At 72.5% G+C, this 54839-nt stretch carries 63 protein-coding genes, 1 tRNA gene and 1 pseudogene (2 of these 65 only partly in view); 43 read left to right on the top strand and 22 right to left on the bottom strand.

All coding sequences use genetic code 11. The features are described from left to right. The 6 genes from pepN to N8N77_RS08895 form a co-directional block, all read right to left on the bottom strand. Positions 1-1580: the 5' portion of an aminopeptidase N gene (gene pepN, locus N8N77_RS08920; RefSeq protein WP_261166344.1), read on the bottom strand. The gene continues 928 nt to the left of window position 1, outside the view; only the first 1580 of its 2508 coding nucleotides appear in the window; it begins with the start codon at positions 1578-1580; the stop codon falls past the left edge of the window. A 162-nt stretch (positions 1581-1742) separates the two neighbouring features. Further along, positions 1743-2387, bottom strand: coding sequence for an NAD(P)-dependent oxidoreductase (locus tag N8N77_RS08915; RefSeq protein ID WP_261166343.1), 645 nt, complete (start codon positions 2385-2387; stop codon positions 1743-1745). A gap of 17 nt (positions 2388-2404) precedes the next feature. Next, complete coding sequence (locus N8N77_RS08910) at positions 2405-2803, bottom strand: PPOX class F420-dependent oxidoreductase (protein WP_261166342.1); 399 nt, start codon at positions 2801-2803, stop codon at positions 2405-2407. An 81-nt stretch (positions 2804-2884) separates the two neighbouring features. Next, positions 2885-2957 (bottom strand) — tRNA-Met (locus N8N77_RS08905). Positions 2958-3037: 80 nt separating this feature from the next. Then, complete coding sequence (locus N8N77_RS08900) at positions 3038-3592, bottom strand: flavin reductase family protein (RefSeq protein WP_261166340.1); 555 nt, start codon at positions 3590-3592, stop codon at positions 3038-3040. A 74-nt stretch (positions 3593-3666) separates the two neighbouring features. Then, entirely contained in the window at positions 3667-5178 is a 1512-nt protein-coding gene (locus N8N77_RS08895; RefSeq protein ID WP_261166339.1) for an FAD-dependent oxidoreductase, read from the bottom strand. 180 nt (positions 5179-5358) lie between these two features. Here N8N77_RS08895 and N8N77_RS08890 point away from each other — a divergent pair, with 180 nt between their 5' ends. Genes N8N77_RS08890 through N8N77_RS08875 form a run of 4 tightly spaced genes read left to right on the top strand, consistent with a single transcriptional unit; the run spans position 5359 to position 8703 of the window. After that, complete coding sequence (locus N8N77_RS08890) at positions 5359-5742, top strand: sugar ABC transporter ATPase (protein WP_261166338.1); 384 nt, start codon at positions 5359-5361, stop codon at positions 5740-5742. A gap of 7 nt (positions 5743-5749) precedes the next feature. After that, positions 5750-7045: a cytochrome P450 gene (locus tag N8N77_RS08885; protein WP_261166336.1), complete on the top strand. Its 1296-nt coding sequence runs from the start codon at positions 5750-5752 to the stop codon at positions 7043-7045. Positions 7046-7072: 27 nt separating this feature from the next. Next, the gene (locus N8N77_RS08880; RefSeq protein WP_261166334.1) at positions 7073-8251 is read left to right on the top strand and encodes a zinc-dependent alcohol dehydrogenase; all 1179 of its coding nucleotides are present in this window, start codon (positions 7073-7075) and stop codon (positions 8249-8251) included. A 14-nt stretch (positions 8252-8265) separates the two neighbouring features. Beyond that, positions 8266-8703: a DUF6098 family protein gene (locus N8N77_RS08875; protein ID WP_261166333.1), complete on the top strand. Its 438-nt coding sequence runs from the start codon at positions 8266-8268 to the stop codon at positions 8701-8703. On the opposite strand, the gene N8N77_RS08870 is transcribed toward N8N77_RS08875, so the two are convergent. Continuing rightward, on the bottom strand, positions 8661-9284 hold the full coding sequence (locus N8N77_RS08870; RefSeq protein WP_261166332.1) for a MarR family winged helix-turn-helix transcriptional regulator: 624 nt from the start codon (positions 9282-9284) through the stop codon (positions 8661-8663). The two genes, N8N77_RS08875 and N8N77_RS08870, sit on opposite strands and share 43 nt — an antisense overlap. A 102-nt stretch (positions 9285-9386) precedes the next feature. On the opposite strand from N8N77_RS08870, the gene N8N77_RS08865 reads away from it, so the two are divergent. After that, entirely contained in the window at positions 9387-11582 is a 2196-nt protein-coding gene (locus N8N77_RS08865; protein ID WP_261166330.1) for an MMPL family transporter, read from the top strand. Here the strand turns inward: N8N77_RS08865 and N8N77_RS08860 are convergent. From N8N77_RS08860 to N8N77_RS08845, 4 genes are read right to left on the bottom strand one after another with little or no spacing between them, the layout of a single operon-like run. After that, positions 11549-11920: a flagellar assembly protein FliW gene (locus N8N77_RS08860; protein WP_261166328.1), complete on the bottom strand. Its 372-nt coding sequence runs from the start codon at positions 11918-11920 to the stop codon at positions 11549-11551. The genes N8N77_RS08865 and N8N77_RS08860 overlap by 34 nt on opposite strands. Then, positions 11917-12792, bottom strand: a complete 876-nt coding sequence (flgL, locus tag N8N77_RS08855; RefSeq protein WP_261166327.1) for a flagellar hook-associated protein FlgL — start codon at positions 12790-12792, stop codon at positions 11917-11919. Before flgL ends, N8N77_RS08860 begins: the two co-directional genes overlap by 4 nt. Positions 12793-12830: 38 nt before the next feature. Then, positions 12831-14240 carry a flagellar hook-associated protein FlgK gene (gene flgK, locus N8N77_RS08850; protein WP_261166326.1) on the bottom strand — a complete coding sequence of 470 codons (1410 nt, stop codon included), beginning with the start codon at positions 14238-14240 and terminating at the stop codon, positions 12831-12833. A 29-nt stretch (positions 14241-14269) separates the two neighbouring features. Continuing rightward, positions 14270-14755 (bottom strand): flagellar protein FlgN, encoded by a 486-nt coding sequence (locus N8N77_RS08845; RefSeq protein ID WP_261166325.1) that lies wholly within the window; start codon positions 14753-14755, stop codon positions 14270-14272. Between the two features lie 190 nt (positions 14756-14945). On the opposite strand from N8N77_RS08845, the gene N8N77_RS08840 reads away from it, so the two are divergent. The 30 genes and pseudogenes from N8N77_RS08840 to N8N77_RS08700 all read left to right on the top strand — a co-directional run bounded on the left by N8N77_RS08840 (position 14946) and on the right by N8N77_RS08700 (position 38509). Then, positions 14946-15749 (top strand): sigma-70 family RNA polymerase sigma factor, encoded by an 804-nt coding sequence (locus tag N8N77_RS08840; protein WP_261166323.1) that lies wholly within the window; start codon positions 14946-14948, stop codon positions 15747-15749. Positions 15750-15843: 94 nt separating this feature from the next. Beyond that, on the top strand, positions 15844-16713 hold the full coding sequence (locus tag N8N77_RS08835) for a flagellin (protein WP_261166322.1): 870 nt from the start codon (positions 15844-15846) through the stop codon (positions 16711-16713). Positions 16714-16794: 81 nt separating this feature from the next. Beyond that, the gene (gene fliD / locus N8N77_RS08830; protein ID WP_261166320.1) at positions 16795-18183 is read left to right on the top strand and encodes a flagellar filament capping protein FliD; all 1389 of its coding nucleotides are present in this window, start codon (positions 16795-16797) and stop codon (positions 18181-18183) included. Beyond that, a complete protein-coding gene (gene fliS, locus N8N77_RS08825; protein WP_261166319.1) occupies positions 18180-18608 on the top strand; it encodes a flagellar export chaperone FliS in 429 nt (142 codons plus the stop codon). The genes fliD and fliS overlap by 4 nt, the downstream gene beginning before the upstream one ends. Then, positions 18601-18873, top strand: a complete 273-nt coding sequence (locus tag N8N77_RS08820) for a hypothetical protein (RefSeq protein WP_261166318.1) — start codon at positions 18601-18603, stop codon at positions 18871-18873. The genes fliS and N8N77_RS08820 overlap by 8 nt, the downstream gene beginning before the upstream one ends. 115 nt (positions 18874-18988) lie before the next feature. Beyond that, entirely contained in the window at positions 18989-19333 is a 345-nt protein-coding gene (locus tag N8N77_RS08815) for a flagellar basal body protein (protein ID WP_261166317.1), read from the top strand. 10 nt (positions 19334-19343) lie between these two features. After that, positions 19344-19736 (top strand): flagellar basal body rod protein FlgC, encoded by a 393-nt coding sequence (locus N8N77_RS08810; protein ID WP_261166315.1) that lies wholly within the window; start codon positions 19344-19346, stop codon positions 19734-19736. Next, the gene (gene fliE, locus N8N77_RS08805) at positions 19736-20038 is read left to right on the top strand and encodes a flagellar hook-basal body complex protein FliE (protein ID WP_261166313.1); all 303 of its coding nucleotides are present in this window, start codon (positions 19736-19738) and stop codon (positions 20036-20038) included. Before N8N77_RS08810 ends, fliE begins: the two co-directional genes overlap by 1 nt. After that, positions 20038-21675: a flagellar basal-body MS-ring/collar protein FliF gene (gene fliF / locus N8N77_RS08800; RefSeq protein ID WP_261166311.1), complete on the top strand. Its 1638-nt coding sequence runs from the start codon at positions 20038-20040 to the stop codon at positions 21673-21675. Before fliE ends, fliF begins: the two co-directional genes overlap by 1 nt. Then, positions 21672-22676, top strand: coding sequence for a flagellar motor switch protein FliG (gene fliG / locus N8N77_RS08795; RefSeq protein ID WP_261166309.1), 1005 nt, complete (start codon positions 21672-21674; stop codon positions 22674-22676). The genes fliF and fliG overlap by 4 nt, the downstream gene beginning before the upstream one ends. Further along, positions 22666-23298, top strand: coding sequence for a FliH/SctL family protein (locus N8N77_RS08790; RefSeq protein WP_261166308.1), 633 nt, complete (start codon positions 22666-22668; stop codon positions 23296-23298). The genes fliG and N8N77_RS08790 overlap by 11 nt, the downstream gene beginning before the upstream one ends. Beyond that, positions 23295-24587, top strand: a complete 1293-nt coding sequence (locus N8N77_RS08785) for a FliI/YscN family ATPase (protein WP_261166307.1) — start codon at positions 23295-23297, stop codon at positions 24585-24587. Before N8N77_RS08790 ends, N8N77_RS08785 begins: the two co-directional genes overlap by 4 nt. Then, positions 24584-25024 carry a hypothetical protein gene (locus N8N77_RS08780; protein WP_261166304.1) on the top strand — a complete coding sequence of 147 codons (441 nt, stop codon included), beginning with the start codon at positions 24584-24586 and terminating at the stop codon, positions 25022-25024. The genes N8N77_RS08785 and N8N77_RS08780 overlap by 4 nt, the downstream gene beginning before the upstream one ends. Beyond that, entirely contained in the window at positions 25021-25743 is a 723-nt protein-coding gene (locus N8N77_RS08775) for a C40 family peptidase (RefSeq protein WP_261166302.1), read from the top strand. Before N8N77_RS08780 ends, N8N77_RS08775 begins: the two co-directional genes overlap by 4 nt. Further along, positions 25740-26855: pseudogene (locus tag N8N77_RS13455) on the top strand (flagellar hook-length control protein FliK); the annotation flags it as partial. The gene N8N77_RS08775 and the pseudogene N8N77_RS13455, both read left to right, overlap by 4 nt. Before the next feature lie 322 nt (positions 26856-27177). Then, positions 27178-27588, top strand: a complete 411-nt coding sequence (locus N8N77_RS08770) for a flagellar hook capping FlgD N-terminal domain-containing protein (protein ID WP_261166300.1) — start codon at positions 27178-27180, stop codon at positions 27586-27588. A gap of 24 nt (positions 27589-27612) precedes the next feature. Then, positions 27613-28773 (top strand): flagellar hook protein FlgE, encoded by a 1161-nt coding sequence (locus N8N77_RS08765; protein ID WP_261166298.1) that lies wholly within the window; start codon positions 27613-27615, stop codon positions 28771-28773. Between the two features lie 199 nt (positions 28774-28972). Beyond that, positions 28973-29203, top strand: a complete 231-nt coding sequence (locus N8N77_RS08760; RefSeq protein ID WP_261166296.1) for a flagellar FlbD family protein — start codon at positions 28973-28975, stop codon at positions 29201-29203. After that, on the top strand, positions 29203-30003 hold the full coding sequence (locus tag N8N77_RS08755; protein ID WP_261166294.1) for a motility protein A: 801 nt from the start codon (positions 29203-29205) through the stop codon (positions 30001-30003). Before N8N77_RS08760 ends, N8N77_RS08755 begins: the two co-directional genes overlap by 1 nt. Continuing rightward, complete coding sequence (locus tag N8N77_RS08750; protein WP_261166291.1) at positions 30000-30821, top strand: flagellar motor protein MotB; 822 nt, start codon at positions 30000-30002, stop codon at positions 30819-30821. Before N8N77_RS08755 ends, N8N77_RS08750 begins: the two co-directional genes overlap by 4 nt. A 96-nt stretch (positions 30822-30917) precedes the next feature. Beyond that, entirely contained in the window at positions 30918-31862 is a 945-nt protein-coding gene (locus tag N8N77_RS08745; protein ID WP_261166289.1) for a flagellar motor switch protein FliM, read from the top strand. Further along, on the top strand, positions 31859-32515 hold the full coding sequence (gene fliN / locus N8N77_RS08740) for a flagellar motor switch protein FliN (protein ID WP_261166287.1): 657 nt from the start codon (positions 31859-31861) through the stop codon (positions 32513-32515). The genes N8N77_RS08745 and fliN overlap by 4 nt, the downstream gene beginning before the upstream one ends. 49 nt (positions 32516-32564) lie before the next feature. Further along, on the top strand, positions 32565-32957 hold the full coding sequence (locus N8N77_RS08735) for a flagellar biosynthetic protein FliO (protein WP_261166285.1): 393 nt from the start codon (positions 32565-32567) through the stop codon (positions 32955-32957). Further along, on the top strand, positions 32918-33619 hold the full coding sequence (fliP, locus tag N8N77_RS08730) for a flagellar type III secretion system pore protein FliP (protein ID WP_396652818.1): 702 nt from the start codon (positions 32918-32920) through the stop codon (positions 33617-33619). Before N8N77_RS08735 ends, fliP begins: the two co-directional genes overlap by 40 nt. Continuing rightward, positions 33616-33891 (top strand): flagellar biosynthesis protein FliQ, encoded by a 276-nt coding sequence (fliQ, locus tag N8N77_RS08725; protein ID WP_261166281.1) that lies wholly within the window; start codon positions 33616-33618, stop codon positions 33889-33891. Before fliP ends, fliQ begins: the two co-directional genes overlap by 4 nt. Position 33892: 1 nt before the next feature. Next, positions 33893-34654, top strand: a complete 762-nt coding sequence (locus N8N77_RS08720; protein ID WP_261166279.1) for a flagellar biosynthetic protein FliR — start codon at positions 33893-33895, stop codon at positions 34652-34654. Next, the gene (locus N8N77_RS08715; protein ID WP_261166277.1) at positions 34651-35754 is read left to right on the top strand and encodes a flagellar biosynthesis protein FlhB; all 1104 of its coding nucleotides are present in this window, start codon (positions 34651-34653) and stop codon (positions 35752-35754) included. Before N8N77_RS08720 ends, N8N77_RS08715 begins: the two co-directional genes overlap by 4 nt. After that, positions 35751-37790: a flagellar biosynthesis protein FlhA gene (locus tag N8N77_RS08710; RefSeq protein ID WP_261166275.1), complete on the top strand. Its 2040-nt coding sequence runs from the start codon at positions 35751-35753 to the stop codon at positions 37788-37790. The genes N8N77_RS08715 and N8N77_RS08710 overlap by 4 nt, the downstream gene beginning before the upstream one ends. A gap of 47 nt (positions 37791-37837) precedes the next feature. After that, on the top strand, positions 37838-38071 hold the full coding sequence (gene csrA / locus N8N77_RS08705; RefSeq protein ID WP_261166273.1) for a carbon storage regulator CsrA: 234 nt from the start codon (positions 37838-37840) through the stop codon (positions 38069-38071). Between the two features lie 36 nt (positions 38072-38107). Then, a complete protein-coding gene (locus N8N77_RS08700) occupies positions 38108-38509 on the top strand; it encodes a hypothetical protein (RefSeq protein ID WP_261166272.1) in 402 nt (133 codons plus the stop codon). Here the strand turns inward: N8N77_RS08700 and N8N77_RS08695 are convergent. The 3 genes from N8N77_RS08695 to N8N77_RS08685 all read right to left on the bottom strand — a co-directional run bounded on the left by N8N77_RS08695 (position 38425) and on the right by N8N77_RS08685 (position 39794). Next, entirely contained in the window at positions 38425-38916 is a 492-nt protein-coding gene (locus tag N8N77_RS08695; RefSeq protein ID WP_261166271.1) for a DUF2809 domain-containing protein, read from the bottom strand. The two genes, N8N77_RS08700 and N8N77_RS08695, sit on opposite strands and share 85 nt — an antisense overlap. Beyond that, positions 38913-39482, bottom strand: a complete 570-nt coding sequence (locus tag N8N77_RS08690; RefSeq protein WP_261166269.1) for a mismatch-specific DNA-glycosylase — start codon at positions 39480-39482, stop codon at positions 38913-38915. The genes N8N77_RS08695 and N8N77_RS08690 overlap by 4 nt, the downstream gene beginning before the upstream one ends. 84 nt (positions 39483-39566) lie before the next feature. Continuing rightward, complete coding sequence (locus tag N8N77_RS08685; RefSeq protein ID WP_261166267.1) at positions 39567-39794, bottom strand: hypothetical protein; 228 nt, start codon at positions 39792-39794, stop codon at positions 39567-39569. 140 nt (positions 39795-39934) lie between these two features. Here N8N77_RS08685 and N8N77_RS08680 point away from each other — a divergent pair, with 140 nt between their 5' ends. Then, on the top strand, positions 39935-40096 hold the full coding sequence (locus N8N77_RS08680) for a hypothetical protein (RefSeq protein WP_261166266.1): 162 nt from the start codon (positions 39935-39937) through the stop codon (positions 40094-40096). On the opposite strand, the gene N8N77_RS08675 is transcribed toward N8N77_RS08680, so the two are convergent. Genes N8N77_RS08675 through N8N77_RS08665 form a run of 3 tightly spaced genes read right to left on the bottom strand, consistent with a single transcriptional unit; the run spans position 40077 to position 43032 of the window. Then, positions 40077-40784, bottom strand: a complete 708-nt coding sequence (locus N8N77_RS08675; RefSeq protein ID WP_261166264.1) for a UdgX family uracil-DNA binding protein — start codon at positions 40782-40784, stop codon at positions 40077-40079. The two genes, N8N77_RS08680 and N8N77_RS08675, sit on opposite strands and share 20 nt — an antisense overlap. Positions 40785-40792: 8 nt before the next feature. Then, entirely contained in the window at positions 40793-41653 is an 861-nt protein-coding gene (locus N8N77_RS08670) for a Rieske 2Fe-2S domain-containing protein (RefSeq protein ID WP_261166262.1), read from the bottom strand. A gap of 14 nt (positions 41654-41667) precedes the next feature. After that, positions 41668-43032: an APC family permease gene (locus N8N77_RS08665; RefSeq protein ID WP_261166261.1), complete on the bottom strand. Its 1365-nt coding sequence runs from the start codon at positions 43030-43032 to the stop codon at positions 41668-41670. A 181-nt stretch (positions 43033-43213) separates the two neighbouring features. Here N8N77_RS08665 and N8N77_RS08660 point away from each other — a divergent pair, with 181 nt between their 5' ends. After that, positions 43214-44203, top strand: coding sequence for an amidase domain-containing protein (locus tag N8N77_RS08660; RefSeq protein ID WP_261166260.1), 990 nt, complete (start codon positions 43214-43216; stop codon positions 44201-44203). Positions 44204-44219: 16 nt separating this feature from the next. Here N8N77_RS08660 and N8N77_RS08655 read toward each other — a convergent pair whose 3' ends face one another. Continuing rightward, positions 44220-44543, bottom strand: a complete 324-nt coding sequence (locus N8N77_RS08655) for a cupin domain-containing protein (RefSeq protein WP_261166259.1) — start codon at positions 44541-44543, stop codon at positions 44220-44222. A gap of 2 nt (positions 44544-44545) precedes the next feature. After that, entirely contained in the window at positions 44546-45442 is an 897-nt protein-coding gene (locus tag N8N77_RS08650) for an NAD(P)-dependent oxidoreductase (RefSeq protein ID WP_261166258.1), read from the bottom strand. A 95-nt stretch (positions 45443-45537) separates the two neighbouring features. Between N8N77_RS08650 and N8N77_RS08645 the strand changes: the two genes are divergently transcribed. Next, complete coding sequence (locus N8N77_RS08645; protein ID WP_261166255.1) at positions 45538-46968, top strand: PLP-dependent aminotransferase family protein; 1431 nt, start codon at positions 45538-45540, stop codon at positions 46966-46968. A gap of 83 nt (positions 46969-47051) precedes the next feature. Here the strand turns inward: N8N77_RS08645 and N8N77_RS08640 are convergent, their stop codons facing one another. Both N8N77_RS08640 and N8N77_RS08635 read right to left on the bottom strand, forming a co-directional pair. Further along, complete coding sequence (locus N8N77_RS08640; RefSeq protein ID WP_261166254.1) at positions 47052-48269, bottom strand: M20 family metallopeptidase; 1218 nt, start codon at positions 48267-48269, stop codon at positions 47052-47054. Positions 48270-48297: 28 nt separating this feature from the next. Beyond that, positions 48298-49845 carry an AbgT family transporter gene (locus N8N77_RS08635; protein WP_261166253.1) on the bottom strand — a complete coding sequence of 516 codons (1548 nt, stop codon included), beginning with the start codon at positions 49843-49845 and terminating at the stop codon, positions 48298-48300. 98 nt (positions 49846-49943) lie between these two features. On the opposite strand from N8N77_RS08635, the gene N8N77_RS08630 reads away from it, so the two are divergent. From N8N77_RS08630 to N8N77_RS08610, 5 genes are all read left to right on the top strand, one after another. Next, entirely contained in the window at positions 49944-50972 is a 1029-nt protein-coding gene (locus tag N8N77_RS08630) for an Lrp/AsnC family transcriptional regulator (protein WP_314732520.1), read from the top strand. Positions 50973-51057: 85 nt separating this feature from the next. After that, positions 51058-52137, top strand: coding sequence for an acyl-CoA desaturase (locus tag N8N77_RS08625; RefSeq protein WP_261166249.1), 1080 nt, complete (start codon positions 51058-51060; stop codon positions 52135-52137). Positions 52138-52231: 94 nt separating this feature from the next. Next, complete coding sequence (locus N8N77_RS08620) at positions 52232-53068, top strand: aldo/keto reductase (protein ID WP_261166247.1); 837 nt, start codon at positions 52232-52234, stop codon at positions 53066-53068. A 55-nt stretch (positions 53069-53123) separates the two neighbouring features. After that, the gene (locus N8N77_RS08615; protein WP_261166246.1) at positions 53124-53744 is read left to right on the top strand and encodes a DUF4166 domain-containing protein; all 621 of its coding nucleotides are present in this window, start codon (positions 53124-53126) and stop codon (positions 53742-53744) included. Beyond that, the gene (locus tag N8N77_RS08610; protein ID WP_261166245.1) at positions 53737-54708 is read left to right on the top strand and encodes an epimerase; all 972 of its coding nucleotides are present in this window, start codon (positions 53737-53739) and stop codon (positions 54706-54708) included. The genes N8N77_RS08615 and N8N77_RS08610 overlap by 8 nt, the downstream gene beginning before the upstream one ends. A 59-nt stretch (positions 54709-54767) precedes the next feature. Here N8N77_RS08610 and N8N77_RS08605 read toward each other — a convergent pair whose 3' ends face one another. Next, positions 54768-54839, bottom strand: the final stretch of a protein-coding gene (locus N8N77_RS08605) for a Dyp-type peroxidase (protein ID WP_261166243.1). 1194 nt of this gene lie beyond the right edge of the window; only the last 72 of its 1266 coding nucleotides appear in the window; its start codon lies beyond the right edge, outside the window; it ends in the stop codon at positions 54768-54770.

The following is a 54839-nucleotide window of genomic DNA, read 5'->3' as shown; positions in this document are numbered from 1 at the left end:
GCGTAGGTGAGGTCACCGTCGTTGAGGAGCACGAGATCCGCCGCCGGCACCTCCAGCGGCGAGCGCTCGGCCGCGATGTCGACATCGACGGACCCACCGCGCTCCAGGCGCCCGTCCCGGGCATCGAACAGCCCGATGTGCAGGCGGTGAGGGCGCGGGTCGGTCTGCACGAGGGCCGCGCCCCCCTCGGCGTCCCGCTCGAGCGCGAGCGTCGAGACCCCGGTCGTCTCCAACCACGCCGCGCTCCATGCCCTCACGTCTCGGCCAGAGGTCTCCTCAAGCGCGGCGAGGAGGTCGTCGAGCGTCGTGTTGCCGAAGGCGTGACGGCGGAAGTAGGTCCGCACTCCCGCGAAGAAGGCGTCCTCCCCCACGAACGCGACGAGCTGTTTCAGCACCGAGGCGCCCTTGGCGTACGTGATGCCGTCGAAGTTGAGGGTGGCCGCCTCGAGGTCGGGGATGTCGGCGACGATCGGATGCGTCGTCGGCAGCTGGTCCTGCTCGTACGCCCACGCCTTGCGGCGATTCGCGAACGACGTCCAGGCCTCGGCGAAGCGCGTCGCGGCCACGGCGGCGTGCGCGCCCATGTAGTCGGCGAACGACTCCTTGAGCCAGAGGTCGTCCCACCAGCGCATCGTCACGAGATCGCCGAACCACATGTGCGCCATCTCGTGCAGGATCGTGTTCGCGCGGGCCTCGCGCTGCGCCTCCGTCGCGGCCCCTCGGAACACGTACGCCTCGGTGAACGTGACCAGTCCCGGGTTCTCCATCGCCCCGAGGTTGTACTCGGGGACGAAGATCTGGTCGTACTTGCGCCACGGGTAGCCGTACCCGAAGGCCTCCGTGAAGAAGTCGAGCCCCTGACGCGTGACGGTGAGGATCTCGTCGGCGTCGAGATGCTCGGCCAACGAGGCGCGGCACAGCACGCCCAGCGGAATGCGCTGCTCACCGCGCGTCCATTCGCCGTCGACGCGGTGGTAGGGGCCCGCCGCGACCGCGGTGATGTACGAGGAGATCGGCAGGGTCGGCTCGAAGACCACCCGGTCGTGGTCGTTCTCGTGCCGGACGCTGCTCGCCACCTGGTTGGACAGCGCCGTCCACCCGGCGGGCACCGCGACATCGAAGGTCCACCGTGCCTTCATGTCGGGCTGTTCGAAGCACGGCATGAGTCGGCGGGCGTCGGCGGGCTCGAACTGCGTGTACAGGTACGTCTGCCCGTCGGCCGGGTCGACGAACCGGTGCAGGCCCTCGCCGGAGCGGCTGTAGGCGCCGCGCGCAGCGATCACGACCTCATTGCGCCCCTCGACCAGACCCGTGACGCGCACGCGCGCGCCGTCCCAGTCCACGGGGATGTCGGCGCCGTTGACGCTGACCGAGTGCACGGCCTCGCCGAGGAAGTCGACCCACGTGTCGTCGACGTGCGCGTCGAAGACGAGCGTGCTCGTGGTCGAGAACCCGCTCTCCGCCGGATCTGCCGCCCCGGCGAGCGTCAGGACCACGCGCGTCTCGTGAAGGTCGATGGCGGCGGCGCGGGCGGCGGTCTCCTCGCGCGTGAGGTTGGCGGAGGCGTTGGGCGAGCTCATCCGTCCATCGTGGCAGAGGGCGGCGCCGCCGATGCGGAAGCGGGCACGGCCCGGCGCCGGACGTCTCCCTCCCGAGGAGGAATCCGTCGACGCCGGACCGGATCGCCCGGACACGCGCCGCACGGGCGAACCGCCGCAGGCGACCCTGGCGCGCGCCCGTCGTCAGTAGGCGACGGTGAAGCGGCGCCGGCGGTGCGCGGGGCGCTCGATCTCGTCGACCACCGCCAGGCCGAAGTCGGCGCCCGAGATGAACGACTCGCCCGCCTCGTCGACGAGCAGCACGTCTCCGCCCGTGCGATACGTGCCGCGCGCCTCGCCGGGCGCGAACGCACCGAAACCTCCGGCGGGGCTGACGTAGAACCAGTCGAGCGCGCTGTCATCGGCCCTCAGCCGCTCGAGGATGCGCTCGGCCTCGCGCACCTCCGGCAGTATCTGCGGCGGGAACCCGTCGGTGTCCATGACCTTCGGGCCGCCCTCCGCGACGAGGAGGGAGCCCGCCCCGCCGATGACGCCGAGCCGCGCTCCTGCCTCCGGCGCGAGATCCGCGAGCTGCGCGACCGTGCCCTCGACCCGGCCCTCCATGTCGCCGCGTGGGGCCACCGAGACGACGGCCACGTCGGCGTCGGCGACGATCGCCCGGGCCGCCTCGCGGTCACGGGCGTCCGCCTGCCGGTACTCGATGCCGGGTTGCGGCGCGTCGGGCAGGCGACGGCTGTACGAGATCACCTCGAAACCGCGGTCGGCGGCCGCGCGGGCGATGTGGCCACCGGCGTAGCCGGTGCCTCCGATGATGGCGATGCGGGTCATGCTGCGGTGTTCTCCGTTCACTGCTGGGTGGCGCGCTCGATGGACATGACGAGGATCACGCGATCCGCGGCGTCCGGCGGCGGCGTCTGACTGGGGTTTCCGTACCGGTTCTGCAGCCGCACGTAGAACGCGCCCTCGGGGTCGGGCACGACATCCGCGAGCGAGCCCGCCACCTCGAGATAGCGCAACGGGTTGTCCGGATCGATGATCGACAGCGCCATCGAGGGGTTGTGCCGCAGGTTGCGGTACTTCTGCCGTCGCGTGGTGTGCGTGAATCGGACGTGCTCGCCGTCGAACTCGAACCACATCGGCGTCACCTGCACGGTGTCGTCGGGTCGGATCGTGCCGAGGTGCCCGTACAGCGGCAGTTCCAGCAGGTGGCGGTAGTCGGCGGGGATGACGTCGTCGGCGCTCATGCGGATTCCCTTCGGTTGCTCACGACGCCATGCAACCGCGCCCCGCGTGGGGATGTTCCCGCCCGGAACCGAGGACCGTAGACGCGGCGACGGGAGTCGAACCCGCCACGCTGCCGGTTATGAGCCGGAGCCCGGGACCGCCCGGACCGCCGCGAGGCGCCTCCACGCTAACCCGGATGGGCGAGCCCGCTTCCGATGTGACAAAGCGTGACCGCGACGGGGAACCCCTCGTCCTCACGCCCGAGGCGGCTGAGGGTCGGACACCGCCGCGGTCGGCAGGGTGGGGTCGAGGACCCGGGCGGACGGGTCGAACGCATGGAAGCGTCGGTCGTGATACAGCAGCGGCTCGGCGTCGGGACCGATGACGACGTCGAGCACCTCCGCCACGACGAGGGACGAGTCCGCAACGCGCAGGGTGTCGACGATGCGACAGCGCAGCGTGGCGCGCGCGTCAGGCAGCACCGGGTGGCCGTCGGCATCCCACTCCCACCCCTGGGCCGCCGTGAAGCGCTCCTCGCCGGAGCGGGAGAACGCCAGGGCGGTCGCGGCGTGCTGGGCGCCGAGCAGATGCACGGAGACCTCGCCGGCGGACAGGAGCCCCCCGGCCGAGCCGGTGGCGCGCGTGACGGAGAACGACACGGCGGGAGGAGCCGCCGCCACCGACGACAGGCTCGAGGCCGTCAGCCCGACAGGGCCCCCGGGGGCAAGACCCGTGATGAGGGTGACGGCGGCCGGGTGCTGGCGGAACACGGCCTTGAAGCGGTCGGTCATCGCGGTCACTTCGGTCATCGGACTGCCTCATTCGTGCGCATACTTCGACCGTACGTCCTCCCGAGACCCCTGGGCGTCGGGACGAACCTGCCTCACCCCCGTTCGTCCGGTGCAGACGGGTCGCGCGGCGCCAGATCGTCGACGGCCGGGCCCTCGATCACGCGCCCGTCGGGCGCGAAGCGGGAGCCGTGCAACGGACAGTCCCAGGTCTGTTCCGCACTGTTCCACCGCACGATGCCGCCGAGATGCGTGCACACGGCCGACACCGCGCAGCGCTTGCCGCGCACGATCGACTCCGCCACCATCGCGCCTGCGCGCCGTTGGACCGTCGCAGCGGGCCCCTCCGCGCGCGTATGAGGCGCCGCCCAACCGCCCACGAGATGCCCCGCCACGGCCGCGTTCAGGCTCACGGCCTGTGCGGCGTCGCGCAGCCCGCCGCGGTGCTCCCGCAGCCGCGCGGACCACTGCGGCTCGTCTCCGGCGACCTGCCCCGCGAGTGCCAGCGCCGCGGCAGCGGCATTCGTCATGCCCCACTTCGCGAAACCGGTCGCCGCGAGGATGCGCCCCCTCGAGCCCGGCACCTCCGCCGCGTGCGGCAGCGACGACGTCGTGCGGTAGTCCTGCGCCGCCCACCAGGTGATCCGCCAGGCGCGGGGGTAGACCGCTCGCACCCAGGCATCCAGTGCCGCGAGCCGTGCGGCGGTGTCGTCCTCCCTGCCGGTCTCGAAGGGGTCGCCCGTGACGACGAGCACCGGTTCGCCGTCGAGCCCGCGTGCCGAGCGCAGCGAGCGCGGCACCGGATCGACCGACAGGTACATCGCCTTCGGCGGCCGCACCGCGTCGGGCAGGCGGTATGCCGCCGCGAACTCGCGCGAGACCGACAGCCGCGACGACATCCGCCCGCGGTCCAGGATCGGAGAGCCGGTTGCGAGCACCAGCCGATCCGCCCGGATGTCGCCCCGGTCCGTCGACACCCGCAAACCCGCGCCGTCGGGCTCCGCCGCGCGCACGCGACACCCCTCCACGACGACGCCGCGAAGGCGCCGCAGCTTCGCGGTGAGCACCGCGAGGGCGAGGAGCGGGTGCAGCTGGTCCTGGTCGGGCAGGCGCAGCCCTGCTGCCACCTCGAACGGCAGCCCCACCCCACCGGGGCCGAGCTGCTCGACCTCCACCCCCGCCGCGGCGAGCGCGTCCGCCTCCTCCCGAAGCGCGCGTTCACCGTCCTCGGTGGTCGCGTACGTGACCGCGTCGCGCCGAGCGAGCGCCCCGGGCATGCCCTCCAGGTGCGCGCGCATCCAGTCCCGCCCCGCTGCGTTGCCCGTGCGATAGGCCCGCAACACCTCGTCGCCGGCGTGGCGGAGGATGCGACTGAACGTCGTGCCCTGCAGCAGCGTCAGCTTGCCCGTGCTGCCCCCTGTCGTCCGCGCGCCGAGGCGCTCGGCCTCGAGCACCACGACCCGGTGCCCGCGCTCGGCGAGGGCCAGGCCGGCGGCGATGCCCGCCAGTCCGCCGCCGGCGATCGCGACCTCGGTGTCGGCCGGCAGGTCGGCGTCGACCGGGATGCGCGGGGCGGTGGCGATCCACAGCGATCGGGCATCCGTCATGACCTGATCCTGCCGCGCGCGCCCGCGCGCCGCCGCCCCCTTGTCGGCCGCGCGGCCCCGTGATAGCCCGCCTCGCCCCTCGGGTTACATCGGCATCCAGCGGGAATCAACCCCCTGCCGACCGCGCGCCGGGCATCGCAGGCTGGGGCCGAGACATCCGACCGGAAAGGGGACGAGCACATGACGAACGCCGCAGACGAGGGTCGCGAGCGCGCTGCCGCCGCCGCGGACGAAGACCTGCAGGACTTCGACCCGCTGGAGGAGCAGACGCCGAACGAGCGCGACACGTCGGTCACGGCCGACCCGCTCGACGACCCGGCGCAGCGCGAGTGGGAGGGCGCGGACCTCGGCGATCCGGAGTCCGACGTGACCGACACCGGTGGCCGCACCGGGGACGTGACGGGCACGGGCGCCGACCCGGCCGAGATCCCCGACGACGCGGACCAGGTGCCGATCGAGGACCTGCCCGACGCCGAGCTGCAGCCGGAGTCGCAGGGCGAGGACCCCGACCTGGTGGACCTCGGTCCGGACGGCCAGGGTGACGTCTCGCCGGAGGACCTCTGATCTGAGCATGCGAGGTCACGACATCGAGGCCCCGGTGCGCGAGCGGGACGCGGCGATCCCGCGCCTGCCGGGCGATGCGGCGGTGCCTCTCCTCGCCGAGGGGTACGGCTACGGTGCCCGGCGCTTCGAGCGGCTGGGATCCGACGCGTTCCGCACGCGCCTGGTGGGCTTGCCCGTCACCTTCGTGCGGGGCGCCGAGGCGGCGAGGTTCTGCGCCGAGGGCGACCGCTTCTCGCGCACGGCGGCGATGCCCGCCTCGGTGCTGCACTCCCTGCAGGACGAGGGCAGCGTGCAGACCCTGGCCGGCGATGCCCACCGCAGCCGCAAGGCGCTGTTCCTCGACCTGCTGGACGGGTCGGGGCGCGAGCGGATGAGGTCGCTCCTGCGCGAGGAGTGGGACGCCGCCCTCGAGGACTGGCAGGGCGCCGACACCGTCCGGCTGCACGAGGCCGTGGCCGAGGTGCTCACGCGCGCGGCCTGCCGCTGGGCGGGTCTGCCGCTGGATGACGACGCGGCCGACGCCCGCACGGCGGAGTTCCTGGCGATGCTCGACGGCGCCGGGGCGTTCGGCCCGCCCAACTGGCGAGGCCGGCTGCGCCGACGCGCGACGGAGCGGTGGGCGCAGGAGCGGGTGCGCGATGCGCGCGACGGCAACCGCGGTGCCGCCCTCGAGCGGCTGCTGACGCATCGGGACGCCGACGGCCGCGGGCTGAACGACGAGGTGGCGACGGTCGAGCTGCTCAACCTGCTGCGCCCCACCGTCGCGGTGGGACGGTTTGCGGTGTTCGCCGCGCTCGCGCTGCACCAGCATCCGGCCTGGGCCGAGCGATTCCGGTCCGGGGACGAGGAGCATCTGCGGGGCTTCGTGCAGGAGGTGCGCCGCACCGCGCCGTTCTTCCCTCTCATCGCCGGTCGCGCGACGCATGAGCTGGAGTGGCGCGGCGAGCGCTTCGCACCGGGCGCCCTCGTCGCGCTCGACATCTTCGCCACGCACCGCGACGCGCGCCTGTGGCGCGAGCCTCTGCGCTTCCGGCCCGAGCGGCACGCCGCGACGGGTGGTTCCGACGACCACCGCGCGCATGCCGTCAACGCGCTGATCGCACAGGGTGCCGGGGACGATCTGGCGACCAGCCACCGCTGCCCCGGTGAGCCGCTCGCGATCGAGCTGCTCGAGGAGATCGTGCGGCTTCTCACGCGCCGCATGACGTACGAGGTGCCGGCGCAGGACCTCGGCGTGGACCTGCGCCGCTTCCCCACCCTCCCCCGATCCGGATTCCTCATGACGGAGATCCGGCGCACCTGACGCCCACCGACGAGACGAGGAGCCGAGATGAGAGCGTTGACCTGGCAGGGACGCCGCAAGGTGTCGGTCGAGCAGGTGCCCGACCCCCGCATCGAGGAGCCGACCGACGCGATCGTGCGGGTGACGTCGACGGCCATCTGCGGGTCCGACCTGCACCTTTACGAGCTGTTCGGTCCCTACCTCGACGCGGGCGACATCCTCGGCCACGAGGCGATGGGCATCGTCGAGGAGGTCGGCTCGGAGGTCACCTCGCTGCGGCCGGGACAGCGCGTCGTCGTGCCGTTCAACATCGCCTGCGGCCACTGCTGGATGTGCCGCCACGGCCTGCAGTCACAGTGCGAGACGACGCAGGTGACCGAGCAGGGAACCGGTGCCGCGCTGTTCGGCTACACGAAGCTGTACGGCCAGGTGCCCGGCGGGCAGGCCGAGCTGCTGCGGGTTCCGCTGGCGGACTACAACACCATCCCCGTGGGCGAGCAGCTGCCCGATGAGCGCTACCTGTTCCTCAGCGACGTGCTGCCCACCGCCCTGCAGGGCGTGCAGTACGCGCATGTGCCGGAGGGCGGTACCGTCACGGTTCTCGGCCTCGGCGCGGTCGGCCAGTTCGCCGCGCGCATCGCCCGACACCTCGGCCACCGCGTGCTCGCGGTGGACCCGGTCGCCGAGCGGCGCGCCATGGCGCAGCGGCACGGCGTGGAGGCCTACGACATCGACGAGGCCCCCGAGCGCGTGCGCGACGCCACGGACGGGCGCGGTGCCGACGCGGTGATCGACGCGGTGGGACTGGAGGCGCACGGCACACCGGCCGTGCACGCGGCGCACCTCGCGCTCGGATCGCTCCCCGACGCGATCGCCCGCCCGGTGATGGATCGCCTGGGCATGGATCGCACGGCCGCCCTGCTGTCGGCGATCGACCTGGTGCGGCGCGGCGGCACGGTCTCGATCAGCGGCGTCTACGCCGGCGACGCGGACATCCTGCCGATGAAGACGATGTTCGACAAGCAGCTCACGGTGCGCATGGGCCAGTGCAACGTGAAGCGCTGGGTGCCGCAGCTCGTGGAACTCGTGGAACGCGACGACGACCCGCTGGGCACGAGCGACCTCACCACGCACCGCGTGCCCCTGGCCGATGCCCCCGACATGTACCGCACCTTCCAGCGCAAGGAGGACGGCTGCATCAAGGTCGTCCTCGACCCGGCGGCCTGACCATGCCGGGCCGCATGCTGGAGCGACACGAGTTCGAGCGCGAGCCCGTGGGATCGCTCGCCGAGCTCGAGGATCTGATCGCGCAGCGCCCGGAGCTGCACCTGCGCTATTCCGAGGGGCCGGCGCAGGACGACGGCGGCGGCAGCATCGACACCGAGAGCGGTCTGGAGCTGCCCGGCCTGTCGGTCAATCCCCTCGCTCCCGAGCCGTGGTGGACGAGGCCGGTGGCCGACTGGCTGGCCAGGCAACTGTGCCAGTACCGCCACCTCGCCGAGGCCAACCCCGCCCGCTTCGCCTGGGTGTTGACCGGTCGCCTCGTCGGGCGCGGGCCGGACTGCGAGCCGCTCCTGGACGACGCGATCCCCGTGGCGCGGCTCGAGAAAGGCCTGCTCGAGGAGGCCGATTCGCGTTATCGCGCCGCCTTCGATGCCGAGCGGGGACCGGAGGACTGAACCGTGCCGGCCGGGAACCGCCGCCCCGGCGCCGCCTCGTCCTCACCGGGGTCGATCATCGCGGCCATATCGTGGAGGAAACGGATCACGACCTCCCGCTCCGCCGGCGTGAGTCTCGCCGCCGCAAGGAAGCGCTGGGCCTGCTGGCGCCCGACGGACTGCATCGCGGCCTCGCGCGTGCGCGGCGTGATCTCGATCGCCAGCGCCCGCCGGTCCGTGGGGTGCGGCGTGCGGGTGATGTGCTCGGCGGCCTCCAGCCGGTCGAGCAGCTTGGTCGTCGCGGCGGTGGTGATGCCCAGGTGCTGCGAGAGGGCTCCGGGGGTCACGACCGCGCCGCGGTTTCCGCTGACGATGAGGAAGTGCAGTGCACGCATGTCCGTGTCACCCAGGCGCATGTACCGGCGCGAGGCCTCCGTCAGGCGCTGCTCCGCCGCGCGCAGCGATGCGACGGCCGTCATGAGCGCCGCGATCTGCGGCAGCTCCTCCTCCGGCACCTGGGAGCGGTCGACGAGCACACCGTCCGGGTCGCTCGCGCGCACGTCGTACAGCTGCGACTGCGCGTCGTCCCCCTTCTCCCGCATGCCGTCACCCTATCCGAGCGCAGTTGTACGCCGCTGATACATCTAGCTAGGCTAGGGAAATCCTCGAGGGTCCGCCCCGCCGCTCACCACACGGGAAGCACCATGACCAGCACCCGCCGCTCGCGTCCCGCACGACCCCGCCCTCGCCTCGCCCGCGTCCTGCTCCCGGCGGCGCTCATCCTCGTCTGGCTGGCCGGCGCGTCGTTCGGTGGCCCGCTGTTCGGCAAGGTGAGCGAGGTCTCGTCCAACGATGCGACCGCCTACCTCCCGGAATCGGCCGACGCCACCGTGGTGCGTGACGCGCAGACGACCTTCTCCGACAGCGACGCGATCCCGGCGATCGTCGTCTTCTCGGCCGACGGGGAGCTCGACCCAGCGGCGCTGGACGCGCTGGGACGCGCACTGGAAGACGCGGTCGCGATGCCCGAGGTCGCCGAGGGGGCCTCCCCCCTCCTGCCGTCCGAGGACGGCCGTGCGGCGCAGGCGTTCGTCCCCCTCGATGCCGAGGCCGATCTCGGCGACGCCGTCGGGAGCCTCGGCGCCGCGCTTCGCGACGCCGCGCCGGAGGGCGTCGCGGTGCACGTGACGGGGCCCGCCGGGTTCTCGGCGGACCTCGCCGCGGGCTTCGCGGGCATCGACGGCCTGCTGCTGGGCGTCGCGCTGGCCGCCGTCCTCGTCATCCTCGTGCTCGTGTACCGCTCCGTGCTGCTGCCGCTCGCGGTGCTCACGACGAGCGTGTTCGCGCTCTGCGTGGCGCTGCTCGTCGTGTGGTGGCTCGCCTACGCCGATGTGCTCCTCCTCAGCGGCCAGACGCAGGGCATCCTTTTCATCCTCGTCATCGGCGCCGCCACCGACTACTCGCTGCTGCTCGTGGCCCGGTTCCGGGAAGAGCTGCGTGCCGTCGAGGACCGCGGGACGGCGCTGGGCCGGGCGGTTCGCGGATCCGTCGAGCCCATCCTGGCGTCGGGTGGAACGGTGATCGCCGGTTTGCTGTGCCTGCTGCTGAGCGATCTGCGCTCGAACAGCACCCTCGGGCCCGTCGCAGCCATCGGCATCGTCTTCGCCATGCTCGCGGCCCTCACGTTCCTGCCCGCCGTGCTGCTCCTGTTCGGGCGCGCGGCCTTCTGGCCCCGGCGCCCGGTCTTCTCGCCCCGCGCCGACGGCGCCGCCCCGGAACGCGAGAAGACCGGGGTGTGGGGCCGCGTCGCGCGCGCCGTGGAACGCCGGCCACGCCGGATCTGGATCACCACCACGCTGGTGCTCGCCGTGGGCTGCCTCGGCCTCACACAGCTTCAGGCCGAGGGCGTACCGCAGTCGGATCTCGTGCTCGGCAGCTCCGAGGCGCGCGACGGTCAGCGCATCCTCGGCGAGCACTTCCCCGGCGGCTCCGGCAGCCCGGTCCTCGCACTCGCGCCGGCGCAGGCACTGGAGGACACCGCCGACTCGCTGCTCGGCGCGGAGGGCGTCACGGCGGTGACGGTGGTGTCGGCGGATTCGCCCAGCGGTTCGGCCCCGGTCACCGCCGACGGCATCCAGGCCGTCGGGCCTCCCGGCACCCCGACGCCGGAACCCACCGTGGTCGACGGTCTCGTCCTGCTTCAGGCGACGCTCGCGGATGCCGCCGACTCCGCCGCAGCCGAGCACACCGTGCGCGCGCTCCGCGAGGACCTCGACGGCTCGGGGGTGCTCCTGGGCGGCGTCACGGCGACCGCGATCGACACCAACGACGCGTCGATCCACGACCGGGCGCTCATCATCCCCGTCGTGCTCGCGGTCATCCTCGTGATCCTCATGCTGCTGCTGCGCGCCGTCCTGGCGCCGGTTCTGCTCGTGCTGACGACCGTGCTCTCCTTCGGCACGGCGATGGGCGTGGCCGGCGTGTTCTTCCAGCACGTGCTGCGCTTCCCGGGCGCCGATCCGGCGGTCCCTCTCTACGGCTTCGTCTTCCTCGTCGCGCTCGGCATCGACTACAACATCTTCCTCATGACGCGGGTGCGAGAGGAGTCCCTCGCGCACGGCACTCGCGAGGGGGTGCTGCGGGGCCTCGTCCTCACGGGCGGCGTCATCACCTCCGCGGGCATCGTGCTGGCGGCCACCTTCGCGGCCCTCGCGGTGATCCCGATCCTGTTCCTCGTGCAGCTGGCGTTCATCGTGGCCTTCGGCGTGCTGCTCGACACGTTCGTGGTCCGCACGCTCCTCGTGCCCGCCCTCGCCGTCGACGTGGGCAGGGCCATCTGGTGGCCCTCGCGCCTGTCGCGCAGCGCTCAGCCAAGCGGGGCGCGCAGCGGCAGGTCCTGACCCTCCAGGATCACCTGGGCGGCGGTCCCCGTGGCGACGTTCACGACCACCGGCGCGAGCAGGTTCACGTGGACACCATCCGCGCCGGGGTTGGCCACGACGAGCACGAGCGCGTCGTCGGCCGAGTCGAGCGCGAGCGCCTGGGCCTGCTCGTCGGTGAGCACGGGGGCGTACTCGGGCAGTGAGACGGCAGGGTCGACGAGGAACACCCGCAGGTCCGCGTCGGCCGCCGCACGCAGCGCGAACAGGCCCTGCGCGCCCTCCACCGGCGACAACACGAACTCCGTGTGCGGAGCGAGCCCCGGAGGCGGGGCGATGAACTGCAGCGCCGCGCTCACGCGAGGAAGTCCAGCAGGGTGGGCTGCAGCACGCGGCTGGTGACCTGCAACGAGGACTGGTAGACGAGCTCCTGCGCCTTGAGCTGCACCAGCACCTCGACCGTGTCGACGTCCTCGACGGCCGCGCGTCGGGTCTCGAGCGAGACGGACTGGTCCACGACGACCTCCTGCGCGCGTTCGATCTGGGCCTGCCGGGCGCCCACCGCGCCCTGGGCACTGAGCATAGCCGTCGTACGATCGTCGATCGCGGCCACGTGCCCGCCCACGTTCACACCCCCGCGCAGGTCGGCGACGATGCGGTCGATCAGGGCAAAGGCCGAGTCGTCCCCGGTGCCGAACACGGCCGCTCCGTCGGCGTCCACGCGCACGGACACGCCGGGTCCGACGCGTCGCGTCACCTCCGACCCCGGCACGCCGTTGTACGCGTAGCCGGCGGCATCGAAGGCGGAAGCGGCGTCCGACGTGCCGGCGAACACCGATCGCCCGAGCAGGCGCGTGTTGGCGCTGGCGAGCAGCTCGTCGCGGATCGCCTCGAGCTCCACCGCGATCGCCTCCTTGGCGGTGGCGTCGAGCGCGCCGTCGTTGGCGCCCTGGAGGGTGAGCGTGCGGACCCGGTCCATCAGGGTGACGCTCGAGGCGATCGCCTGGTCGGCGGTGGTCACCCAGGCCAGCGCGTCGTCGATGTTGCGCGCGTACTGCTCGTTGCGCCCCTGCTCCGCGTGCAGGGCGAGCGTCGCGGCCGCCGCGGAGGGATTCTCGGACGGCGAGAGAAAGGCACGCTGGGACGTCGCCTTCTCCTGCAGCTTCGCCAGCTCGGAGAGGTTGGTCTGGAGGTGACGCAGCGATGCCTGCGTCATGCTCTGCGCGGTCACGCGGGAGATCATGGTGTTGCCTTTCGGACGTTCGGGGCTCAGCGGCCCACGAGGCCGGTGCGGTTGATGAGGACGTCGAGCGCCTCGTCGACGGCGGTGAGCACGCGAGCGGCGGCCTGGTACGCGGTCTGGTACGTGAGGAGGGCGATCGTCTCCTCGTCGCCGTCGACGCCGGCGACCGATTGCTGCGCGGCCACGCTCGTGACGGCCGCGACCTCGGCGACCGTCGCGCGCTGCGCATCGCCGGCCGTGGCCACGCCGAAGCTCGTGACGAAGTCCGCCCAGAGCGCGTCCGGCGATCCGGCCGCCGTGCCGATCTGCGAGATCGCGTCGGCGTTCGAGGCGTCCAGCGCTCCGCCGCCGGGCGCGGCGACCGCGAGCTGAGATCCGCTCGTCGGCACGACCCGCAGAAGCAGGGCGGCCGGCCCCGCGCCGGAGACGTCGAAGAACGCCCCGCCCGGCGTGCCGTCGGTGGTCACACCGGCGGCGTGCTGGGCGTTGACGCTCGCGGCGAGGCTTTCGGCGAGGCGGTTGTACGCGTCCGCGACACTGGCGAGCGTGCCGCCCTCGGACGCGGGCGCGAGCACCGCGAGGGTGCCGCCGAGCTCGCCACCCACGGAGCGCAGCGGCACGTCCGGCCGGTGCGCCCAGGCCACCGTCACGGGTGCGCCGTCGGCGATGTCCTGCGGCCCGCTGGCGACGAGGTGACGCGACTCGGTGCCGGCGACGAGGGCGTTGCCGTCGATCCGCACCGTCATGGTGCCGTCGGCCTCGATCGTCGCCTGGGCGCCCGTCTGGCGGGCCACCTCCTCGGCGAGCACATTGCGCCGGTCGATCAGCTCGTTGGCCGAGCCGCCGGCGTTGAGGGCATCGCGGATCTCGCCGTTCAGCTGCGCGATCTGATCGGCCGCGGCGTTCACCTCGGTGACCGCGCGATCCACCCCGGTGCGCAGGCCGCTCCACTGCCCGGCGACGGTCGAGTACGCCGCGGCGATCTGGGACGCGAGCACCTCGGCGTTGTTGAGGACCACCGCCGCCGCCGACTCGGAACCGGGCGCGTTGCCGAGATCCTGCCACCCGCTCCAAAAGCGGGTGAGGGCCTTCGCGAGCCCCGCGTCCGTCGGCTCCGCCATGGCGGCCTCGGCCGCGCGGGCCGCCTCGGCACGCGCGCCCCAGTACCCGGCGGCGCCCACGGCGTCGCGCACGCGCGCGTCGAGCAGGGCGTCGCCGAGGCGCGCGATGCCGTCGATCGACACCCCGTGACCCGGCATGACGCCGGTGCTGAACATGCCCGCGCGCGCGATCGACGGAACCGCGGATGTCTCCAGACGCTGGCGGGTGTAGCCCGCGGTGTTCTGATTGGCGATGTTCTGCCCGGTCACATCGATGCCGCGCCGCGCCGCCGCCAGCGCGGAGGCGGCGGTGTTCAGTCCCGAGAAGGTGGACACAATCTCTCCCTCAGCTCACGCGCCGTGTCTCACAGCGCGGTGTCGAGGATGCGCGGCCCGGCATCCCCCTTCGTGCTGGCGCCGTCGGCGCCGTACTCCCCCGTCTGCACGCCCAGCCCGGCGATCGCCTCCTGCGTCGCGCGCAGCGCGGCGCGCAGGTGCAGCGTGTTGGCGTCGCGGCGCTCGGCCACCTCCGCCGCGAGCGCCGTCAGCGCGCGCAGGTGCTCGTCGAACACCTCTCGCCACGCGTCGGTGGGCGCGTGCGCGATGAGGTCGCGCAGCGTCGCATCCGCCGGCGCCCCCCATTCCTCCGCGATCGAAGTCACCTCGATCGCGCGTCCGAGCCCCGCGTGCCGCATCCGGCCGAGCACCTCCTCGACCTCGTCCGCGGCGCGCTGCACCCAGCGCGAGCGGCCGGCCGCGAGGATCAGCTCCTGCTCCTCGAGCTTGAACAGAAGGCTCTCGAGCAGCTCGCGTTCCCGCCACAGCCGCATCGACAGCTCGTTCGCTCCCATGTGACCGATTCCCATCTCCCCCTGTCGCGCGACACGCCATTCCGCCGCGCACTTGACACTGTCGGCCGGTTTCCCAGTACGGTTACAGCTATCCGGGCAGGAAATGGGCAGTTCTCCCCAAATCCTCCCCGGGCAGAAACTGAAGATTCGCTCCCCCACACCGCCCATTCCCCCGAAAGGCGGCTTCGGCATGACGTCTGTCGAGCGCGATCGTCTCATCGTCGAGAACCTGCCCCTGGTGGGCTTCCTTGCCGCCGAGCTGAGCTCGCGCGCCACGCACATCCCGCGTGAGGACCTGGCCGCGGCCGGCGCGCTCGCGCTCGTGACGGCCGCCGAGGCGTTCGACCCCACGCAGGGCGTGCCGTTCGGAGCGTACGCCAGGCGACGGATCCTCGGCGCCTTCGCCGACGAGATGCGGTCGATGGACTGGGCCTCCCGCGGCATCCGCCGCCGGATCAAGGAGACCGTGGCGGTGCGTGACACCCTCGCGGCCGGCCTGGGACGCGTCCCGACCACCGACGAGATCGCGACGGCGATGGGCGTCGATGCGGCGGCTGTCGCCGAGAGCCTCGCGGACGCTGCGCGCACGGTGACGAGCATCGATGAGCCCACGGTGCACGAGGTCGCCGCGGAGCAGCCGCTGCCCGAGGACGCCGCCGTGCTGGGCGAGCGCCAGGACGTGCTGACCCGCGCGATCGACGCGCTCCCCGAGCGGATGCGCTTCATCGTGCGCGCCGTGTACTTCGAGGAGCGCGCCGTGAAGGACGTCGCCGAAGAGCTCGGCGTGTCGCACTCGGCCGTGTCGCAGCAGCGCTCGGAGGCCCTGCGTCTGCTGCGCGACGTGCTGGATCGCTTCTACGCCGAGGAGCCGACGGCCCTGCCCGCGCCGACCTCGCGCGTGTCGACCGCGACGCGCGAGTCCTACTTCGACCGCATCGCCGCCGGCGGCGGGCGGCTCGCGCAGGTGTTCCTCCCTCGCGCGGCCGGCGCCTGATCCCTCCGTCTAACGCCGCGGCGGGCGCTGCCGATAGATCTGCACGGAGCTCACGGACGGGCTCCGCAACACCACCCAGTCACGGAGGAACACCATGGGTATGCAGATCAACACCAACGTGTCGGCGCTCAACGCCTACCGCAACCTGTCCAACACGCAGAACGACCTGTCCAAGTCGCTCGAGAAGCTCTCGAGCGGCCTGCGGATCAACCGCGCGGCGGACGACGCGGCCGGTCTCGCGATCTCCGAGGGCCTGCGCTCGCAGGTCAACGGCCTGAACGTGGCCGCCCGCAACGCCCAGGACGGCATCTCGGTCATCCAGACCGCGGAAGGCGCCCTGACGGAGGTCCACTCCATCCTGCAGCGCATGCGCGACCTCGCGGTGCAGGCGGGTAACGACTCCAACAACGCCGAGTCGCGCGACGCCATCGCGAAGGAGGCGACCCAGCTGTCGTCCGAGCTCGGCCGCATCGCCGACTCGACGAACTTCAACGGCATCAGCCTGCTCCAGGGCGGCGAGCTGTCGTTCCAGGTGGGCGCCGACGGCGACGCGGCGTCGCAGATCAGCGTCACGCTTGCCGACCTGCAGACGGCGCTGGACGGCGTCGTCGACATCGTCTACGCCGACGCTGCCGCGGGCACGCCGGGTACCGCGACGATGGAGGTTGCTTTCGGCAACGCCGACCAGGCGGCCGCTGCGATCAGCGCGATCGACACCGCGATCACGGCGATCTCGTCGTCGCGCGCGGACCTCGGTGCGCAGCAGAACCGCTTCGAGTCGACCATCAACAGCCTCAACGTGTCGGCCGAGAACCTCTCGGCTGCGGAGAGCCGCATCCGCGACACCGACATGGCCGCCGAGATGGTCAAGTACACCGCCGCGAACATCCTGTCGCAGGCCGGCACCGCCATGCTCGCGCAGGCGAACCAGTCGACGCAGGGCGTGCTGCAGCTGCTGCAGTGATCCGGCTGACCGCCCGGGCGAGACGCGGCCTCCGCTCTCGCCCGGGCGGTCCCCTCCATCCCCCCGAACCCGGAAGGCGACATGTCACTCTCGCTCGACGGACTGGCGTCCGGACTGGACACCACCGCCATGATCGACGCCCTCATGGACGTTCAGGCGATCCCCCGCAACCTGCTCAAGGCCAAGGCCGACGACAAGGAAGTCGTCATCAGCCACCTGCAGACGCTGAACACGTCGCTGCAGGATCTGCTGACGAAGGCGACCGCCGCGAAGAAGGCCGACGCACTCGCCGCGTACAGCGCCACGAGCTCCAGCGACGCCGTCTCGGTCACCGCGTCCGCAGGGGCATCGGCCGCCCGCATGGACATCGTCGTCGACCGGGTCGCCACCGCCCACACCGTCGTCACCGCGGCCCTGACCGAGTGGCCCGAACAGCCGCCGACCCTCACGCTCGTCGACGCCGAGGGCAATCAGACCGAGATCGTGGCGAGCGGCACCTCGCTCACGGAGGTCGCCGCCGCCATCAACAAGGCGGGGGTTCCCGTCACGGCGCAGGTGGTCTCGGCCGGCGTCGATGCGAACGGCGACCCGCTGCACCGTCTCCAGCTTGTCGCCACCGCGACCGGCACCGCCGGCGCGTTCCAGATCTACCGGGGCGACGCCGCCGCCGTGGACGCGGGCACGGCCACCGATCTCGCCACCGAGGCGGGCGCCGCCGTGGTGACCCAGGCCCAGGACGCGCAGGTGCGGCTCTGGGCGGGGACGGCGGCCGAGCAGGTCGTGACGTCGTCCTCCAACACCTTCGACGAGCTCATGCCAGGCATCGACGTGACGGTGTCGAAGGCGACCACCGAGCCCGTCACCGTGTCGGTGAGCGCCGACACCGCCGCCAGCGCCAAGACCGCGAAGTCGTTCGTGGACGCCATCGCCGCCATCCTGAAGCGGATCGACGAGGGCTCCAAGGCCACCGTGGCGGGGTCGACCGGCGAAACGACCACGCTCGGGGTGTACACGGGCGACAGCACCGTGCGTGCGCTGCGTCGCTCGCTCGGCGAGGCCGTGCAGCACCCGGTGGGCGGTGTGTCGCCGTCGTCCATCGGCGTCTCGGTCGACCGCTACGGTGTGCTCACCTTCGACGCGGAGAAGTTCGAGGCGGCCCTGGCCGACGACCCGGCGCTCGTCGAGGGCGTCTTCACGGGGATCGCCGAGCGCGTCGAGACGGTCGCCACGCAGTACTCCGACCGCTACGACGGCCTGCTCACCTCGCGCATCACGGGCCAGGAGAGCGAGGTCGACGCGCTCGAGGACCAGATCGAGCGCTGGGACCTCCGCCTCGAGCAGCGTCGCGCCACGCTGGAGCGCACCTACGCGAGCCTCGAGACGATGCTGTCGCAGATGCAGTCGCAGCAGCAGTACCTCAGCTCGCAGCTGTCCGCGCTGCCGAGCTACGGCAAGGGGAACAACCGATGACCGCATTCGCCCAGCGGGCGCGCGTGGCGCAGCTGCGCGCCGCCCAGCAGCGCTATCAGACCGACGCCGTGCTCTCGGCCACGCCCGAGCGCCTCGTCACGATGCTCTACGACCGCCTGCTGCTCGATGTCGAGCGCGCGGAGGCGGCACAGCTGGCCGGCGACTGGCAGGAGGCGGCGACGCAGCTCGTACACGCCCAGGCGATCGTCGCAGAGCTGAACGCGTCGCTCGCCGACACGTGGGATGGCAGCGCGTCGCTGCGGGCGCTCTACGTGCACCTGACCACCACGCTGATCGGCGCGAACGTCGGGCGCGACCCGCAGCGCACGCGGCAGTGCCGCGAACTCATCGCTCCGCTGCGCGACGCCTGGCACGGGGCCGCGCAGGCGATGACCGCTCCCACGCCGGTGCCCGCGCGTGCCTGACCGCGACGCGATGCGGGAGTGGGAGGCGCTCCTCGACCGCTTCGAACGCGACCTCGCCGACGACGCACCGACGGCCCCGTGGGAGCGGCCGGCCTCGGATCTGCCGCCGGCGCTCGAGCAGCGCGCCCGCCGGGTGCTCGAGTCCCAGCGCCGGCGGATCGCGACGCTCGCGCAGGAGCGCGACGCGGCCCTCGCGCAGCTGACCGCGCTGCGTCGCGTGCCGTCGCCCGAGGGTCGCCCCGCGTACGTCGATCTGGACGGCTGAGAACCCGCGCCTAACGCGCGGCGCGCGCCTGCCGATAGAGCAGGGTGAGCACGGATCGCTCGACCCTCAGGCCACGGATAGGCCGGACAGCTGCTATCGAAGGGCTCCCGTCCTCGTGTTCGACTCGGTCACCCTCAGCGCGCTCACGAGCGCGCTCGACGGCCTGTCGCAGCGTCAGCGCGCCATCGCCGACAACATCGCGAACGTCAACACCCCCGGCTATCACGCCAAGCGTGTGCAATTCGAAGACGCCCTCGCCGCGTCCGTCGCCGAGGGTTCCGGCGTCGTGGAGCCGACCACCGCCGAGTCGCTCGAGCCCACGCGGCTGAACGGCAACAACGTCAACCTCGACACCGAGACGCTGTCGAACATCGACACGGTCCTGCGGTACCAGTTCGCCAGCCAGGCCATCGGCGGCTCGTTCACCGGCGTGCGCACCGCCCTGCGCACCAGCTCGTGAGGAGGCATCCGTGACCTTCGACGCCATCGGCATCGCCGGCACGGGGCTGACCGTGCACCGGAAGTGGCTCGACGCCCTCAGCGACAACATCGCCAACATCAACAACGCCTCCTCCACCGACGAGGCGGCGTTCCAGGAGCGCTACGTGATGGTCGAGAAGGACGCCGCGAACCCGGGCGTGTACGTCGCGGGCATCGCCTACGGCGACGCGGAGGGTCGCGTGGTCCATGAGCCCGGGCACCCGCTCGCCGACGAGGACGGCTACGTGCGCTACCCCGACATCAACCTGGGCGACCAGATGAGCCAGCTGATCCTGGCCCAGCGGGGTTACCAGGCGAGCGCCGCGGTGGTGGACCGCGCGAAGACGACGTACGAGGCGGCCCTGCAGATCGGACGGTCCTGATGCCCCCCATCGACGCCATCGACTCCCTGTCGGGCGCCGCCGACGCGCTGCTGCCGCAGCCGACCACCCCCGCCACGGACGGCAGCGCGTTCGCCGAGTCGGTGACGGGGGCGGTCGACGAGCTGGCGCGACTGCAGTCCACCTCGAACGAGCTCGCCGTCGCCGCCGTGACCGGCGACCTGGACGACATCCACTCGGCGATGATCGCCTCCACACGCGCCTCGGTCACCCTTGAACTGGTCGCGGCCGTGCGCAACAAGGGCGTCGACGCCTTCAACGAGATCATGAGGATGCAGGCCTGATGCCTCAGGCGGTCACCGGGTTCTTCGGGCGGATCGGGCGGGCGATCTCGAGCTTCACGATCGCCCAGCGCACGATCGCGATCATCGGCGTGGCCGTGCTCGCGCTCGGCGCGGTGGCGCTCGCGAGCTGGCTCACGCGGCCGCAGTATGCCCCGCTGTTCACCGGTCTCACCGCCACGGACGCCAGCGCCGTGGTCGAGCAGCTCGAGACCGCCGGCGTGCCGTACGAGCTCGCCGACGGCGGCGCCACCGTGCTCGTGCCGCAGCAGGACGTGTACGACCAGCGCCTCGCCGCCGCCGCGTCGGGCCTGCCGGGCGACGGCACGAACGGCTACACCCTGCTGGATGACATGGGCGTGACGACGAGCGAGTTCCAGCAGTCGGTCACCTACAAGCGCGCGATCGAGGGCGAGCTGGCGCGCACCATCTCATCGATGGACGGCGTGAACGCCGCGTCGGTGCAGCTGGCGATCCCCGAGGAGAGCGTGTTCGTCTCCGAGACCGTGGACCCGACCGCCTCCGTCTTCGTGGAGACGCGGTCCGGCTCGACGCTGACCCGCGATCAGGTGGAGGCGATCGTCCACCTGACCTCCGCGGCCATCAGCGGCATGTCGCCCGAGAACGTCGCCGTGATCGACCAGGCCGGCGAGACGCTGTCCGCCGTGGGCACCGGCACCGCCGGTGGCGTGGACGACCAGGCCTCGGACTACGAGGCCAAGGTGGCCGCGAACATCCAGGAGATGATGGACCGCGTGGTCGGCGCGGGCAACGCCACCGTCACCGTGGCCGCGGAGGTCTCCAACGCCACGAGCGAGCGGGTGGACGAGACCTTCACCACACCGGAAGACGCGCTCCCCGACACGGAGGAGACCCGGACCGAGACGTACACCGGCACCGGCGGCGGCACGGGCGTGCTGGGTCCCGACAACATCGCGGTGCCCGACGGCCAGGGCGGCGGCACGTACGAGTCCACCGAGACCCTCGTCGACAACAACGTCAACAAGAGCACCGAGCGCATCACGACGCCGGCGGGAGGAATCGAGCGCCAGACCATCTCGGTCGCCGTGGACGAGGAGGCCGCCGCCGGTCTCGACGTCGGACAGCTCGAGGATCTGGTGGCCACGGCCGCCGGCCTCAACGCCGAGCGCGGCGACGAGGTCACCGTCGCGACGATGCCGTTCAGCACCGCCGACGCCGAGGCCGCCCAGGCGGCGCTCGATCAGGCGCGCGAGGCCGAGGAGGCGCAGCGGATGGACGCGCTGCTGCGCACCGCCGCGATCGCCGTCGCCATCGCCCTCCCGCTGCTGATCGGCGTGATCATCCTCGCCGTGCGCCTGCGCCGCCGCCGCGGCGCCGAGGAGGCCGAGCCGCTGGCGGCCCTCGACGCGACCCCGACCCTGCTGCTCACCCCGCAGGAGACCCCGGAGCCCCCGACCATGCCGGTTCCGACGCCGCAGATCGAGACGTCGCCGACCGTGCCGCTCGGCCTCGACATCGATCCGGAGCCGGAGGCGCCCGAACCCGATCAGATCGCCCTCGAGCGCCACCGCATCGAGCTCGAGTCGCTCGCGCGCCGCGATCCGCAGAAGACCGCCGAGGCCCTGCGGGCGATGATCGGCGAGGAGGTGCACGCGTGAGCACGCTGACGGGCACGCAGAAGGCGGCCGTCGTGCTCATGAATCTCGACCGCGCCCGCGCGGTGGAGGTGATGAAGCACCTCACCGAGACCGAGGCGGAGGAGGTCGCCGCCGAGATCATCCGCATGCGGCAGCCCGACGCCGCCACCACCGCCCGCGCCCTGCGCGAGTTCCACCGCCTCGCGCAGGGGCATCTGCCGCCCGGGCGCGGCGGCCGCGATGTCGCCGCGTCGCTGCTGGAGGCGTCGTTCGGCGCCGATCGAGCCGCCGGCGTGCTCACGCGCGTGAGCTCGACGATGGCGGGCACGTCGCTGGAGTTCCTCAACGCCGCCGATCCCGAGCAGCTGGCGACGCTGCTGGAGGGCGAGCTGCCGCAGACCATCGCGCTGATCCTCGCGCACCTGCGCACGAGCCACGCGGCCAACGTGCTCGCCGCCCTGCCCGATCCGCTGCGCACGGACGTCGCGCAGTCGATCGCCACCATGGGCTCGGCCACGCAGGAGGCCATCGCCGTCGTCGCCGACACGATGCGCTCGCGCACCGGCGTCTTCGCCATGCGGGAGGGCTCCGAGGCGGTGGGCGGCGTGCAGCCGCTCGTGGAGATCATCAACCGCTCGGACGCGACCATCGAGAAGGCGTTGCTCGAGAGCATCGACGAGCGCGACACCGCGCTCGCCGAGGAGATCCGCTCCCGCATGGTCACGTTCGCCGACATCGTCAAGCTCGAGGACCGCGACGCCCAGCGGGTGCTGCGCGGGGTCGACATCCGCACGCTGGCTCTGGCGCTGAAGGGCGTGAACCAGGCCATCGCCGACGTGATCCGCAAGAACGTCTCGGAACGCAATCGCGAGGTGCTGGACGAGGAGATCCGCATCATGGGGCCCGTGCGCGTCTCGCAGGTCGAGGAGGCGAGGGCCGAGATCGTCCGGACCATTCGTTCGCTCGCCGCCGCGGGCGAGATCACCGTGCACCGCTCGGATGAGGACGAGTATGTCTACTGACGCGTCGTCGTTCACCTCGGCGGTGTTCCCCCGGATCGACCGGCACGGGGCCGAGCGGGAGCGCGAGTTCGAGGCGGCCCGGATCCGCGGCTACGCGGCCGGCCATGCCGCCGGCATGCGTGCGGCGAATGAGGCCGTCGCCATCATCCGGGAGGAGCTCGCGCACGAGCGTCAGCAGGAGCGCATCGCGGCCGAGCGTCGCATCGGTCAGGCCCTCGTCGCGCTCGACGCCGCGGTGACGGCGCTCGCCGAGCGCGAGCGCGAGCTCGTCGAGGCCGGGTGCCGCACACTCGAGCGGCTCGCGGTGGAGCTGGCAGAGGCGGTGGTGGGACGAGAGCTCAGCATGGCGGACGACGCCGCGGCACTCGCCCTGCATCGTGCACTGTCCGAGGTGGGCGCGGCGGACGTGCGCGCGCTGCGCCTGAACCCCATCGACCTCGAGACGCTGCGCGGCGCCGGCGCGGCGCCCGAAGGCGTCGCGCTCGTGGCGGATCCCACCCTCGCCCGCGGCGATGCCGTGGCGACGCTGCCCGAGGGCCTCGTGGACGCCCGCATCGCCACCGCCTTCGAGCGCGCTCGCCGCGCCCTCGAGGACGGCGACCGGTCGGAGGCCCTGACGTGAGCTGGGACGCGGTGCTGGAAGCGGTGCGGCCCGAGCGGATCGGCGCCGTGTCGCAGGTGCGGGGGCTCGCCGTGGAGGTGCGCGGGCTGGACAGCGCCGTCGGTGACCTCGTCACCCTCGGCGACGGCATCGCTGCGGAGGTGGTGGCCACGGGCACGGACGGCGCACGGTGTATGCCGCTGTCCGCCGTGAGCGGGCTCACGGCGGGTGCGCCGGCGCGCGCGGCGGGCGGCCCGCTTCGCGTGCCCACCGGCCGGGCGCTGCGCGGTCGTGTGCTCGACGGGCTCGGCCGCCCGATCGACGGGAAGGGCCCGGTCGATGCGCCGCGGGTCACGCTCGACAACGATCCCCCGGCGGCCATGGACCGCGCGCGCATCGACATGCCGCTGTCGCTGGGCGTGCGTGCGATCGACACGCTCGCGACGGTGGGGCGCGGCCAGCGTCTCGGCCTGTTCGCGGGATCGGGCGTCGGCAAGTCGTCGCTGCTTTCCATGATCGCGCGCGGCACGGAGGCCGAGGTGGCCGTGATCGCCCTCGTCGGCGAACGCGGCCGCGAGGTGCGCGAGTTCCTCGAGGACGACCTGGGGCCGGAGGGCCTGGCGCGCTCGGTCGTCGTCGTGGCGACGTCGGATCAGCCGGCGATGGCCCGCCTGCGCGCCGCCTTCACGGCGACCCGCATCGCCGAGGGCTTTCGCGACGAGGGCGCGCATGCCGTGCTCATGATGGACTCCCTCACGCGCGTGGCGATGGCCCAGCGCGAGATCGGACTGTCGGCGGGCGAGCCTCCGGCCACGCGCGGGTACCCGCCCTCCACGTTCTCGGTGCTGGCGCGGCTGCTGGAGCGCGCCGGCACCGGCAGCCGAGGGTCGGTCACGGGTCTCTACACCGTGCTCGTCGACGGCGACGACCACAACGAGCCCATCGCGGACGCGGCCCGGTCGATCCTCGACGGGCACATCGTCCTCGACCGGGCGCTGGCGGTGACCGGCCATCACCCCGCGATCGACGTGCTCGGGTCCATCTCGCGCGTGGCCTCCAAGGTGACGACGGTCGATCAGCGGCGCCTGGCGACGCAGCTGCGCACCGTCATGGCCGCCCGCCGGAGCGCGAAGGACCTGCTCGACATCGGCGCCTACCAGCCGGGCGCCGACCCGCGCGTGGACGCCGCCGTCGCGCACGAGCGGGGCATCACGGCTTTCCTCACCCAGGCCCTCGACGAGTCGTGCCCCGCCCCCGAGGCGTGGCGGCGGCTCGAGGGACTCGTGTCGTCGTTCGGAGACCTGTCATGAGCGAACGGTTCCCCCTTGCCGGACTGCTGCGGCTGCGCGGCGTGCAGGAGCGCGCCGCCGCCGAGCGCCTCTCGCGCGCCTCCATTGCGGCGCGGCAGGCCGAGGCCAGCGAGCGCCGCACGCGCGCCGCGCTCGCGGGTGCGCCGGACGCGGCCGTGGACGTGCGCTCCCTCACCGCCATCGCCGCCTCGCGCGCGGCGGCGCGGGCGCAGCTGAGCGAGCTCTCGCTGCTGAGCGACGCGCGACGCGAGGCCGAGGAGGAGGCCCGCCGCGCGCACGCCGACGCCAAGCGTCGCGCCCGCGGGCTCGAGAAGCTCGAGGCCGCTCACACCGAGCGGGAGCGGCGGCGCGAGCTGCACGCGGAGCAGACCGCGCTGGACGAGATCGCGACGGGGCGCTGGGCGGCGTCCGACACGCCTCGGGAGGGAGCAGCATGAGCATCACCGCCATCACGGAGCGGATCGGCGCCATTCAGTCCGCCATCCAGGAGCTGAGCACGCCGGCGGCGACCTCGACCGCCGCCGCGACCGCGGCGCCCGCCACGACCTTCGCCTCCGGCGCCGGCGCGGCCGACTTCGGCACGGTGCTGAATGCGCTCTCGGGCGCCGCGCCCGGCGGGACGACGGGCGGCGTGACGGGGTCCGACATCGTCGCCCAGGCGAAGACGTACCTTGGCGTGCCATACGTCTTCGGCGGCGAGGACGAGACCGGCATGGACTGCTCGGGCCTCGTGCAGCGCGTGCTGGCCGACCTCGGCATCGACGCGCCGCGCGTGGTGCAGGACCAGGCCGACATCGGCGTGGAGGTGCCCTCGCTCGATCAGGCGCAGCCCGGCGACCTCATCGTCACCAAGGGCGAGGGACACATCGTCATCTACGCCGGAGACGGCAAGATCATCCACGCGCCGCGACCGGGCAAGGACGTGCAGCTCGTCGACAACTACCTCTCCCCCGACGAGATCTCCACCATCCGCCGCGTCGCCACCGCCGCGGAGCCCGCCGCCCTGCTCCCGGGCGCCGTGGTTCCGGCCGCCGCCGCGGCGCCGGCCTCGACGATCACACAGGCCGAGCTGCTCACGGCGATGCAGAGCCTGTTCGCCACACAGCAGACGGGCCTGTCGTCGTCGCTCGGGCTGCTGACGGGAGCGCTCTCGTGAGTCTGATCGGGCTCCTCACCGCCGCCGCCCCGGCCGCGCCCTCCGGGCGCGCAGGGGCGGGCCGGCACGCGCACGAGGGCTTCGCCGCGGCACTGGCCGCCGTCGGGGCCGAGGCGGCCGCGCCCGCCGAGGGGGCGGCCGCCTCGGTGGACGCCGCGGCCGCGGCGGCGCCCCCTCCTGCCCCCGCGGGGCAGCTCGCCCCGGACGCGGCCGCCGAGCCTCCGGGGACCGGAACCGACGCGAACGCGGACGCCGCCGGCCCGGAGAACGACTCCACCGCCGCGGAGACGGCCGTCCTTCCCGCGGGCGAGGCGTCGGCGCCCACGCCCGTGCCCCCGCCGATACCGGGCCCGGCGCCGGCTCCCGCCGCCGGGCGAGCGGGCGCCGAGCCGGCCGCCGCCGAGGCACGGGTCGCCGCGGCCGGCGCGCCGCGACCGGCACACGCCACGACCGCTCCCCACGCCGCCTCCGCGCCGCAGGCGCCGGCCCCGACCGCACCCGCCGCGGGGGCCCTTTCCGCGGCGGCCGCCGTGGCGGCCGAGGCCTCCGAGCCGGTCGCCGCGCAGCCGTCGAGCGCCGTGCGGGCGGTGGCCTCCCGCGCGACCGCCGACGCCGCGCGCGCGGCCGGCCCCCGGCCCGGCCCGCTCCCGGCTGCCCCGACCGGGGCCGACCCGGCGCGCCTGGCCGCCTCGGCGGGATCCGCGTTCGCGTCCCCCGCGGACGACGCCCCCGCGGCGACCGCGTTCGCGGCCCGTGTCGCGGCGCCGACCCCCACGGAGCCCACGACCGATGGGCAACCGGCTCCTTCCCCCGACCTGCCGGCCACGGCGGCCGGGTCCAACCCGGTCGAGGTGCGTGCCGCCGCCGCGCCGCCCACGATTGCGACGCCCCCGCGTACGGCGCCGCCGCTCGCACCCCAGCTCGCCCCGCAGCTCGTCGCCCTCGCGCGCGCCGGCGACGGCACCCACGAGGTGACGATCACGGTCTCGCCGGAGGACATCGGCCCCGTCACCGTGCGGGCGCGCATCAGCGGCGACGTCATGCGCATCGAGCTGTTCGCCCCGTCCGAGGCGGGCCGCGATGCGATCCGCCACATCCTCTCCGACCTGCGTCGCGATCTCGCCATCGCCGCCCCGCACGCCACCCTCGGCCTGTCGGCGGACGACGCCGGAGCCGGCACGGCGGGGGGTCAGAGCGGCCACGGCGGCCAGGGCGGCCAGGCCGCCGCGCAGTCGGGCGCCGACGCCGGGTCGTTGCGCGACGGCGCCGCGCGAGACGGCGCCGGCCGCGACGAGGCCCCCGCCCACGAGACCGAGGCTGATCTCGGATGCCGGCCGCCGGCGCCCCGCGAGCGAGCCGTCGCCGCCTGCCCCTCCCGCGTTCCCCGTCCCCGCCGCCACGTCGTTCGACGTGCTCGCCTGATCGGAAGGCCCCATGCCCACCGTCGAACCCGTCGCCGCCACCGGTCTGTACACCGGGTCCACCCTCCCCACCGAGCGCAAGCAGACGCTGGACTCCGAGGTGTTCCTGCAGCTGCTCGTCGCGCAACTGCAGAACCAGGACCCGTCCTCACCCATGGACACGAACGAGATGATCTCGCAGAGCACGCAGCTGGCCATGATGGAGCAGCTCACGGCCCTGTCGACGACATCGACGGAGGCGTTCGCGCTCACGATGCGTCAGGCGGCCACCGAGCTCGTGGGCCGCACGGCGTCGTACATCGACGCCGACGACAAGACCCAGACGGGCGTGGTCACCTCCGTCTCCTTCGCCGAGGGCACCCCAGAGGTGTTCTTCGGCGATGTCTCCGTGCCGCTCGACGCCGTCTCCGGCGTCGTCTCCTGATCCCCCACACCGAAGGAAGGCAACATGCTCCGCTCCCTCTACTCCGGCATCTCGGGCATGCGCTCGCACCAGACGATGCTCGACGTCACCGGCAACAACATCGCCAACGTCAACACCACCGGGTTCAAGGCCTCATCGGTGGAGTTCCAGGACACGCTCTCGCAGCTGGTCCAGAACTCGACGCTCCCGCAGGCCGACACCGGCGGCAGCAACCCCGCACAGGTCGGCCTCGGCGTGCAGGTGGCCGCGATCACGACCAACTTCGCCCAGGGTGCCGCCCAGCGCACCGGCGTGCCCACCCACCTCATGATCGGCGGCGACGGCTTCTTCGTCACCCGCAACGGCGGCGAGACCGCCTACACCCGCAACGGCGCCTTCCTGTTCGACGCGCAGGGGCGCCTGGTGACCGCGGACGGCTCGTTCGTGCAGGGCTGGACGGCGCAGGACGGCGCGATCGTGCCGGGATCGCCGCTGGGGAACATCACGCTTCCCGTCGGCGCGGTCTCCCCCGCCGTCGCCACGACCACGGCCGAGGTCACCGGCAACCTCCCGTCCGACACGGCGGTGGGCGAGGAGCTCGTGCGCGACGTGACGGTCTACGACGCGCAGGGCGCGGCCGACACCCTGACCCTGACGTTCACGCGCACGGCGGGGGGCTGGGACGTGACGACCGATGGCGGCGCGACCACAAGCCTGACCTTCACGGACGGGCAGCTCACCGGCGGCGGCACCCTCACGGCCGGCCCCATCACCATCGACCTCTCGTCCGTCACCGGCTACGCGGAGCTGTCGACGATCGCCATCTCGGAGCAGAACGGCCGCGCCGCCGGCACCCTGCAGTCCTACTCGCTCTCGGGTGACGGCAGCCTGGTCGGCACGTTCGACAACGGCGCGACCGCCGTGCTCGCGCGCGTCGCACTGGCGACCTTCGTCAACCCGACGGGCCTCGAAAAGGCCGGCTCCTCGCAGTACCGTCCCACGGTCAACTCCGGGGAGGCCGTCATCGGTGAGCCCGGCGCCGACGGCATGGGGGCGCTCATCAGCGGCGCGCTGGAGATGTCGAACGTCGACCTCTCGCAGGAGTTCACGAACCTCATCGTCGCGCAGCGTGGGTTCCAGGCGAACGCACGCATGATCACGACCAGTGACGAGGTGCTGCAGGAGCTCACCAACCTCAAGCGCTGACTCTCGGGACCCCCGCCCACCATCGCCGTCCCGCCCCCGCGACAGGAGGGCTCGCCGCGTCGCCGCGCGAGCCCTCCTGTTCCGTCTTCGGGGCATCGCCTTACCGGGCGCCCCGTGCGGCCGACAGTGGTACCCGACGGACCAGGACGGGCCGTCTGGCGACCCAGGAGGGGTCGCTCGCAGTTTCCAGGATGGAGCCATGATCGTCGTCACGCGCCTGAACCGCACCCGGTTCGCCGTGAATCCGGACCTCATCGAGCGGATTCACGAGTCGCCGGACACCACTCTGGTCATGGTCGACGGAGCCACCTTCGTCGTCCTGGAACCCATGTCCGAGGTCATCGAGCGGATCGCCGCGTTCCGCGCCCGCGTGCTCGCCTCCGCGGCCGACGTGCGCCGCTCCGGTGACGTGACCGGAGTGATCAGCTGATGGATCTCGCCTTCCTCATCGGCCTCGTCGTCGCGTTCGGCTCGCTGTACGCGATGATCACGCTCGAGCACGCGAGCCTGGCCGCACTGTTCCTGCCCGCCCCGATGATCCTCGTCTTCGGCGGCACCATCGCGATCGGGATCGCCAGCGGCACGATGCGTGACGCGATCGCGGCGTTCAAGGCCCTGCCGCGCGCGATCCGGGGAGACCGCCGTACGGCGTCCGAGATGATCGAGCAGATCGTCGGCTACGCCGAGAAGGCGCGAGCGGAGGGGCTCCTGTCGCTCGAGCAGCTCGTTCCCGAGACCGACGACCCCTTCATGCGCCAGGCGCTGCAGAGTATCGCCGACGGAACCGACGCCGAGGAGCTGCGGATCGTCCTCGAGGACGAGATCGCCTCGACCGCGGCGCGCAACCGCACGGCGTCGCGGTTCTTCATGACCCTCGGCGGCTACGCGCCGACCGTCGGCATCATCGGCACGGTCGTCTCGCTCACCCACGTGCTCGAGCAGCTGGACACGCCCGACACGCTCGGCCCCATGATCGCCGCGGCGTTCGTCGCGACCCTGTGGGGCCTGCTCTCCGCCAACTTCATGTGGCTGCCGATCGGCAACCGCCTGCAGCGGCTCGCCGAGCTGGAACTCGAGCGCATGACGCTCGTGATGGAGGGCATGCTCGCGGTGCAGGCGGGCGGTCCGCCGCATCACGTCGCCGAGCGCCTGCAGGCTCTTGTGTCCGACCGCAAGGCGCCCGCGCAGGCGGAGCGCGCGGAGCTGCCGGAGTCGATCGAGGCGGCATGAGCGTGCGGCGCGGGGGCCGCCGCCGCGCGGCCGATCATTCCTCGGGGGGCCACGACGGCCCGGACGAGCGCTGGATGGCGTCGTACCTCGACATGATCACGGTGCTCATGTGCCTGTTCATCGTGCTCTACGCCATGTCGAGCGTCGACCAGCAGAAGTTCGACCAGCTGCGGGATTCGCTCGCGACGGGCTTCGGCCAGGAGCCGAGCGAGCAGGTCGATCTCAGCACCGGGCTCGTCCTGCCGCCCGAGCTCGAGGCGGAGGACGACGGCGCCGCCGCCGACCCCGCCCTGCTGGCGGCGCAGAAGGAGGTGGAGAGCCTGCAGGAGCTGCGCGAGCGCATGCAGAGCGCGCTCGACGCGCGCGGGCTGGGCGACACCGCCGAGTTCGTCATCGACGACCGGGGACTGACCGTCGGGCTGATCGGGGCCGAGACGTTCTTCGAGACCAACAGCGTCGAGCTGAGCGAGAAGGCCGTCGCCGTGCTCGACGCGCTGGGTACCGTGCTCGTCGAGGTGCCGAACGAGATCTCGGTCGAGGGCCACGCCGACCGTCGCCCCACCAGCGCCATCTACGAGACGAACTGGGAGCTCTCCTCCGGCCGCGCCACGCAGGTGCTGCGTCACCTGGTGGAGGTCGGGCGGGTGCGCGGGGATCACATCCAGGCCGTGGGCTACGGCGACGCACGGCCCGTCGCGGGAGGCGACTCGCCCGAGGACCTGGCCCGCAACCGCCGCGTCGACATCGTCGTGCTCTCCGACGCGGAAGAGGAGGTGCGCGCCCTCATCCCCGACATCGTGGCCGGCCAGTCGAGCTGAGCCACCACCGGATCGAGACCGCGATCCGCCGCGTCGTCGCAACCCGAAAGCCGGCGACGCCTAACGCCCGTCCCCACGCGCCCGATAGTCCGGGTCGTGGTGATCGACGTGCGCGCGAACGCGCCCGCCCAGGGCGAGACGGACCAGACGGTCGAGGTGTACGACTTCGGCCGCCCGGCGACCCTCGCACGCGAGCACGCCCGCGCCCTCGAGCTGTCGTTCGAGACCTTCGCACGCCTGTGGTCCACCCAGCTCACCGACAAGATCCGCGCGCGATCGCACGTCACGGTCGAGCAGGTCGAACTGCTGACCTACCGCGAGTACGCCGACGGTTTGCCGTCGACGACGACGGTCGTGGTGTGCGCCGTGCCCGAGAGCGAGGCGAGCGGGATCGTGCAGTTCCCGCTGTCGGCGGCGTTGTCGTGGATCGTGCAGATGGTGGGAGGGCGCCCCGTCGAGGTGACCGATGAGCGGCCGCTGACGACCATCGAGCAGGCGCTCATCCGGTACCTGATGTCGGACGCGCTGGAGACGCTTTCCCACGCGCTCGGCCCGATGATGCCGGGCCGCCTGTCGGTGAGCGGCATCCAGTACAGCCCGCAGTTCGCGCAGCTCGCCTCAGCCGCCGACCTCGTCATCGTGGCGCGCCTGTCACTGAGCACGGGCGACCGCACCGTGCCGGCGAGCGTGATGCTGCCCGCGGCTCTCGTGCTGGAGCGCCTGAGCAGCGCCGCTCCCGTCATGCCCGCCGACCTCGCGGCCGACCTGCTGCACCAGCAGGTCGAGCACTCCCCGCTCGAGCTCGCCCTGCAGCTCACGCCGGTGTCGGTACGCCCGACCGACGTGCTCGACCTGTCGGTGGGCGATCTCATCCGCCTCCCGCATGCCGACGACCGCCCGCTCGACCTCGTCGCGGGCGGCGTGCCCATCGCCACCGCAGCCGTCGGCGCGAGCGGCGCGCGGCTCGCCTGCGTCATCACGTCGGTGCCGTCCGATCCCGCGGCACCGTCCGATTCCGTCCCGTCAGAGGAGCCCAGGTGACCCCCACCGCCCACGAGTCCGCCGTCGCCGCCGCCTTCGCGTCGCGGATGCCCACGACCACCGAGATCAGCGCCCGCGCCTCGCAGGCCTCCGGCGACACCGGCGATGCGGTCATCGTGTCGTACGTCGGCGAGTCCAGTGCCGAGCTGGCCGTGCTCATCCTCGACCCCGCGGCCCTCGTCGACGGCGTGCCCGACGCCCCGCTGCCCGATCGGCTGCACGAGGCCCTCGACGCGGCCGCCGCCACCCTGGGGCCCGGCGTGGTGCGCGAGGCGCGCGTCGGCGACGCGTCGGCGCTGTTCTCGCATCCGCAGGCGCGGATCTTCGACCTGCAGGACGAGGCGGGGCGCACCGTCGGGCGGCTTGCGGTGCGCGTCACCCACACCGCCGCCGCCACCGGCGTGCCCTCACGCCGCCTCCAGCGCATCGCCGGCGTCGAGATGGAGCTGACCGTCGAGATCGGGCGCACCCGCATGGCCGTGCGCGACGTGCTCGACCTCTCCCCCGGCCGCGTCGTGGAGCTCGACCGCTCCGCGGGCGCTCCCGCCGACGTGAAGCTCAACGGGCGCCTCATCGCCCACGGCGAGATCGTGGTCGTCGACCAGGACTACGCCGTGCGGATCACGCGCATTCTCGAGAACGCCGAGGCCTGAGCTGGACGATCTGCTGCTCGCGCTGCGCGTCGCGGTCTCGCTCGCGGCGGTGCTCGGCGCGCTCTGGTATCTGCAGCGCCGCTTCTCGCGCGGCGCCAAGGTGCCGCGCGACATCGCGGTGGTCTCTCGGCAGGCGCTCGGCGGCAAGGCCCAGCTGATCGTCGTCGATGTGGAGGGCACGCGTTACGTGCTCGGCGTCACGGAGCAGGGCGTGAACGTCATCGACCGGATCCGCTCTCCGCACCAGATCACGGCGTCGGTCGAGGCGGCGAGCGCCGAACCGTCCGACGCCACCGGGGCCGAGGCGCCGGCGGCGGCCCTTCCCGACGGGCTCCCGCTGCGACGCGATCGCTCGCGCCGCCGCACCGACCCGCTGCACGGCTCCATCCTCTCGCCGTCGACCTGGCGACAGACCGCCGAGGCGCTGCGCCGCGCACGATGAACATCGACATCTACGGCGTCAACGGCGAACCGTCGTCGTCGATCCTCACGCTGCTCGGCATCACCCTCCTGTCGGTGGCGCCCGCCCTGCTGCTGATGACGACGTCGTTCACGAAGATCTTCGTCGTCCTCGCCCTGGCGCGCAACGCGCTGTCGCTGCCGTCGATCCCGCCGAACCAGGTGTTGGCCGGACTGTCGCTGTTCCTGTCGATCTTCATCATGTGGCCCGTGCTCACCGACATCAACGAGATCGCGGTGCAGCCGTACATCGATGGCGCGATGACCTTCCAGCAGGCGTTCGACGTGGGGCAGGGCCCGTTGCGCGAGTGGATGCTGGCCTACACGCGCGAGGAGGATCTCGCGCTCATGACCCGCGCGGCCGACCAGCCCAATCCCGACGACCCCGACAGCGTGCCGCTGTACACCCTCATCCCCGCGTTCATGATCTCGGAGTTGCGCGCGGCCTTCATCATCGGCTTCGTCATCTTCGTGCCGTTCCTCATCATCGACCTCGTCGTCGCCTCGGCGCTCATGGCGATGGGCATGATGATGCTGCCGCCCGTCATGATCTCGCTGCCGTTCAAGATCCTGCTGTTCATCCTGGTCGACGGCTGGGGCCTCATCATCCGCTCGCTGCTGGACTCGTACGGGGGTGTCGGATGAGCCCGGAGGCGGTGCTCGACATCGGCATGCAGGGCCTCATCCTGGCCACCAAGCTCGCCGCTCCCCTGCTCATCACGGCGCTCGTGGTGGGCTTTGCGATCTCGCTGCTGCAGTCGATCACGCAGGTGCAGGAGGTGACGCTTTCGTTCGTGCCCAAGGCCGTCGCGGTCGCGATCGCGCTGCTCGTGTGCGGGAACTGGATGATCGCGGAGTCGATCGCGTTCACGAACGAGATGTTCGCCCGCATCCCCTCGCTGCTGTCGGGCGGATGACGTGAACATCCCGGTGGACTTCGTGTGGCTGGAGGCCACGATGATGGCCGCCGTGCGCATCACGGCGTTCCTCTTCATCGCACCGCCGTTCTCGCACGGCGCCATCCCCGCCCGCATCAAGGCGATGCTCGCGATCGGCCTGGCGCTCGCCATCGGCGCGACGGTCGCCCCGGGCTATGAGAGCCTCGGCACGGCGGCGTTTCTCGGCGCTCTCGTGCTGCAGCTGCTCACGGGAGCGCTGCTCGGCTTCCTCGTGCTCGCGGTGTTCTCGGCGGTGCAGGCAGCGGGCAACCTCATCGACCTGTTCGGCGGATTCCAGCTGGCCCAGGCGTTCGACCCGCAGTCGATGGTCAACGGCGCGCAGTTCACGCGGCTGTTCCAGATGACGGCGATCGTGCTGCTGTTCGCCTCGGACGGCTATCAGCTCATCATCGCGGGCCTTGCCCGCAGCTTCGACGCCGTCCCCGTGGACGGGATGTTCGACATCTCCGGCCCCGCGGAGGCGATCACGGGCGTCGTCGGCCAGCTCATGCTCGCATCGCTGCAGATCGCCGGGCCGCTCGTGCTCGTGCTGTTTCTGGCCGACGCCGGCCTCGGGCTGATCACGCGCGTCGCACCGGCCCTGAACGCCTTCGCGCTGGGCTTCCCGCTCAAGATCATCCTCACGCTCGTGCTCGCCGGCATCGTCTTCCTCACCCTGCCGGGCATCGTCGACGCCCTCGCACGGCAGGCCCTGGGACTGATGCAGGGGGTGGCGCCGTGAGCGGATCGGACAGCGGCGAGCGCACCGAGAAGGCCACCGAGCGGCGACTGCGCGAGGCGCGGCGGAAGGGCCGCCTGTCCCGCAGCCAGGACCTCACCGCCTGGGTGGGGATCGCGGCGGCCGGCGCCCTCATGACCACGGCGATCGCCGACGGCGCCGAGGCCGGCACCGCCCAGCTGCTCGCGGTCGGCAGCATCACACGCGATCCCGATCCGCAGCGAGCGGTGGCGATCCTCGGCGACGCGCTCGGCTCGATGGGCGCAACGCTCGGGCCGCTCCTGGCGGCCGTGGTCATCGCCACCGTGATCGCCGCCGCAGCCCAGGGCGGCATCCACCTGCGTGGGGTGCCGATGCGCGTCGAGCAGTTCAACATCGTGACGGGCCTGCGGCGCGTGTTCGGCATGCAGGCGCTGTGGGAGGGCGCGAAGGCGCTGCTGAAGACCGCCGCCATCGGGGGCGCGCTCTGGCTCGTGATCGCCGGCCTCGTCCCGGCGCTCGCCGCGAGCGGCGGCACCTCGATCAGCCACCTGCTCTCCGAGGCCGCCGGCGCGACTGCCGCCGTGCTGTGGGTCGCCGTCGCGGTCGGCGTCGCGCTGGCGATCATCGATGTGATGGTCGTGATGCGCCGCAACACCAAGCACACGCGCATGACCAAGCGCGAGGCGCGCGACGAGAACAAGAACGCCGAGGGCGACCCGCTCATCCGCCAGCAGCGCCGTTCGCGGCAGCTGGCGATGAGCCGCAACCGCATGATCGCCGGGGTCGGCGGCAGCGACGTCGTGCTCGTCAACCCCACCCACGTCGCCGTGGCCCTCTCGTACGAGCCCGGGCGCTCCGCCCCACGCGTCGTGGCGAAGGGCGCGGGCACGATCGCCGAGCGCATCCGCGAGCGCGCCGCGGAAGCGGGCGTGCCGATGGTGCGCGACATCCCCCTCGCCCGCGCGGTCCACGCGGCCTGCGAGCTGGGGCAGGAGATCCCGCCCGAGCTGTACACCGCCGTGGCGCGCGTGCTCGTCTTCGTCGCGGCGCTCAAGCGCCGCGGCTCCGCCCGTGGCGTGCACACCATGCCCGATCCATCCACCGCAGGGAGACCCGCATGAGAACCGTCCTGAAGAGCCTGGCCGTGCCGATCGGGGTGGTCGGGATCATCATGCTGCTCGTGGTGCCGGTGCCTCCGCCGCTGCTCGACGTGCTGATCATCCTGAACATCATGTTCGCGCTCGTGATCCTGCTCACGACGATGTTCGCGAAGAAGCCCCTCGACTTCTCGGTGTTCCCGTCGCTGCTGCTCGTGGCCACGCTCTTCCGGCTCGGCCTCAACGTCGCGTCGACGCGCCTCGTGCTCGGCGAGGCGTACGCCGGCGAGGTGATCCACGCGTTCGGCGAGATCGCGATCGGCGGGTCGCTCATCATCGGCGCCGTCGTGTTCCTCATCCTCGTCGTCATCCAGTTCGTCGTCGTCACCAAGGGCGCCGAGCGCGTCGCCGAGGTGGGCGCGCGCTTCACGCTCGACGCCATGCCGGGAAAGCAGATGGCCATCGACGCCGACCTGAACGCCGGGCTCATCACCGACACCGAGGCGCGGGCCCGTCGCGCGGAGGTCGCCGCGGAGGCGGACTTCTACGGGGCGATGGACGGCGCGTCGAAGTTCGTCAAGGGCGACGCCATCGCGGGGCTGGTCATCATCATCATCAACTTCATCGGCGGGATCGCGATCGGCATGATCCAGCACGCCATGGCGATCGAGGAGGCGCTGGGCACGTACAGCCTCCTCACGATCGGCGACGGCCTCGTGACGCAGATCCCCGCGCTGCTCATGGCCGTCTCGACCGGCATGATCGTCACCCGCGCGAACACCGAGCACGAGATGGGTCAGGCCGCCTCGACGCAGCTCACCCAGTCGCGCGTCGCGCTGAGCATCGCCGGGGCGGCCGCCATCGTGATGGCGCTCATCCCCGGCATGCCGATGCTGCCGTTCCTCGCGATCGGCGCGGGCCTGCTGCTGGCGGCCCAGCGCATCAAGGCGGCCGAAGCCCGCCGTGAGGCCGAGGCCACGGACGTGGCCCCCGCCCGCCCGTCCGATCGCCCCGAGGATCTGTTGGAGCGGATGCGGGTGCATGCGCTGGAGATCCTGCTCGCTCCGAACCTCGTGGATCTCGTCACGGGCGGCCCGGACGACCTCCTCGCGCGCGTCAAGGCGCTGCGGCAGCGCATCGCCCTGGAGCTGGGATTCCTCGTGCCGCCCGTGCGCACGCGCGACAGCATCGATCTGCCGCCGTCCACCTACGTCATCCGCATCGCGGGCGTGGAGGCGGGGCGCGGCGTCGCGCCGCCGGCTTCGGTGCTCGCGCTCGGCGGGGCGCTCGAGACCCTGCCCGGCGAGACGACGCTCGACCCCGTCTTCGGGCTCGAGGGCAAGTGGATCCCGCTGGAGATGCGCCACAGCGCGGAGCTGGCCGGCGCGACGGTGATCGACCGTGCCAGCGTCATCGTGACGCACCTTTCCGACATCGTGCAGGCGGGCGCGGCACGCCTGCTCAGCCGCGAGGACGTGCGTCAGCTCACCGATGGCCTGCGCCAGGTGAGCCCGGCGGCCGTCGAGGAGCTGACGCCGGCCCTGCTTTCGCTCGCCGAGATCCAGCGCGTTCTCACGGGGCTGCTCGCCGAGCGGGTGCCCATCAACGACCTCGCGCGCATCTACGAGGCGCTCGCCCTGCGCGCGAAGGTGTCGACGGATCCCGAGGGCCTCATCGAAGCGGCCCGCGCCGCGCTCGGTCCCGCGATCGCCGCGCGCTTCGCGCAGGACGGCCGCCTGCGGGTGATCATGCTCGCGCCGCTGCTGGAACAGGCCATGCTGGAGGGCATGCGCTCCGGCGAGGACGGCACGCACATCGTGCTCGACCCGGCCCGGATCGAGCAGATCGTGCAGTCCGTGAAGGAGGCGGTCGCCGGGATCGACCCGTCGCTCGGCGAGCCGGTGATCGTATGCGCTCCGAATCTGCGGCCCGCCGTGCGGCGGCTCGTGTCGGCGCAGGCCGACGGCATCCCCGTGCTGTCGTACAACGAGGCCACGGCCGGCGGGCTGACGATCGACACGGTCGGCGTCGTCCGCGACGCCCAGTCCTTGACGGCGTGATCCGCCCGTCCTGACGATCGGCGCGCCCCGGCCGATAGTCTGGGGCGATGCTGGTGTTGACGAGGCGGATCGGCGAGAGCCTGCTCATCGGCGACGACGTCGAGGTGACCGTGCTCGACGTCAAGGGCGACAGCATCCGCATCGGGATCCGGGCCCCCCGGGAGACCCGCATCCAGCGCTCGGAGATCGTCGACGCGGTCCGCGCGGAGAACGCCCAGGCCGCGCACGCCGGTGACGACGCCGAGAAGGCCTTGCGGGACGCGCTCTCCGGCCGCGCCTGATCCGAAGGACCGCCGGAGGGCCGCTACGCTCGCGGCATGAGCGTCGTCCCCGGGTCCTGGATTCCGCACCGCCGCGCGAGCGATCGCGAGCTGCTCGGCTGGATTCGGCCGGAGGGCGAGGACTTCGTCGCGGTCTCGCTCTTCGGCGCGGACGTGTCGGGGCCGGTGGACTGGGTGACGGCGGAGGAAGCGCTGGAGCGCGTCGGGCTGTCGTGGCTCGCCGACGTGTGGGAGCTGGAACTGATGGGGCGGCCGATCCGCGTGCGGATCGTGGAGGTGTCGCCCGGCGAGAGCGCCGCCCGGCCCGGCCGCGTGCTCGTGAAGACCGACGACTTCGGGGCGATCGATGTGCCCTACACGCTCCACGAGCTGCCGTGGCCGCCCCCACCCGAGCTGCGGCCGGCCCGCCGCGGCTCGGACGCGTCGCCCTGGGGGTGACCCGCGAACCGTCCGCTTCGGAGGGCGGCGCCGATGTCGGCGACGACGAGCAACGCGACGGCCGCGAGGTACACGGCGAGGTCCCGGGGATCGAACGCCGTGCCCAGGAGCAGGACGGCGGGTCGAAAGGCCGAGGCCGCAGCGGCCGGCAGTGCCGTCAGCTGCAGCAACTCCACCGCGACGCACCAGCCGGCGGCGAACGCGCCCACCGCGGGGGCAGCGAGCCGCGGGGCCAGCAGCACGACCCCGAGGTACGCCGCGGCGGCATAGAGGGCGTCGCCCGCGATGTCGGTGGCCGACGTGTCCGGGAGGCCGCCGTGGACGAGCAGCCCGCACGCGATGACGATCACGAGGCCGACCGCCGCGAGGGCGCGGCGCCGCGTGCCGCGCGGGCGTGCGGCGGTCACGCGATCACCCCCGCGGCGCGAGCCGGCTCCGCGTAGGCCGCCGCGAGCGTGGCGACGGTGTCGTGCGCGTTGAGGCCGCTCGGATTGGGTACGACCCACAGCTCCGAGGGGCCGAGGCGCTCGGGCTGGCATCCCGCGGCAGCGCGCGGCCGGCGGAACCCGCGCCGGTAGGCGGTGAGCCCGACGACCGCGACAACCGGCGCATCCCAGCGCCGCGCGTCCGCCTCGAGCCGCTCGGCGCCCGCGATCAGCTCCTCGCGCGTGAGCTCGTCGGCGCGCGCCGTGGCGCGATGCACGAGATTCGAGATCCCGATCCCGGCATCGAGGAGCATCCGCCGGTCCGCCTCGATGAAGCCCTCGCGAGTGACCTCCGGCACCCGGGGCAGAACACCCGCCGCCGCGAGCGCGGGATAGAACCGGTTTCCCGGGTGGGCGAAGTGCGCCCCCGTCGCGGCGGTCCACAGCCCGGGGTTGATCCCGACGAACACCAACCGCGGCCGCTCGGGCATGAGGTCTTCCACGGCGCGGTCTCGATGCGCCTCCAGCTCGGCGCGGGTGAATCCCATGCCGACAGTCTGCGGGAGGCGGACCGGCGAATCGTTCGGCCGAGCGCGGTGTCGCGGCCCGATCCCGTGCTCAGGGAGTGCGGGTCACTGCTCCTCGGCGAGCCTTCGCGCGAGCATCTGCTTGCCCTGCTCGCCGGCCTTGCGGTTCTCGTGCTGGATCTTGCGGAACCAGGTGGCGAGCTCCTCGTCGCCCTCGCGATCCGCGTCCTCGATGTACGTCTCGAGCTTCCACACGTTGTGCAGCGAAGCCTCGAGCGCCCAGATGAGGTTGTAGTTCTTGTCGCGGACGGGGCTCTGCGGTTCGTCGGACATGATGACTCCTTCGTCGTGTCGTGCGGTTGGGCGCCACGCTAGGAGCGGGCGGCGCGCGATGCACGGGGGTGGCGCGTTCCGCGAACCTCGCCCATACTTGGCGCCCGATCACCGGAGCACCCCGTCGCGGCGCGGATCGGTTGAACGGTGACGATCCGGCGCCACACCCCGGCGTGTTCTCGGCGATCATCGACGACGTGAACCAGCCGAGCAACCCGGCACGCCTGCCGCAGCCCGTCGCGCCGCTCGAGGAATGGCTGGCGGGAAGCCCGCTCATCCACGTCACGTCTCGCGACGACTGAGCTGACGCACAGGACGCGACAAGCGGCGGAGGGTGCCTCCTCGCGAGAGGGCAACCTCGGCCGCGCGGCGCAGGTCGGCGGCGAGCCCGTCGAACGCGGCGCGACGCTCGGCGTCGTCGCGCACGCGCAGGATGCTCGACGGATGGGCCGTGACGACCGCCGCCGTTCCGGTCGGGTCGGAGCTTTCGAGAACCATGCCGCGCACCTCGCCGATCCTCACCGTCCGACCCAGCACGGCCCGGGCGGCGGTCGCGCCGAGCGCCACCACCACCGCGGGACGCACCGTCTCGAGCTCCGCCTCCAGCCACGGGCGGCAGGCCACCACGTGCCCGACGGCGGGCTTGGCGTGGATGCGGCGCTTCCCGCGCTGCTCGAAGCGGAAGTGCTTGACGGCGTTGGTGCGGTAGACGCGGTCGGCGTCGATGTCGGCGGCCGCCACGGCGTCGTCCAACAGTCGACCCGCCGGCCCGACGAAGGGCTCGCCCTCCTGGTCCTCCCGGTCGCCCGGCTGCTCGCCCACGAGCATCAGGCGCGCGTCGTCCGGGCCCCGCGAGAACACCGCCTGCGTCGCATCCCGCCACAGCTCGCAACCGCGGCAGTCGTGCACCGCGCGCCGCAGCGCCTCGAGGCCCCCGGCCTCCGGAACCCACTGCTCGGCTCCGGGCCGCTCGTCCTGGCGTTTCGCCATCGCGATCGTCAGGCCGACCGCAGCAGCACGCGGCCAGACTCGACCCGCGCCTCCCACCGCGGCTGCGGCACGCTGGCCGGACCGCGCTCGACGGCGCCGTCGCTGAGGCGGAAGCGACTGCCGTGCCAGGGGCAGGTGACGCAGCCCTCCTCGTCCAGCGTGCCCTCGTCGAGCGGTCCGCCCGCGTGCGAGCACACCGCCGAGATCGCGCGCAGCGAGCCGCGACGACGCGTCAGCAGCACCGGGACGTCGTCCACGAGCACGCGGCGCAGCTCGCCCTCCGCGATCTCCGACTCCGCCGCGACGTCGGTCCACTCCCCTGCACGGCCTTGGAAGGCGGTGTGGTTGACCCCGACGCCTCGCACGTACGACAGGTGTCCCCCGAGATAGGCGGAGACGCCGGCGATTCCCACGGCCACAAGGCTGAGCGCCACGCCGAGGCCGCGATGCCCGCGCCGGCGCGCGATCCATGATCCCGTCTGCAGCACCGACACGCCGGCGTTCATGAGGCCGTGGACGAGGCCGACCCTCCGGTCCTTGCCCGACGTCTCGGCCCAATCCGATGCGCCGGCAAGCGCCGTCGGCGCCGACGCGACGAGCCCCATTCCCACCAGTCGACGCGCGGCCGCCGCCCCCTCCTCGCCCGCCGTGAGGTCGAGGGCGGTGGCCGCTCCCCAGGCGCCGATCGGCAGGTCGGTGAGGATCGGGTGTAGCTGGTGGCCCAGCCACGACCCCGACAGCAGGTTCTTGACCGGAGCGGGGCGGGTGGCCGCCGACACCGAGCCGCTCGCGGGTCTCGCGATCGCGTCGATGCCGCGGAATCGCTCGATCCGGCGGATGAGGCGCTGCATGAGCGTGTTGATCGCCATATCGTTCCCTTCCTTCATCGATCGGTCGTGTCGTCGGCGGTGCCCGCGGCCGCCGTGCCGGCCTCGCGCTTGCGCCCGAAACGAGCGACGAGGAACAGCACGGATCCGACGGCGATGTACACCGCCGTCCCCAGCCACACGATGCCCGTCTGCTGTGTGAGCAGCACGATGCTGGCGATGATCGCGAGCACGGGCACGATCCGCGGCACCGAGAAGTGCGGGTGCGCGACGCGGTCCTTCTTCAGGACGAGCGCGCTGACATTCGCAGACAGGAACACGAGCAGCAGCAGCAGGACGGTGGTCGACGCCAGCGTCGCGATGTCGCCGACCATCGTGAGGAGCATCGCGGCGCCCGAGACCGCCAGGATGGACACCCACGGGGTGCGGCGGCGGGTCAACACGCGCCCGAAGGCGCTCGGCAGCAGGTACGACTCCGCCAGGCCGTATGCCACACGACTGGCCATGACGAGGAACAGCAGGGCGCCGTTCGCGATCGCGACGAGCGCGATCAGGCTGAACAGCCACCCGGGCACCGCGAAGCCGCTCGCCTGCACGACCTCCAGCAGCGGCCCCGTCGAAGTGGCCAGATCGGTCGGAGGAACGACGATCACCGCGCCCAGGGCGATGAGCAGATAGACGACGGCGGCGGTGAGCACGGCGCCGAACAGCGCCCGCGGGTACGACTTCGACGGGTTGCGCACCTCCTCCGCCATGTTCGCCGCGGCCTCGAAGCCGAGGAACGAGAAGAACGCGACGATGGACGCCGCGAACGCGCCCTGCACCGGCGGCACGTCCGGCGCGAACTCCACGAGTCGCGACACGTCGCCGTCGCCGCGGCCCAGCACCATGGCGGCGAGCACGATCACGATCACGAGGCCGGTCACCTCGATCACCGACGCCACGAGGTTCGCCGTCAACGACTCCTTCACGCCGCGCAGGTTGATGAGCGTGAGCAGCACGATGAAGACGATGGCCGTCGGAATGGGCGGCAGATCCAGCAGCGCCGAGAGGTAATCGCCCGCGAAGGCGTTCGCGAGCGCGGCCGCGGTCGTGATGCCCGAGGCCATCATCAGGAACCCGACGAGGAACGACAGATACGGGATCCCGAACGCGCGGTCGACGTAGCGCGCCGCCCCGCCGGCGTGCGGGTACTTCGTGATGAGCTCCGCATAGGTGCCCGCGGTCAGCAGCGCGACGACGAGCGCGATGAGCAGCGGCAGCCAGATGACGCCGCCCACGTCGGTCGCCATCGTGCCCACGAGGGTGTAGATGCCGGCGCCGAGGGTGTCACCGACGATGAACGCGTACAGCAGCGGCGTGCCCAGCACGCGCTTGAGCCCGACGGGTCGTTCCACGGTGGCGGCACTGTCCTTGGTCATCGTCCCACTTCATCCGCGCCGCGCAGGGTGGTAAAGGGACTGGCGAAGCCGCGGGATCTGTGGCATTGGAGGCGCGATGGCGACGATGCGGTTCCCGCCGCCCCACGCGGATGGCGGAATACCCGAGAGAGTCCCGCGTGGCTCAGACGCCGCGAAGCTTCGCGCCGTAACGTCGGCGGTGATGTCCGACAACGCCTTCACGCCGTCCTCGCGTGCGAGCGCTCGCCGTGCGCGGCGACGTCGGGCGCGGCGCCGCGGGGTGCTCGTGCTCGGCGGGGGCGCCGCCGTGCTCGTATGGGGTGCGAGCGCGCTCGTCGGCGCGCTGACGAGCGTTGGCGAGGGCGGCGTCGCTCAGGCCGCCTCCGTGCAGGCATCGATCGAGCAGCGCCCCGCGCGCACGACGAGCGACGGTACGACGCCCCGCGTGGCCGCGCTCAGCGCGGCGGCGGGGTCGCTCGCCGGCGGCGAGAGCGTGACCATCACCGGCACGGGGCTCGCGGGTGTCACGCGCGTGAGCTTCGGCACGGCCGATGCCGAGATCGCCGAGGCCAGGGACGACGCCGTCACCGTCATCGCGCCCTCCGCCGTCGACTACGTGGCGGGCGAGGTTCCCGTCACCGTCCACGCCGCGAGCGTGCCGGTCAAGGGCACGTCCACGCTCCGATACTCGTACGAGGCGCGCACCGGCGTGGATCGTCAGCTGCAGTACGCCCTCGCACACTGGGACGACTACAACGACGAGCAGTGGGGCGACTACAACCCGATCGGCGGCGACTGCATGAACTTCGTCAGCCAGACCCTCGTGGCCCGCGGCTGGGCCCAACGCGACGACTGGTACCACGACGGTGCCTCATCGACGGAGACCTGGCGGTTCGTGCCGACCTTCGATGCGTGGATCACCGAGCATGCGCGGGAACTCGGCGTCACGCGGCTCGGTCTCGACCAGCGCGATCAGGTGAAGCTCGGCGACCTCGTGGTGTTCGACTGGGACGCCGACGGCACCCTCGACCACATCCAGCTCGTCTCCGACCTCGACCGGAACGCCGACGGCAGCGTCGCGATCCGCATGGCCGGCCACAACCTCGACTCCAACTACCGCGACCTCGACCACGCGCTGACGGTGGAGCACCCCGGCTCGACCGCGCACTTCTGGAGCCTCCCCGACGCCTGATGCGGCGCGGTGGCCATCAGCGTGGGGGCGCGAGCGAGTGCTCGGCGGGTCCGAACACGACGATGACCTCCAGCAGCTCGGTGATCTCGATGAAGCGGTGCTGCTCGCCCGCCGGCACGTAGAGGATCGCTCCCGGCTCGGCGACGGCCGTGCCGCTCTCCGTCTGCAGCAGCGCTCTGCCACGCAGGACCACGTACACCTCGTCCTCGGTGTGCGGGCTCTGAGGATCGGCGGCGCCGGGCGGGAGGCGATAGTGCCCGACGCTGAGCGTGGGAACGCGAAGCAGCTCCGCATAGAGCGGGTCGTTCAGGGGGCCGTGGTCGAGGGGGAACGCGCGCATGGTCACCGCCCTCCCTGGGTGCGTGCCCGGTATGCGGTGATGACGGCGGCCATGTCGGCCTCGCCGTGGCCCAACCGCGTCGCCTCGTCGTACAGCAGCGCGGCGGTCGCCATCAGCGGCGCCGCGACGTGATGTTCGCGTGCCGACCCGACGACCAGCTCCGCGTTCTTTCGCACGTCGGCGATCGCCGCGTGCGGCGCGAAGTCGCCGGCGACCAAGGCGGCCGCCTTGCTGCGCGAGACGAACGACGCCATGGGCCCGGCGTCCAGGATCTTCGCCAGCAGGTCCGCCGGCAAGCCGTGCTCCTCGGCGAAGTGGAACGATTCGGCAAGCCCCGTCACCAGGGTGATGAGGAAGGTGTTGACCGCGAGCTTCATCTGCATCGCCTGCGGCGGCTGCCCGCACCGGAAGACCGCGGAGCAGGCGGGCCGCAACAACGCCTCGACCTCCTCGACCGCCGCGTCGTCGCCGGCCAGCAGGCCGATGAGTCGTCCCGTCAGCGCCGGCTGGCGCGATCCGGAGACGGGCGCTTCGACGTAGCGTCCCCCGACCCGCGATACGCGCGCGGCCAGCGCCGCCGAGTACGCCGGCGGGACGGTGCTCATCTGCACCAGCGTCCGATCCCGAAGCATCCCCTCGGCCGTGCCGAGGACGTCGTCGATCGCGTGCTCGTCGGTCACCATGAGGAACACCGTCCCGCAGCGGGAGAAGACGTCGGCCGCGGAGGCGGCGACGGCCGCCCCCGCCTCCACGAGGGGCCGGCAGGCGGAGGCCGTGCGGTTCCACACCACGACGGGGCCGGTCAGCAGCAGCCGCGACGCGATCGCCGATCCCATCAGCCCGAGCCCGATGAATCCGACGGCCGGTCTCGTCACGCCACCCGCCTCGCCCTGTGCCATCGTTCGCGTCCCTCTCGCCGTCGGGTTCCTGCCAAAGACAGAGCACATCGTGCGGGTGCCGCAACCGTCGCGGTCCAATCGGCCATGCTGGACTCATGTCGGCACCGGGTCCGCGGCTCTCCGCTCGCGCTCTGTTGGCCATGACGGGCCCACTGGGAGCCGAGAGCGTCGCGTACGCCGAGCTCGCCGGCCGCGTCCGCCTGCTCATCGCGGACGGGCGCATCCCGGCGGGGACCCTGCTTCCGTCCGAGCGCGAACTGGCCGCGCAGGCGGGACGGAGCCGCACGACGATCGTCGCCGCCTATCGAGCGCTGCGCGACAGCGGCCACCTCGTCAGCCGGCAGGGATCGGGCAGCCGTGCGAGCCTTCCCCACCTCGCGGAGGTGTCGAAGCGACCCGATGCCGCCCTGAACTTCGCCGGGTCCATCCCGCCTCCGGTGGACGGGTTGCGCGAGCTGATCGTCGAGGTCACGGCGGCCCTGCCCGACATCACCGCCTTCCCGGGGTTCGACCTGCTCGGCAACGACGGTCTCCGCGCGGCCGTCGCCGACCGCTACACCGCTCGTGGGCTGCCGACGTCGCCCGACCAGATCATCGTGACCACCGGCGGTCAGCACGCCATCGCGCTCACCGCGCAGGCGCTGGTCCGCCGCACGGATGTCGTGCTGGTCGAGTCGCCGACCTATCCGCACGCCTTCGAGGCGTTCCGGCGGGCCGGCGCTCGCATGGTGGCGACGCCGGTGACCGCCGCTGGGTGGGACATGGACCACCTGCTCTCGACCCTCCAGCGGGTGCGCCCGGCGATCGCGTATCTCATTCCGGACTTCCACAACCCGACCGGCGCTTCGCTGCCGGCGCAGGATCGCGCCCGCCTGGTACACGCCGCCCGCGCGGCCGGGACGATGCTCGTCGTCGACGAGGCGACCGTCGATCTGAGCATCGATCGGCCGTGGGACGACGGCCCCTTCGCCCGGCACGCCGCGCGGGACGGGGGTGCGACGGGTTCCGGGGTCATCACGCTCGGGTCGCTGTCGAAGTCGATCTGGAGCGGCCTGCGCATCGGATGGGTCCGTGCCGACGAGGCCGTCGTCCGCCGTCTCGTGCAGGCACGACCGGCCGGCGACCTCGGGACCCCGCCCATCGAGCAGCTGGTCGGGGAACGCGTGGTGGGCCGCATGGACGAGCTGCTCGCCGGGCGGCGCCGTTTCCTGCGCGGTCAGCGAGCGGCGCTCGGCGCCGCGCTGGCGCGCCACGCGCCGGGCTGGCGGGCGCCGTGGCCGGACGGCGGGCTGTCGATGTGGGTGCAGCTCGACCGGCCGGGCAGCTCCGCCCTGGCGGCCGTCTGCCGCGAGCGCGGGATGTCACTGTCGGCGGGCCCCGCGTTCTCGGTGGACGGATCGCTCGAGCGGTTCCTGCGCGTCCCCTTCACGGCGCCCCTCGCCGACCTCGACCGCGGCGTGCGGTTGCTCGCGGAGGTCTGGGCGCAGCTTGCGGCGGGCACGATGGCGGCGCCCGCGGCACGCTGATCGTCAGGACACCGGCGGCCCCGCCTGGGCTACCCGGGCGGTCGGGACGCGTGCGCGCGCGGTCGCCGCGGACGGCCCGGTTCTCACCGCTCGTCGAACGCCCGCTGCGCCGCCTCGGCGAGCGCCGGCTCGCGGAACACCGCCAGGGCCGTCGCTGCCAGCATCACGGCACCGTCGGCGATCGCCGGTTCGGCCTGCGGCCCGCCCGCCGCGGCGGCGAACTCGCGGGTGTGGGGCACGCCGTCGGGGATCAGCCGGATCATCGGATGGATCGCGGGGACGATGTGGCTCACGTTGCCCATGTCGGTCGATCCGGTGATCGGGGCGCTCTCGACCTCGCGGCCGAGCCGCTCGTACGCGGCGCGGGCGAGGCCGGCAAGCACGGGGTTGGACACCAGCGAGAAGTACGGCGGCGTGCGCTCCTCAATCAGCACCTCGCAGCCGGTGGCGAGAGCCGCCCCCTCAAAGCAGGCGCGGACGCGCGGCACGACGTTCTCGAGCAGGTGGTCGCGCTCCCCCGCCCGCACGAACACGCGCAGGGCCGCGTGCTCCGGAATGATGTTGGGCGCCTGACCACCGTCGGTCACGATGGCGTGGACCCGCACGTCGTCGGTGAGCTGCTGCCGGAGCAGGCCGATCGCCGTGAGCGAGAGGGTCGCCGCGTCGAGGGCGTTCACGCCCAGCTCGGGGCTCGCGGCCGCGTGGCTGGCGCGCCCGCGGAACTCCACGTCGAGCGCCACGCGCGACAGGGTCGTGCCGTCGACGGAGTTGTGCGCGGACGGGTGCACCATGATCGCCAGGTCGACGCCGTCGAGCACCCCGGCCTCGATCATCGGCACCTTGCCCGCGGCGCCCTCCTCGCCCGGGCTGCCGATCACGACGACGTGCGCGGGGGTGCCCGGTGCGGTCTCGAGCGCGCTCTTCAGCAGCAGGCCCGCGCCCAGTCCGGCCGCCGCGATGATGTTGTGGCCGCACGCGTGGCCGATGCCCTCGAGGGCGTCGTACTCGCAGAAGATCGCGATGGTCGGGGTGGCCTCGTCTGCATCGGGGGTCGACCAGCGGCCCACGAACGCGGTCTCCAGTCCGCCGAAACCGTGGTCGACGGCGAAGCCGGCCGCCGTGAGCTCCGCCGTGAGGCGCGCGGCGGCGTGCACCTCGGTGAAGCGGATCTCGGGATGCGCGTGCAGATCGGCCGCGACATCCACGAGCACGGGCAGCTGCGGCCGGAGCAGCGCGGTGAGCTCGTCGACGAGCGCCGGAACGGCGTCGGGGCCTGCGGGCGTGGAGTGGGTGGTGTGCATGTGCGTTCCTTCTCGTTGCGGTCCGTCGTCAGCTCTGGATCATCAGCTCGTGGCCGGGTCCCACCGGCAGCCCCAGCAGCGCCCAGACGAGAAGCTGCAGCAGCCAGACCACCCAGATCACGAGCGTGAAGGGCATGACGAGGCTGAACAGCGTGCCGAGGCCGCCGCGGGGGGCCCACTTCTGCATCAGGCCCAGGATGACGGGGAGCATGGGATTCATGGGCACCAGCGGGTTGGACGCCGAATCGGTGATGCGGAAGGCCGCCTGGACGTAGGCCGGATCGACGCCGTTGAGCATGAACATGGGCACGAAGATGGGTGCAAGCAGTGTCCACAGCGCCGAGCCGCTCGCGAGCAGCAGGGCGGGCACGAAGACGAACAGGCTGAACAGCAGCAGGCCCCACACGCCGCCCAGACCGGTCTGCTCCATGACGTCCGCGCCGCTCGTCGCGAGCAGCAGACCGAGCTGCGACCAGCTGAACCACGCGATGGCCTGGGCGGCGGTGAAGATGACCACGATGAACGGCACGAGCTCCTTGAGGGTCTCCGTCATCATCTCGGGCACCTGCGGCCACCGCGTCAGCGTCCCGGCCGCGATCCCGTAGGAGATCCCGCCCACGAGGAAGAACAGCAGGATGAACACGGGGATGCTCGACATGAACGGCGAGCGCAGGAGCTGACCGCCCTCGCCCTGGAGGGCCGATCCCGGCCACAGCGCGGCGGTCGCGACGAGCGCGATGTAGACGGCGAGCGCGATGGCCGCGACGATCAGTCCCCGACGCTGCGCCGCGTCGATCCGCTGCGCCGCGGCCTCGTCGCGCTCGCCGGTGTAGGGGCCGAGCCGCGGCTCGAGGAAGCGCTGGCAGACGACCGTGATGACGACGGCGAGGATCAGCGTCGAGGTGGCGAAGAAGAAGTAGTTCGCCAGCACGGACACCTCGGCCTCCGGGTCGACGATCTGCGCCGCGCTCGTCGTGATCCCCGACATGAGCACGTCGGTGCCCGCCGGCACGACGTTGGCGCTGAAGCCGGCGACCACCGCTGCGTACGAGGCGATGAAGCCGGCGAGCGGGTGCCTGCCGGCCGCCAGGAAGGCGGCGGCGGCGAGCGGGGGCAGGATCACCATGGCGGAGTCGGAGGCGAGATTGCCCATCAGGCTCACGAAGACCACGACGAACGTCACCGACCACCGGGGCGCCGACAGCACCGCGCCGCGCATGAACGCCCCGAGCAGCCCGACCCGCTCCGCGACCCCGATTCCCAGCATCACCGTGATGATGAGGCCGAACGGCGGGAACGAGACGAAGTTCTCGATCGCGGACTGCGCCGCGTAGACGAGGCCCTCCGGGGAGAGGATGCTGCGCACCGGCACCGTCTCCCCCGACGCCGGATCCAGGGTCGTCGCACCGAGGCCGGCGGCAACCGCCGACGCCAGCGCGACGATGCCCGCCAGGATGAGGAACAGGTAGAACGGGTGCGGCAGGCGATTGCCGACCCGCTCGATGCCCTGCAGGATGCGGCCGCTCACGCCGCGGGCGTCCGCGAGGGTGAGGTCTGTGGTGTCGAGTCGAGGCATGATCGCTCCGCCTTCCGGTTCTGTCGTGTCCCCCAGTGTGCGGAACCGGCGCTTCCGTTCTGTTACGGGGATCGAAACAGCCTCTGATTGCGGCAAAGATGATCGATATGGATCCCTCGGCCTCCGAATCTCCCTCCCGCCTGTCCGAATCGGACCTGGCGTTGATCGATGCGATGCAGGACGATCCCCGCGCGCCGTGGGCGCGGATCGGCCAGACGCTGGCCGTGAGCGCGCCGACGGCGCGGCGGCGGTGGGAGCGCCTCGTGGAGGCCGACGCGGCGTGGATCACGACACACGCGGGGTGGGCGTCGGGAGTGGTGAACGCCCTGATCGCCGTGCAGTGCCGTCCCGGCACGGCGGACGACATCGCGGCGGCGGCGGCACGGCACCCGGAGATCATGACGGTCGCGGCGATCACGGGCGACCACGACCTGCTGTTCACCGTCTTCGCCGATGACATGCTCGCCCTGCGGCGCCTCGCCCAGACGGGGCTGGCCGCCTACGACGGCGTCGAGCGCGTGCGCACCATGCTGATGACGCGGGTGTTCCGAGACGGCTCGCACTGGCGCGCGGGCTCGCCGGGCGGCACCCGCCCGCAGGGCCGCGGCGGCCGGACCGACGGACCGCTCGCCCGAGCGGCCCTCGGCGCCGCCGTGGCCGTGCTCGAACGGGACGGCAGAGCATCGAGCGCGGCGCTCGCCGACGCCCTCGGCACGAGCGAGCCGCATGCCCGCCGCACCGTGCAGCGCGCGATTCGTGAGGGGCAGATCGTGCAGCGGGTCGATGTGCGGCTGGATCAGCCGAACTGGCCCCACTCCCTGGTGCTGTGGATGGTGGTGCCCGCCGCCCGCCTTCACGAGACGGCGCTGCGGATCAGCCAGTTGCCGCTGTCGCGCGTGTGCGCCGCGCTTGCGGGCGGCGCCGCGAACCTCTACGCCGTGGTGTGGCTTCGCTCCCTTTCGGAGGCGCCCGAGGTGGAGGCCCAGATCGTGCGCGGCCAGGAGGTGCACGTCACCGACCGCGGCATCCTCCTGCACTACGCCAAGCGCATGGGTCACGTGTTCGACGCCGGTCAGCACCGCATCGGTCATGTCCCGTGGGCCGCATCCGCGCCGATGCAGAAGTGACGCGAAGACGCAATCCCCTTTTTGTGCTCGCTCTGCCGGTCTGAACTGACCACACGCGGCAGGCAGAGCGAGAGAAGAGCCGACCATGACCACGGTGCACACCCCATCCGAGGCGACCATGGGCCGCCGCCCTGCGAGCGCGTACACCGAACTCGCCGAGCGCGTGCGCGACGCGGGCCTGCTGAGGCGGCGATACGGCTACTACTGGGCGAAACTCATCGGGATGCCCCTGCTCGTCATCGCCGTTCTCGTCGCCTTCGTCTGGATCGGCGAGACGTGGTGGCAACTCGTCACCGCCGCGGTGCTGGGCGTGCTGTTCGCGCAGGTCGCGTTCCTCGGACACGACGCCGCCCATCGGCAGATCTTCGTGTCCGGCCGCGCGAACGACTGGGCGAGCCTCATCATCGGCGACCTGTTCATCGGCATGAGCTACGGCTGGTGGCGTCATAAGCACTCGCGGCACCACGCGAACCCGAACAAGGAGGGCGCCGACCCCGACATCGAACTGCCCGTCGTCGCCGTGACGCCCGAACGCGCGAGCCGCACCCGCGGCCGCCTGGCCCGCTGGGTGATGTCGCACCAGGGCGCCTTCTTCTTCCCGCTGCTGCTCCTCGAGGGCCTCTCGCTGCACGCATCGAGCGTGCGACGCGTGCTCGCGCGGGAGCCCGTCGAGCGCCGCTGGGTGGAGATCGTCCTCCTCACGATCCGACTCGTCGGATTCGTCGTGCTCGTGTTCGCCGTGCTGTCACCGGGGCTCGCCGTGGCTTTCCTCGCGGTCGAGCTCGGCGTCTTCGGGTTCTGGATGGGCGCCTCCTTCGCTCCGAACCACAAGGGGATGCCGATCGTGCCGAAGGACGTCAAGCTCGACTTCCTGACGCGTCAGGCGGCGATGAGCCGCAACATCCGGGGCTCGGTCCTGATCGACATCGCCATGGGCGGCCTGAACTACCAGATCGAACACCACCTCTTCCCCTCGATGCCACGGCCGCACCTGCGCAAGGCGTCGCGGATCATCTCGGCCTACTGCCGGGAGCACGGCGTGCCGTACGCGGTCGCCGGGCTGCTGAGCTCCTACGCGATCGTCGTGCGGCACATCAACCGGGTGGGCCTCGGCGATCGCGATCCCTTCGACTGCCCGCTGCTCGCGCAGCGCCGCGCCATCTGATCCGTTCGACGAGGCGAAATACGCCGCCCGCCGAGGGGGTTGTCGTTCCTGGCCGCGGAGCCCCGTGGCCGACACGAGATGAAGGAGAACCTCCATGACGTCCGTCCCTGAGATCCAGATCGCCGACGGTGTCCGCATTCCGCAGCTGGGCTTCGGCGTGTACCAGGTTCCGCCGGAGGCGACCGAGGAGGCCGTGACGACGGCGCTCGAGGTGGGGTACCGCCACATCGACACCGCGCAGATGTACGGCAACGAGCAGGGCGTCGGCGATGCTCTGAAGGCCTCGGGGCTGAACCGCGACGAGGTCTTCGTCACGAGCAAGCTGAACAACGGCTTCCACCGCCGCGACGCCGCGCTGCGCGCGGCCGAGCAGAGCGTCGAGCGCCTGGGCGGGCCGATGGACCTGTTCCTCATCCACTGGCCGCTGCCCACGATCGACGTCGACTACCTCGAGACGTGGCAGGCGATGATCGAGATCCGCGACGCCGGTCTGACCCGCGCCATCGGCGTCTCGAACTTCCAGATCCCGCACCTCGAGCGGATCATCGCCGAGACGGGCGTGACCCCCGCCGTGAACCAGATCGAGGTGCACCCCTACCTCACGAACGAGGCCGTGCGCGCGTACGACGCGGAGCACGGCATCGCGACCGAGGCGTGGTCGCCCATCGCGCAGGGCGCCGTCCTCGGCGACCCGACGATCGCGGCGATCGCCGAGCGCCTCGGCAGGACGACCGCGCAGGTCACGCTGCGCTGGCACGTCCAGCGCGGCGACATCGTGTTCCCCAAGTCCGTCACCCGCTCGCGCGTCGAGGAGAACTTCCAGCTTTTCGACTTCGAGCTGACCGACGAGGACGTGCGAGCGATCGCGGCGCTGAACCGCGACCACCGCACGGGACCCGACCCGGACACGTTCGACTACATCCCCGCCTGAGGCCGGCGACCGGGGCCGCGTCTCGTCGACGCGGCCCCGGCGCTACGCTCACAGCATGAGCCCGCACGCGCGATCCCCCTACGCGCGGGCGCTGGGCGAGCACATCGGGCAGTTGCATCCCGCGCTGCGCCGCTACTTCGAGGGGGTGCCGGAGGGTCACGTCGGCATCGGCGAGGGCGTGTTCGAGCGCGTCGGCGTCCGCCACCGCTGGATGCGGCCCCTCCTCCTTCCGCTGCAGCGCCGCCACGTGCTCCTCGCCGACGCGGCCACCGACGTGCCGTTCGTCGTGCGCAACACGATGCGGAACGGGCAGGCCCGCGCGGAGCGCACGCTGCTGCTCGGCGACCGTCGGTGGACGATGGTCGACGCCGTCTCCTTCCTCGGCCCCGGCCGCGTCGTCGACCGAATCGGCCGACCGATGAGCGTTGCGGCCAGCTTCGATGTCTCAGTCGCGGAGGGGGCGCTGCGGCTCACGAGCCGGAGGACGGGCATCCGCTGGATCGGCCTGCGACTGGGGCTCCCCCGCTTCCTCGGCCCGCGCGTCACGCTCACGGAGCGGTTCGACGAGGAGTCGAGGCGACAGCGCGTGCGCCTGCGCATCTGCCTGCCCCTGGTGGGATGCGTCTACGAGTACGAGGGCGGCTTCGACTACCGCATCGAGGAGGACCGTGGCTGAGGCATCGCGCGGGCGCGTCGTGATCGGCGGTTCCACCGGCTTCATGGGCCGTCACCTGCAGCGCCGGTATCGCGCCGCCGGCCGGGAGGTCGTCACCATCTCCCGCCGCAGCGGCGCGGAGGCCGATCTGTCGTGGGCGGATCAAGAGGCGATCGCGCGCGCGGTGGACGGCGCGGCCGTGGTCGTCGGGCTTGCCGGCAAGAGCGTCAACTGCCGGTACACGCCCGACAACCGAGCCGAGATCTTCCGCTCTCGGCTCGAGACGACCACGACCCTGGCGGACGCGATCGCCGCAGCCGCATCCCCTCCCCCGGTGTGGATCAATGCCTCGACGGCGACGATCTACCGGCACGCCATGGACCGCCCGATGACCGAGGCCGACGGGGATCTGGGCACGGGCTTTTCCGTCGAGGTCGCGAAGGCGTGGGAGCGGGCGCTCTTCGAGCGCGACCTGCCGCACACTCGCCGGGTGGCACTGCGCACCGCCATCGTGCTGGGCCCGGGAGGCGTGCTCGGGCCGCTGCGCGCGCTCGCGCGCGTGGGGCTCGGCGGCGCCCAGCACGACGGGTGGTGGCCCGTCACGCCCGCACGGCGCGCCGCGGGCACCGCGCACGTGCCGGGGTCGCGTCGTGGCGCCCAGAAGTTCAGCTGGATTCACATCGAGGACGCCGCGCGCGCCATCGATTTCCTCGAGGACCACCCGACCATCTCCGGCGCCGTCAATGCGGCCGCCCCTCAGCCGGAGGACAACGCGCGGCTCATGCGCGCGATCCGCCGCATCGTCGGCATGCCGTTCGGTCCCCCGCTGCCGCGGTGGGCGCTGGAGCTCGGCGCGTGGGCGATGCGCACCGAGACCGAGCTCATCCTCAAGAGCCGGTGGGTGCTGCCCGAGGTGCTGAGCGAGGCGGGGTTCGCCTTCCGCTTCCCCGACCTGGAATCCGCGCTGCGCGACGCCCTGCGCTGAGGGTCGGCTCCGGACCGCGAACGAAGGGCGGCCCACCGGCCACGTGGTCGTCAGCGCGATCACCGCAGGGTGCTGCCGAGCGGGCGGTCGCGGGTGTAGCCCGGCAGGATCAGGAACGACGCGCTGGCCGT

It is taken from the genome of Microbacterium sp. Marseille-Q6965 (assembly GCF_946151065.1).
Lineage (GTDB): Bacteria > Actinomycetota > Actinomycetes > Actinomycetales > Microbacteriaceae > Microbacterium.
Note: the sequence above shows the minus strand (reverse complement) of the source record. Positions and strands in the feature narration are given on the sequence as shown.

Bases quoted from the DNA above. Each gene is read 5' to 3' on its own strand.
- N8N77_RS08615 (WP_261166246.1), top strand. From the start codon at position 53,124: ATGAGCCCGCACGCGCGATCCCCCTACGCGCGGGCGCTGGGCGAGCAC.
- N8N77_RS08665 (WP_261166261.1), bottom strand. From the start codon at position 43,032: ATGACCAAGGACAGTGCCGCCACCGTGGAACGACCCGTCGGGCTCAAG.
- N8N77_RS08775 (WP_261166302.1), top strand. From the start codon at position 25,021: ATGAGCATCACCGCCATCACGGAGCGGATCGGCGCCATTCAGTCCGCC.
- N8N77_RS08700 (WP_261166272.1), top strand. From the start codon at position 38,108: ATGAGCGTCGTCCCCGGGTCCTGGATTCCGCACCGCCGCGCGAGCGAT.
- fliD (WP_261166320.1), top strand. From the start codon at position 16,795: ATGTCACTCTCGCTCGACGGACTGGCGTCCGGACTGGACACCACCGCC.
- N8N77_RS08865 (WP_261166330.1), top strand. From the start codon at position 9,387: ATGACCAGCACCCGCCGCTCGCGTCCCGCACGACCCCGCCCTCGCCTC.
- N8N77_RS08660 (WP_261166260.1), top strand. From the start codon at position 43,214: ATGTCCGACAACGCCTTCACGCCGTCCTCGCGTGCGAGCGCTCGCCGT.
- N8N77_RS08875 (WP_261166333.1), top strand. From the start codon at position 8,266: ATGCTGGAGCGACACGAGTTCGAGCGCGAGCCCGTGGGATCGCTCGCC.
- N8N77_RS08790 (WP_261166308.1), top strand. From the start codon at position 22,666: ATGTCTACTGACGCGTCGTCGTTCACCTCGGCGGTGTTCCCCCGGATC.
- N8N77_RS08900 (WP_261166340.1), bottom strand. From the start codon at position 3,592: ATGACCGAAGTGACCGCGATGACCGACCGCTTCAAGGCCGTGTTCCGC.
- N8N77_RS08760 (WP_261166296.1), top strand. From the start codon at position 28,973: ATGATCGTCGTCACGCGCCTGAACCGCACCCGGTTCGCCGTGAATCCG.
- N8N77_RS08770 (WP_261166300.1), top strand. From the start codon at position 27,178: ATGCCCACCGTCGAACCCGTCGCCGCCACCGGTCTGTACACCGGGTCC.
- N8N77_RS08915 (WP_261166343.1), bottom strand. From the start codon at position 2,387: ATGACCCGCATCGCCATCATCGGAGGCACCGGCTACGCCGGTGGCCAC.
- N8N77_RS08840 (WP_261166323.1), top strand. From the start codon at position 14,946: ATGACGTCTGTCGAGCGCGATCGTCTCATCGTCGAGAACCTGCCCCTG.
- N8N77_RS08710 (WP_261166275.1), top strand. From the start codon at position 35,751: ATGAGAACCGTCCTGAAGAGCCTGGCCGTGCCGATCGGGGTGGTCGGG.
- N8N77_RS08620 (WP_261166247.1), top strand. From the start codon at position 52,232: ATGACGTCCGTCCCTGAGATCCAGATCGCCGACGGTGTCCGCATTCCG.
- N8N77_RS08910 (WP_261166342.1), bottom strand. From the start codon at position 2,803: ATGAGCGCCGACGACGTCATCCCCGCCGACTACCGCCACCTGCTGGAA.
- N8N77_RS08630 (WP_314732520.1), top strand. From the start codon at position 49,944: ATGATCGATATGGATCCCTCGGCCTCCGAATCTCCCTCCCGCCTGTCC.
- N8N77_RS08845 (WP_261166325.1), bottom strand. From the start codon at position 14,755: ATGGGAGCGAACGAGCTGTCGATGCGGCTGTGGCGGGAACGCGAGCTG.
- N8N77_RS08690 (WP_261166269.1), bottom strand. From the start codon at position 39,482: ATGGGATTCACCCGCGCCGAGCTGGAGGCGCATCGAGACCGCGCCGTG.
- N8N77_RS08890 (WP_261166338.1), top strand. From the start codon at position 5,359: ATGACGAACGCCGCAGACGAGGGTCGCGAGCGCGCTGCCGCCGCCGCG.
- N8N77_RS08835 (WP_261166322.1), top strand. From the start codon at position 15,844: ATGGGTATGCAGATCAACACCAACGTGTCGGCGCTCAACGCCTACCGC.
- fliE (WP_261166313.1), top strand. From the start codon at position 19,736: ATGCCCCCCATCGACGCCATCGACTCCCTGTCGGGCGCCGCCGACGCG.
- N8N77_RS08655 (WP_261166259.1), bottom strand. From the start codon at position 44,543: ATGCGCGCGTTCCCCCTCGACCACGGCCCCCTGAACGACCCGCTCTAT.
- N8N77_RS08670 (WP_261166262.1), bottom strand. From the start codon at position 41,653: ATGGCGATCAACACGCTCATGCAGCGCCTCATCCGCCGGATCGAGCGA.
- N8N77_RS08750 (WP_261166291.1), top strand. From the start codon at position 30,000: ATGAGCGTGCGGCGCGGGGGCCGCCGCCGCGCGGCCGATCATTCCTCG.
- N8N77_RS08675 (WP_261166264.1), bottom strand. From the start codon at position 40,784: ATGGCGAAACGCCAGGACGAGCGGCCCGGAGCCGAGCAGTGGGTTCCG.
- N8N77_RS08625 (WP_261166249.1), top strand. From the start codon at position 51,058: ATGACCACGGTGCACACCCCATCCGAGGCGACCATGGGCCGCCGCCCT.
- N8N77_RS08685 (WP_261166267.1), bottom strand. From the start codon at position 39,794: ATGTCCGACGAACCGCAGAGCCCCGTCCGCGACAAGAACTACAACCTC.
- N8N77_RS08765 (WP_261166298.1), top strand. From the start codon at position 27,613: ATGCTCCGCTCCCTCTACTCCGGCATCTCGGGCATGCGCTCGCACCAG.
- N8N77_RS08780 (WP_261166304.1), top strand. From the start codon at position 24,584: ATGAGCGAACGGTTCCCCCTTGCCGGACTGCTGCGGCTGCGCGGCGTG.
- N8N77_RS08895 (WP_261166339.1), bottom strand. From the start codon at position 5,178: ATGACGGATGCCCGATCGCTGTGGATCGCCACCGCCCCGCGCATCCCG.
- N8N77_RS08880 (WP_261166334.1), top strand. From the start codon at position 7,073: ATGAGAGCGTTGACCTGGCAGGGACGCCGCAAGGTGTCGGTCGAGCAG.
- N8N77_RS08645 (WP_261166255.1), top strand. From the start codon at position 45,538: ATGTCGGCACCGGGTCCGCGGCTCTCCGCTCGCGCTCTGTTGGCCATG.
- fliQ (WP_261166281.1), top strand. From the start codon at position 33,616: ATGAGCCCGGAGGCGGTGCTCGACATCGGCATGCAGGGCCTCATCCTG.
- N8N77_RS08870 (WP_261166332.1), bottom strand. From the start codon at position 9,284: ATGCGGGAGAAGGGGGACGACGCGCAGTCGCAGCTGTACGACGTGCGC.
- N8N77_RS08650 (WP_261166258.1), bottom strand. From the start codon at position 45,442: ATGGCACAGGGCGAGGCGGGTGGCGTGACGAGACCGGCCGTCGGATTC.
- fliF (WP_261166311.1), top strand. From the start codon at position 20,038: ATGCCTCAGGCGGTCACCGGGTTCTTCGGGCGGATCGGGCGGGCGATC.
- fliS (WP_261166319.1), top strand. From the start codon at position 18,180: ATGACCGCATTCGCCCAGCGGGCGCGCGTGGCGCAGCTGCGCGCCGCC.
- N8N77_RS08635 (WP_261166253.1), bottom strand. From the start codon at position 49,845: ATGCCTCGACTCGACACCACAGACCTCACCCTCGCGGACGCCCGCGGC.
- N8N77_RS08640 (WP_261166254.1), bottom strand. From the start codon at position 48,269: ATGCACACCACCCACTCCACGCCCGCAGGCCCCGACGCCGTTCCGGCG.
- N8N77_RS08885 (WP_261166336.1), top strand. From the start codon at position 5,750: ATGCGAGGTCACGACATCGAGGCCCCGGTGCGCGAGCGGGACGCGGCG.
- N8N77_RS08755 (WP_261166294.1), top strand. From the start codon at position 29,203: ATGGATCTCGCCTTCCTCATCGGCCTCGTCGTCGCGTTCGGCTCGCTG.
- csrA (WP_261166273.1), top strand. From the start codon at position 37,838: ATGCTGGTGTTGACGAGGCGGATCGGCGAGAGCCTGCTCATCGGCGAC.